The sequence below is a fragment of the Salicola sp. Rm-C-2C1-2 genome, from assembly GCF_040196175.1.
In the GTDB taxonomy this organism is placed as follows: domain Bacteria; phylum Pseudomonadota; class Gammaproteobacteria; order Pseudomonadales; family Oleiphilaceae; genus Halospina.
Genome location: NZ_JBEFNF010000001.1, coordinates 685,973 through 741,538 on the forward strand (window position 1 = coordinate 685,973; position 55,566 = coordinate 741,538).

Genomic DNA, 55,566 nt, shown 5'->3' on the forward strand with positions numbered 1-55,566 from the left:
CGCGTGATGGGTGAAAACATTGCCCAGACGTTTCAGTTCGTCCAGACGGGCAACGCCCGGCTCGGTTTTGTCGCCACCTCCCAGCTGAAAGCGATGGACGCTTCGAACAAGGGCTCGCAATGGCGCGTACCGGAGTCACTCCATGAACCGATTGAGCAGCAGGCGATTCTGATCGAGGCGAATCAGGCCGCCAGGGCGTTTCTGGCGTTTGTGGGGGGTGAAAACGGCCGCGCTGTTTTTCGGGAATTCGGGTATGAGGTGCCATGATCCTGACCGAGGCTGACCTGACTGCGCTCTGGCTCACGCTGAAGCTTGCGAGCGTCAGCACCCTGATTCTGCTGGTTCTGGGCACCCCACTTGCCTGGTGGCTGGCGCGCACCCGTTGGCGTTTCCGGTTCGTGGTTGAGGCAATGGTAGCGCTGCCACTGGTTCTGCCGCCCACAGTACTGGGCTTCTACCTGCTGATTGCGCTCGGGCCCGACGGCCCCATCGGTAGCCTCATGCAATCGCTGGGCGGCCAGCCGCTGGCATTCACCTTTGCGGGTCTGGTGGTCGGCTCGGTGGTTTATTCGCTGCCGTTTGTGGTTCAGCCGTTGCAGAACGCGTTCTCTGCAGTCGGGCATAGGCCCATGGAGGTGGCTGCCACACTGCGTGCCTCACCGCTGGACCGATTTTTCACCGTGGCGGTGCCTCTGGCCGCGCCCGGTTTTCTGACGGCGGGTGTCCTCGGTTTTGCCCACACACTGGGGGAATTCGGCGTGGTGCTGATGATCGGCGGCAATATTCCCGGCAGTACCCAGGTGGTGTCCATCGCCGTGTATGACCATGTGGAAGCACTGGATTACGCCAACGCACACTGGCTTTCGGGCGGCTTGCTGCTGATGTCGTTGCTGATGCTGATGGCGGTCTATGCGCTCAATCGGCGTTTTCTGGTGGTGCGGCTGTGACTATGGAATTGGCGTTCCGCCTCGACCGCGGCGATTTCAGCCTGGATCTGACCCTGGCGTTGCCTGGGAGCGGCGTGAGCGCGGTTTTCGGTCCCTCAGGCTGTGGCAAGACCACGTTGTTACGCGCCATCGCCGGGTTAGAGCCGGGTGTGTCCGGGCATCTGCGTGTGGATGGCCATACCTGGCAGGACGCCACCACGTTTCGCCCCCCGCATCGGCGTCCGGTTGGCTATGTATTCCAGGAGCCCAGCCTGTTTCCGCACCTGAGCGTGGCCGGCAATCTGCGCTACGGCCTTCGCCGGCGTGCACGCCTCGCGGGTCAGCATCGGCTGGAGCAGGCGGTTGAGCTGCTGGGTATCGCTCACTTGCTGGAACGTCGCCCGTATCAACTTTCCGGTGGTGAGCAGCAGCGTGTTGCCATAGCCCGGGCTCTGGCGGTTGAGCCTGCCGTTTTGCTGTTAGACGAACCTCTGTCCGGCCTGGACGACGAGCGCCGGCTTGAGATCCTTCCGTATCTGGAGCGCCTGCATCGCGAGCTGGCCATTCCCATGCTGTACGTCAGTCATTCCCGGGAGGAGGTGGCGCGGCTGGCGGATCATCTCGTGCTGATGGAGGCCGGGCGCGTTCAGGCGGAAGGGGGCCTGAACGAGGTGCTGACTTGCCTGGACCTTCCGATTGCCGGCCAGCCGGGTGCGGAGACTGTCATTGAAGGCGTTGTGGCATATTACGACGCCGCGGACGGAGTCGTGCAGGTGGATTCCGTCGCAGGTCCCATGCAGGCGGTGCTGGGGCCGCTGGAATCCGGTCAGCCGGTAAGGCTTCAGATCCGGGCACGGGATGTGAGCGTGGCGCTTGTGCCGCCCCAGGCCAGCAGCATCCTGAACGTGATGCCGGCACGACTTGAGGCGGTTGCCGAGCAGGCAGGTGGCCATGCCATGCTCCGGCTGAGCGTGGGGGAAACAGTCCTTCTCGCCCGGGTGAGCCGCCGTTCCGTACGGGAACTGAATCTGGTGCCGGGCATGGACGTTTACGCGCAGGTGAAGAGTGTGGCGCTTCTGGGTTAGACTCGGCAGAAGAGCGTTTTGCCTTTATGGCGCCGATTCAGCTTTCATATTCACCGAAGGACTCTGTGTGGTAGCGCCGGATGGTCAGTGTTGGCGACCAGTAATCCGGAGGCAGTCCGGCCTTACGCTTGAGCTGGCGCACGAAGTCCAGGGGCTCGGGCAGTGACTCCCAGACCGTGGGTAGGAAGGTTCCCCGATAGGCCCCTTCCTCGAGGATGAGTCCATCCTCGCCGGGCTTTATATTTGCCAGCAGTTCCGCCTCGGAGGTGACTGGCAGGGCTTGCGGCGTCGAGAGTATCGAAAGCGCCACCAACACCTTCTCAAATTCGTCCGCTGCCAGCGGCGGGAAGCGCGGGTCCCTGAAAGCGGCGGCATGGGCATGTTCCGCTACATCTGCCACCAGTGGTTGATGCGCCTGTAGGGTCCCGATACACCCTCGCAGACTGCCATCAAGGCGATTCAGAGTGACAAAACTAGCCCCGTTTTGCTGCAGTACCTCGGGCCATTGCTGCGGATCAACCGCCAGGGCGTGGCCGCTGTCAAGTCCCTCCCGGATGCTGTCCCGGCCCAGTGTCAGCAGCATCTGCCGGTTTGCAGGCGTGATCGAGGTTTCAGTTGAAGACATAAGCGCCATACCCTACAACGCTGTCTTTTGAGGCTCCGGCATCCGCTGAGTTGCGCCGATCCAGGATGCGGCCCTCCAGCCCTTTCTGACGGGCTAGCCACAGCAGGCCGTTGATCGGGTGGCGACCGCAGGCATCGCCATCGCGGACTTCCTCGTAAGCCAGGTTCTCAATGGCCTCGGAGGTGGACCTGTCCCGTCGCACGGCGCTGTCGTAATCCATGAAGTGGCTCAGATCCGAGCTGATGGCGATCAGCGTCTCGGGACCGCCCCATAAGGAATCCAGCAGTGTGCCCACATCCTCTGGCGAGGCTTCGCCCACTACCAGAGGCACAACGCTGAAATCGTCCAGAAGTGCCTGCAGGAACGGTAGATGCACCTCAAGGCCGTGTTCGCGCTTATGGGCATCGTCCCGATAGACCACATCCGACCGTTGCGCTACCAGTTCAGCCTGCGTCCCCTGATCAACCCGCACATTGCCCATAGGCGTTGCGAAAAACTCCGCCCTGCTGGCCGCGACCCCGAGGAAGGGGACTCGATGGCTCGGGCCGAGCAGGATGACCCGCGTGATGCGGTCCGCGATAGCGCGCACCGGTGCGTACGCCTCGCCTGCTACCGCCCCTGAGAACGGGTAACCGGCGTGAGGGGCGATCAGTGCCTTGGGCGGTGGCGTTTCCTGGGTGCCCGCCTGATCTAGGTAGCCGGCTACTTGCTGCTGAAGCACGTCGCGCTCTGCTGGGTAGAAGAGCCCTGAAACCGCTGGTGGCCGAACCGTATGTTCCATGCTGCACCTCCTCGGGATCTGCATTCTATTGCCAATATGGGGGCGGTCCAGGCCATCCACAAGGCTGTTCAATGCCCTCGATGGGCCCCTATACTCGAAGTATAACGCCAGTACCGGGAGGTGAAACCATGGGTGTTACGATTTCCAGCGACCGTTTCCCGACGGCCTATTGGCACCAGCTGGACGATGGCCGTATCCAGTGTGATCTGTGTCCTCGCGCCTGCAAGCTGAAGGAAGGCCAGCAGGGTTTGTGCTTTGTGCGCGCCCGCCATGATGATCAGATCGTGCTGACCACCTATGGCCGTTCCAGTGGGTTCTGTGTGGACCCGATCGAGAAGAAGCCCCTGAATCACTATCTGCCGGGAAGCTCGGTTCTGTCTTTCGGCACTGCCGGCTGCAACCTGTTCTGCAAGTTCTGCCAGAACTGGGATATGAGCAAGTCCCGCGAGATGGATACGCTGGCGGACCAGGCGGAGCCGGAGACCATCGCACGGGCTGCCGAGGACCTGGGCTGTCGCAGCATCGCCTTCACCTACAATGATCCGATCATCTTTCACGAATACGCGATTGATGTGGCCCAGGCCTGCCATGAGCGTGGCATCAAGGCGGTGGCGGTAACGGCTGGCTACATCTGTGACGAGCCGCGCCGTGAGTTCTTCCGGCATATGGATGCGGTTAATTTCGACCTTAAGGCGTTTACTGAGCGTTTTTACCGCAAGATAACGGGCAGCGCGCTTCAGCCGGTGCTGGATACGATTGAATACGTGCACAAAGAGACGGACGTGTGGTTTGAGCTGACCAATCTGTTGATTCCCGGGGAAAACGATTCCAGCGAGGAAATCGAGCAGATGAGCCAGTGGGTGGTTGAGCATCTGGGGCCGGATATTCCGATGCATTTCACGGCATTCCATCCGGATTTCAAGATGATGGATTACCCCTCGACGCCGCCCGAGACGCTGGCGCGGGCTCGGGAAATCGCCATGCACAATGGCGTCCGTTATGCGTATACGGGTAATGTGCACGACGAGGTGGGCGGTAGCACCTACTGTCACCATTGCGGGCAAAAGCTGATTGGGCGTGACTGGTTTGTGCTCAGTGACTGGAATCTGACGGCCAACGGTCACTGCACGAACTGCGGTACCCAGTGTGCCGGGGTGTTTGATGGGGATCCCGGACGTTGGGGTGCCAGGCGGGTTCCGGTTCGGCTGGCAGAGTGGCGTTAGCGACACCCATCAGGTCTGAATAGGGGAGGCGGGTAACGCTCGGAGGGAAGCCCGGTCGCCAGGGATGGCGACCGGGCAGCGTCCATGGATGGATTCATAGCGATTCCCGGAGAGCGTTACCCGCCTCCCCTCCCACCAAAGCCTCTCATTCCTGAGACACATCTGGACTTACTCGACCAACTCGTCGTGCATCCGGATCTCGTTGTTGAGGGTCTGGTGCACTGGGCAGCGGCCGGCGATCTGGAACATGCGCTGGCGTTGCTCTTCGGTTACGTCACCCTCGATGGCGATGTGGCGCACCAGCTCATCCACCTTCCCGGATTCCGTCTCACACGCTTCGCAGTCTTGCGCGTGGATCTTGCGATGGGAAACCTCGCAGGTGACGCGCTCCACCGCCAGTTCCTTATGGCGCGCATACATGTTGATGGTCATGACGGTACAAGTGCCCAGTGACGATGCCAGTAGTCCGTAAGGGTCGGGCCCGCTGTCAGTACCACCGTTGCTCTTGGGTTCGTCCGCTACCAGTTCATGCGGACCAGCCTGTATACGGCACAGGAAACCGTCCTCGGTGCGGCCGGTAACGCGCGCGCCTTCCGGGGCAGGTGTGGTTTCAGGCTCCAGGAAGCGGGCGGCCCAGGCGGAGACGACCTGGGCGACGTACTGGGCGTCTGCCCGGCGCGAGAGCAGGTGGTCCGCGTCGTCCAGGCTGATGAAGCTCTTGGGGTGCAGGGCGGCGGTGTAGATCTGCTCGGCGTTGTCGATGCTTACGGTGCGGTCATGCGGCGCGTGCATCACCAGCAGGGCACGCCTCAGGTTGTGGAGTCGGTCAGTAAGGTTGTGATTGCGGGCATCGTCGATAAAGTCCTTGCGGATGCGGAAAGGACGGCCGGCCAGGTCGACTTCCGCACTGCCGTTTTCCTCGATGCGCTCCAGGTCTTTGCCGAACTGTTTGAGCACGTGATCCGGGCTTGCCGGGGCGCCAATGGTGGCGATGGCGCGCACACTGTCGAGGCGTTCGGCAACGGCAAGGGCGGCGGAGCCGCCCAGGGAGTGGCCAACCAGGAGCTGGGGGGCGGCGTAGTGCTCGCTGAGCCAGCTGGCGGCGTCTTCGAGGTCGTCGAGATTACTGGAGAAATTGGTTTCCGTGAATTCGCCCTCGCTTTCCCCCAGTCCGGTGAAATCGAATCGCAGTACCGCAAAGCCGGCGCCGGCGAGTGCGGCGGTGATGGTGCGCGCCGCGCGCACCTGGCTGCCGCAGGTGAAACAGTGGGCGAAGATAGCCGTGGCCTGCCAGATCCCGCCCGGCGGTAACTCGATGGTGCCCTTGAGGGTGAGGCCGTTGCGGCACTGGAATTCGATGGTGGGCATGGAGGAACTCCTTGCAGATCCGGAATGGTCCCGCAGGGGGCACATCTACCTGTTATGCATCAGGCGGTGGCCGGACTTGGCTGCGGGATGTATTTACGTCCATATAAGGTTAACAGAAAGCCGAAGAAGAACATCAGTACGCCATAAACCGCTGAAGGCATCGACATAGTCTCGAATTCCAGCAGGTTAAGCGTGACCAACAGGCCGATGCTACCGTTTTTGTTACCCAGCTCCACTGCCAAAAGCCAATTCTCACGGCTGGAGGGTTTGGTAACAGAGTGCTTTGTGATGCGTGGGCGTATCCTGAAGCGTAAGTACAAAGCGTTACGCGGTACTGTAATCGATTCAAGATACCGGGCCGTAGATTACTGTTAGTTCAAAGATGTATATTAAGACGCTAAAACGCTGGAGATCGCTCAATGAAGTTCAATCTGACCATGGCGCAGCGCCTGAGTCTGGGGTTTGGTGCCGTCGTCGCTCTGATGTTGGTGATTGCCGTAATAGGCGTCATGCGGGTGAATTTTATTGATCGCACCCTGACTTCTGTGAACGACGGCGCTTCTCCGAAGCAGCGCCAAGCAATCAATTTTCGAGGTAGTGTGCATGACCGCGCGATTGCTATTAGGGATGCTGTGCTTGTTCGGAACGATTCGGCGCTTGAAAAGCACTTGGCTGACATTCGTGAACTCAAGAATTACTACGCCGAATCGGCCAGTACCATGGAAAAACTGTTTGCTGAGACGAAAACTACCGATCAGGAGCGGGCGCTTCTGAAGCGTATTCAGGACATACAGGAACGTGCGTTGGACGTGACCGCGACGGTGCTGGATCAACGTCAGTCAGGAAACCTGGAGCAGGCGCGACAGTTCCTGCTTGATGAGGTCTCGCCCGCTTATTCGGAGTGGCTCAAGCGCGTTAACGCGTTCATTGACCACCAGGAAGAGCTTATCCGCGCCGATGTTGGGGCGGTCCGTGAAACGGCTCATGGCTTCCAGTTCTTTATCTTCGCTGTTACGGGGTTTGCGCTGGTGGTGAGCGTTTTAGTGGCTGTGATGATCATCCGTAATCTCAAGGCAATACTTGGCGGCGAACCCTCTGACGTGTCGCAGGCTATCCAGGGGCTTGCTGAGGGCAAGTTGGATCAGTCAATTGTCACCAATTACCCCAATAGTGTGATGGGAACGTTGAGTACCACATTGCAACGGATTGCGGAGATTATCAGTGATGTGCGTACCACGGCTGACCAGCTGAACCAGTCCTCCGCTCATCTGAGTGAGACATCAGACCGCAATAATGAGCAGATTCAGGTCCAGTCGAATGAGGCTGAGCAGATGGCGGCGGCGGTGAATGAAATGGCGGCTTCTGTGGAGGAAGTTGCCAGTAACGCCTCTAATGCCGCTGGCGCGACCCAGAATGCCGATCACGAGGTTGAAAGCGGCAATAGTGTTGTTCAGGCAACAGCCTCAAGCATGAACAATCTGGCCGAAACACTGGAAAATGCGGGACGTACCGTTGAGTCGGTATCCAGCGATAGCGCCGAGATCGAGAAAGTCACGCAGGTGATCAATGACATTGCGGACCAGACCAATCTCCTTGCTCTGAACGCGGCCATTGAGGCAGCCCGGGCGGGTGAGCATGGACGTGGCTTTGCGGTGGTCGCTGACGAAGTTCGGTCGCTGGCCTCGCGCACCCAGGAGTCCACTCAGGAGATTCGTGGTATGATCAACAAGCTTCAGGAAGGGGCGGCAAATGCGACCCAGGTGATGCAGACCAGTCGTGAGTTGGCTCAGAACACCGCGGAACAGACCAGTGAGGCGGAGTCAGCGCTGGCGCGGATCCGTAAGGAGATGGGCTCGATTAACGATATGAATGCCCAGATCGCCAGTGCTGCTGAGCAACAGAGTACAGCGGCCGAGGAGGTGAACCGCAACATCACCCGCATCCGCGATGCGACTGGCGAAACAGCTTCCGGCTCTGAGGAAGTGGCAAGATCCAGCCGGGATCTTGCCACTCTTGCGGATAACCTGACGGAGAAGGTTCGCTTCTTCCACGTCTGACGGGCGCCTTAAGCGTCAGGCGCCGGAGTCGCCGGGCTTGTCGCTGCCCTGATGGTCAAGCGCACTTGCCTGATCCAGGCGCGGATGATTATTCATGAACTCACGGTGAGGCTCGTCCAGCGTGTCGAGCTTCTGAAGCGTGCCCTTGATGGCATGGATGGCCGCCAGAACGTCCAGGGTGTTCCCGGATTCGGAAATTGTATGCATGTTCCGGATCGGGAAACCAATGGAGGTCGCCGCGCAATCAACGCTTGCTAGAACACCGGCCATGCCGTCAGTGCCGGTATCAGGGCCTACCACATCACGCTGGAAGGGTATTGCCTGCTCGCGCGCTGTGGTTTCGAAGAACCGATTGAGCTGCTCACTGGCGATGGCGCCCACAGACATGGTGAACCCTTTGCCCATCTCCTGTGGGTTCATGCGTCGGTCACCAATGCCGGGTGCCGCCTTGTAGTCGTGGTTTACGTCGACGCCGATCAGCGCATCAGGCTTGAGTTCACCCGCCATAACCCGGCTGCCCAGACGGCCGATCTCTTCATAGGTGGTCATAGTGTACAGGACACGGATGTTCTCGGTGCCGCCGGCTTCAGCCATCAGGCGTGCAACTTCCGCGGTGGTGAAGCAGCCCAGCCCGTTGTCCAGATAGGCACCATAGAATGTGTTGGGACTGAAGCCCTTGCGGATCGGGCGGTCGAGAAGGAGGGAGTCGCCCGGGCGAACCCCGAGATTCTCAATCTGCTGCTTCTTGTTGTCGCCGTGGATCTGTAGTTCCAGATACAGCTGTTCTTTCTTGATGCCCTTGTCGCCACTGCGGACGTTCGGGTCCGCGAAATGGATGGCGCCCAGTGCCTCAACTGTGCCGCCTTCAATCACGCGGTAGCTGCCGGGGTTTTCCGGATCCTCGCTGAACAGCTTCACTTCATGACCAATGAGCGTTGTCGGCAAGAAGGAGTCGCTGTTGATCCAGATCTTACCGTCGTCGCCAATGCTGCGTACTTGCATCCGGATCTTGTCGGCGTGGCCGATGATCATGACCTTGAACAGATCATCACGCCCCGGGTGGCTGTCCAGAACAACCCCGGCGTGGCCCTTGAACTGGTGAATGTGCCAGTCCTTTGGGGCTACGCGCTCAAGGTAGGGTTTGAGTACGCCATAGGTCATCGCCGCCTCGATGCCGATCGGGCTGGGCGCGGCCAGAATGTCGCGCATCAGCTCGAACTGATCGTCGGGCATGGGGGTGTTCCAGGGCTGATTCGATTCGGTCATCGGAGTTGTATTCCTCTGTTCCTGGTTTCGGATTACGGTCGGAAAGGATACCTCTTGATCCCGGCCCGTGGCTATACGCTTATGTCCCGGTCTGACGCCAGGGGGTAATCAATATCGGTGAGGACTCCAGGGTCATCCACGCAGACTGGGTGGTAACAGGCCTCATGCCTGCGCAGAACCTGGCGGCCTCCCTGGTCACCAGTCAACTGTGTCAGTTCCGGCCAGAAAGCACGGCCGAAAAAGACCGGGTGGCCGGGCCGACCCTGGTGCGTCGGACGCACGATACGGGATTCAGTGGCCTGGTGAACAAGGCTTGTAAGGGTGCCTTCTCGGATCCACGGCATATCGCCCAGGCAAATGGCGAGGGCCGCTGCTTTTTCCCCCTCAAGGGTGTGCACAGCATCCGCTATGCTGCTGCCCATACCAGTGCCCGCATTAGGGGCCCGGATAATCCGGGCAGCCTCGGGCAGCTCAAGGTCTGCCGCTGTGTCTCCGGTGCCGAGCACGATCCGAACATCACTGAAGCCTGTTTGCAGGCTCTCAACAGTTGTGGCCAGCAGCGTGCCCCCATCGGCAAGAGGCGCGAGGCGTTTGTCCCCATCGCCGAAACGCCGGGAGGCGCCAGCGGCCATCACGAGGGCAATCACTCCAGTGCCCTCAAGCCTGTTTCCGGGCGGAGGTTGAGCCGGCATCAGCCGGCCAGCTGGTCAGCCACAGGGAGCTGGCGGATGCGCTCGCCGGTGGCGGCATAAATGGCGTTGCACACCGCAGGCGCTACCGGTGGCAGGCCAGGCTCACCCGCACCGCCCATGGGCAGTTGCGGGTCGTTGTTCACCAGATGCGTGCGCACCTGCTCGGGCGCATGCGTCATGCGCGGCACGGTGTACTGGTGGAAGTTGTTCTCCTGCACCCGGCCATCCCGGAAGGTGATCTCGCTGTGCAGGGCAATGCCGATACCCATGACGCAGGCGCCTTCAAGCTGGGAGCGGATGCGTTCGGGGTTTACCTGGAAGCCGCAGTCAAAGGCGATATCGGCGTTGTGGATGGTTACGTTGCCGTTACTGCTCACTTCCGCGTCGATCACAATGGCGGTGTAGGACTGGAAGCTGTGGTGGAACGCCAGCCCCAGGCCCCGGCCTTTTGGCAGGTTACGTCCCCAATCCGCCTCAGCCGTCACTTTTTCGATCACGCCGCGCATTCGGCCAATGTCGATGGTGTAGACCGCAGGGTCCTCCCCGTAGTTCCACTTGTCACCAAAATGGCGGGGGTTGATCTGGCGCGCGGGGCCCAGCAGCTCCAGCAGGTAGTCCCGGTGGTCCTTTCCTGCCGCTTCTGCCATTTCAGCCGCAAAGCTCTGGATGGCGAATGCATGGGGTAGGTTGTAGACCGAGCGGAACCAGCCAATACGCGCATGGGACGTCGCCTCTGGATTCTCGAGCTGGATCGCGGGGATGTCGAACGGCATGGTGTTAAAGCCCATGCCCAGTTCGAACCCGCCCTTGTGTTCCGGATCCTCCTGGAAAAGAGAGGTAATGGTCGGGGACAGCGTGCGGTGACGCCAGCCGGTGGCCTTACCATTGGCGTCCAGACTGCCTTCGAACCGGTCCACAGAGAGAGCATGGAAATAGGCGTGGTGAACGTCATCCTCCCGGCTCCACTGAACCTTGACCGGCTGCCCTTCCATTGCCTTCGCCAGAAAGCCGGCTTCGAGTACATAGTCGGGTTTGGACTTGCGGCCAAAACCGCCCCCAAGAAGTGTCACGTTCAGGGTGACATTCGCCTTATCCAGCCCCAGGATGCCGGCCAGGCCCTCGCGGCCAGCGCGCGGGTTCTGGATCGGTGCCCAGGCTTGCGCCTTACCCTCTTTCAGTCGAACAACAGCCACCGGCGGCTCCATAGGCGCCTGAGCCATGTGCGGCATGTAATAGGTCGCGTTAAGCGTTTGCTCCGCACTGTTGAGAGCATTCTCAATATCGCCACTGCTGCGGATCACCTTACCCGGGGACTGGGCGGCTTCCTCGAGCGATCGACGATACTCGTCGGTGTTGTACCGGGCATTATCGCCCGCCGCATCGGTATTCCAATCAATCTTCAGGGCATCACGCCCCTGCATGGCGGCCCAGGTGTTGCTGGCGATCACCGCCACGCCGCCCATCGGCTTGAAACCGGCGGGCTCGCTGTTGGTGTCCAGAGTAACCACTTTTTTAACACCAGCCACTTTCAGGGTGTCGCTGTCATCAACGCTAGTAACCGTGGCGCCAAGTACCGGCGGCCTTGCGATCACGGCATGGACCATGTCGTCGAACTGGACGTCCGCGCCAAAGGTGGCGGTACCTTCAACAATGGCTTCGCCATCAATGGCCTTGGGGCGTTCAACGTTGGCGGCATCACGCCCACGCACTGGTCCGGCTTCCTGGCCGATATAGCGGTGGGCATCAATCGGTTTGAGCTGCAAGGTACTGCGCTCCGGTACATCCAGTTGCCGGGCTGGCTGTGCGAGGTCACCAAAGCCCAGAGTACGGCCGGAGGGGGTATGGATGACCTGATGCACACCCGTCTTGCAATCGGAAGCAGCAACACCCCATTCATTGGCAGCCGCCTGCACCAGCATCATCCTGGCGGAAGCGGCCGCGCGGCGCATGGGATCATACCAGTGGCGCATGCTGCGCGAGCCGTCGGTGTTCTGATTGCCATAGCGGTTCTGATCTGCCTGCGCCTGTTGGACGGCTACCCGGTCCCAATCGGCGCCGAGCTCGTCCGCTGCAACCATTACCAGGCTGGTCCGGATGCCCTGGCCCATTTCGGACCGGTGGTTGATGATGGTTACCGCGCCGTTGGGGTCGATCTGAATGAAGACATTGGGGTCATCCACCCAGCCACCGGGCATGCCGGCAGCGCCGTACTGTTTATCATCCTCGCTGGCCAGAGCCATGTCCCAGCGTGCCGCCAGAACCAGGGCACAAGCACCGGCCATGCCGCCAAGAAAGCGCCGGCGGCTGACGTTTGCGATCATCAGTGAATCGTCTTCCTGCGTCATGATCAGGCCTCCTCCTGCACCGCGTCGGCGGCTTGATGGATGGCGTGGCGGATGCGGTTATAGGTGCCACAGCGGCAGATGTTGCCGTTCATTGCGTCCTGGATTTCGGTCTCGGACGGGTCGTCGTTCTGTTTCAGCAGTGCCGTGGCACTCATGATCTGGCCCGCCTGGCAGTAACCGCACTGGGCCACTCCCAGATCGAGCCAGGCGTTCTGAACCTGCTGACCGATGGGGTCAGAGCTCATGGCCTCAATTGTGGTGATGTTGCCACCGGTCGCGTTGCCCACGGTCGTGGTGCATGAGCGGATCGCCTCGCCATCGAGGTGAACGGTGCAGGCGCCGCACAGCGCCATGCCGCACCCGTATTTGGTGCCCGTGAGCTGGACGATGTCGCGGATTGCCCAGAGCAGTGGCATGTTGTCCGGGACATCCAGCTCATGGTTGGTTCCGTTGATGGTCAATGTGGTCATGGCATTGTCTCCGCCGGTTGTATCGGTGTCTTTGCGGCGTGGAAAGAGACCGAGATTATCGCATCAGTATAGTCATGAGAACGAGCCTGAGCCCAGAAGCATTCGTATCAGGGTGGCATTGGCGATGTCGATCAGCAACGCACCTCACATGGATCAGGTAAGATGACGCAGTGCCCGGTGCTAGGCTGGCGACGCATGGTTCCGTTCCACCGGGTGCGAGTCCGTAGCGGCGGATAATTCAGGCCCCGACTGGCGCGTACCAGACCACCCAGTATCAGCCCGAAGGTGGCGAAGGACATCCCCAGCGTGCACGCATCAGAGAGGCCGGAATTATACGCGAAAAGCTGGCCCCAGGTGAGCGGTGTGCCATGGCCGCCGGCCAGTGAGATGCTGCCGCCCACGTGCCTGTAAAGCGGGCTCTGGCCGCTCAGCCAGGCCGAATAGCAGTGCGAGTGCGCGACCGTCGGCGGCACATTCTATCGGTGCAACATCCCGGTCCAGAGGTTGAGGCGAACACCAAGCCAGAGGGCCACGATGGCCAGTGCCAGCGTCACCGGTCTGCTGAGCGTCAGGAGTGAGGTGTCGGTTGCTGTTTCCGTAGGATTCAAGAATACGCCAGTCGCGGGTTCGGAGAACAGTCCGGCGTGCACAGTGACGCACTGGTGCCGGCGCGCGGGCCTGGCCTCGTCGGTGTGGATTGGCTAGGCTCGGGCTTCCTCAATCACGGACAGAAAAGGCATTGTCATGGCTGATCTGATACTCCATCACTACCCCATGTCACCGTTCTCGGAAAAGGTGCGAGCCATGCTTGGCTATGCTGGCCTCGGCTGGCAATCCGTAACGGTGCGCGAGATGCCGCCACGCCCGAATCTGGAAGCGTTGACCGGCGGTTACCGAAAGATTCCGGTGGCGCAGGATGGCGCGGACGTGTTCTGCGATACCCGCGTCATTGCCCGGGAGATCGCTGCACGGGGCAACCGGCCCGAACTGGTGCTGGAGCACAGCAGCGAGGCGGTGCAGGCCTTCGTCCGGGAAGCGGACCTGGAAATCTTTCTGGCCTGTGTCATTGGGTTCAGTGGGCCGGGGATGATGGTCAAGCTGGCGAAGCGTACGTCCACGCTCAACGCCCTGCGCTTTCTGAAGGACCGGGTATCAATCGGGCGCACCGCCAGGGTTTCCGCCATGAAACCGAAGCAGGCCCGGGCTAAGATCCGCGAGCATCTGGAGCGGCTGGAGGGCATGCTTGAGAGGGACTTTCTCTTCGGAGACACCCCCTGCATCGCCGACTTCTCGGCCTACCACGGGCTCTGGTATGTGAGGGATCTTGCGGAACATCTCGTAATGAAGGGGTATCCGAGCGTGAACGCCTGGATGGACCGGATCGAGGCGTTCGGCCACGGAGCGGCGCGCGAGCTGAGTCAGGAAACTGCGCTGGCGAAGGCCCGCGATGCGGAACCCCGACCGGTCAATATGAAAGGGGAAGACCCACTGCTGGGCAAGCAGGTATCCATTGCGCCCGACGACTACGCCCGGGATCCGGTCGTCGGCACCCTCGTGGCCTCCAGTGCGAATGAGAGTATCCTCAGGCTAGAGAATGATGATACGGGTGTGCTGCATCTGCACTTCCCGAAGGAAGGGTTCCGGGTCTGGGAGCCCTGATCATCGCAGTGTCACAGGGCGTTGATATCATCGGTTGCATGATGGTTGTGGATCATGAAGAGTGAGGCGATCAACGGTCATCCATGAACGGAGGAGCAACATGCCGTTGGCGACCTTCACTCGATCACCGCCTGGGTGCTTCTGGGCCTGACGCTCGCCCACATTGCGGTGGTTTTCTACCATCAGTTTGTGCGGCGTGACGGCACCCTCAGGCGCATGAGTTAGCCGCCATCGACAGGCCGGGATGCTCATAAAAAGAACCTATTGAAATGGTCAACAAATGCAACTGATGATAATGGGGCAAGAGCCCCGGTGAATGTCGTATAGTATACACGTCGATGACGTCGCACCGGGTTCAAACAGGCCCGGGGGCGGTCGTTTTGAGTGGACCTGCTTCATTCAACACTACAGTTACGATCGGAGAGATCTATGAGCGGAAACGAAAGCGGCGGTAAGTGCCCCGTTGTCCACGGTGGCAATACCCATGTGAATGACGATGTCATGGAGTGGTGGCCGAACAGCCTGAATTTGGACATCCTTCATCAGCACGACACCAAGACCAACCCGATGGGCGAGGACTTCGACTATCGCGAAGAAGTCCGCAAGCTCGATTTCGATCAGGTCAAGCAGGACGTTATGGACCTGATGACCGACAGCCAAGACTGGTGGCCCGCAGACTGGGGCCACTATGGCGGCCTGATGATCCGCATGACCTGGCACGCTGCGGGCAGCTACCGTGTATTCGATGGCCGCGGTGGTGCGGGCACCGGCAACCAGCGTTTCGCGCCCATCAACAGCTGGCCCGACAACGGTAACCTTGACAAGGCACGCCGCCTGCTGTGGCCGATCAAGAAAAAGTACGGCAATCGCCTGAGCTGGGCCGACCTGATCACCCTGGCGGGTAACGTTGCCTACGAATCCATGGGCTTCAAGACCTTTGGTTTTTCCTTCGGCCGCGAAGACATCTGGCACCCTGAAAAGGAAACCTACTGGGGTAGCGAGAAGGAATGGCTCGCCACCAGTGACAATGAGAACAGCCGCTACGACGAAGACCGTAACCCGGACTCCCTCGAGAACCCGCTCGCGGCCGTGATGATGGGTCTGATCTACGTCAACCCGGAAGGCCCGGATGGCACGCCGGACCCGGCGCAGACGGCGCAGGATGTGCGCGTTACGTTCCAGCGAATGGCTATGAGCGATGAGGAAACCGTTGCCCTGACCATTGGCGGACACACTGTTGGTAAATGCCATGGCAATGGCGATCCGGACAACGTTGGTCCGGCACCCGAAGGCGCAGACGTAGAGGAACAGGGCCTCGGCTTCAACAACCATGTCACGCGGAGCGTTGGGCGTGACACAGTGACCAGTGGCCTTGAAGGCGCCTGGACCACCAACCCGATCCAGTGGGACCACGGCTATCTTGAAATGCTCCTCGACCACGAGTGGCAGGTTGTCCAGAGCCCCGCAGGTGCCAATCAGTGGGAGCCGGTGGATATCAAGGAAGAGGACATGCCGGTGGATGTGGAGGATCCCTCGATCCGCCGCAAGCCGATGATGACCGACGCCGACATGGCCCTCAAAGTGGATCCGGAATTCCGCAAGGTCTGCGAGAAGTTCCGCCAGAATCCGGACCAGCTGGACGATGCTTTCGCCCGCGCCTGGTTCAAGCTGATCCACCGTGATCTGGGCCCGAAAGACCGCTACATCGGCCCGGAAGCACCCACCGAGGACCTCATCTGGCAGGACCCGGTACCCGAGGGCAGCTGGAACTACAATGTTGAGGCGGTGAAGAAGCAGATCGCCGAAAGCGGCCTCAGCATCAGCGACATGGTGGCAACGGCCTGGGACAGTGCCCGTACCTTCCGCCAGTCCGACAAGCGCGGTGGTGCCAACGGTGCCCGTATCCGCCTGGCGCCGCAGAAGGATTGGGTCGCCAACGAGCCGGAGCGTCTGCAGCGTGTGCTCAAGGTACTTGAGCTGATCGCGAAGCAGAATGGTGCCAGCGTGGCGGACGTGATCGTTCTGGCCGGTAACGTGGGCATCGAAAAGGCCGCGAAAGCCGCTGGGCATGATATTGCCGTGCCGTTCCGGCCCGGTCGTGGCGATGCCACCGAGGAAATGACCGATGTGGATTCCTTCCAGTGGCTCGAGCCGCTGTCGGACGCCTATCGCAACTTCCTGAAGAAGGACTACAGCGTTCAGCCGGAAGACCTGATGCTCGACCGCACCCAGCTCATGGGGCTGACCGCGCCTGAGATGACGGTGCTGATCGGCGGCATGCGGGTACTCGGTACCAACCACGGTGGCAGCAAGCATGGTGTATTCACGGATCGTGAAGGTCAGCTGACCAACGATTTCTTCGTGAATCTCACCGACATGTCCTACAGCTGGGTACCGACCGGCGACAACCTGTATGAGATCCGCGACCGCAAGACGGACAAGGCGAAGTGGACCGCGACCAGGGTAGACCTGGTTTTCGGCTCCAACTCGATCCTGCGTTCGTACGCGGAGGTCTACGCTCAGGACGACAACGAAGAGAAGTTCGTACAGGACTTCGTGAAGGCCTGGAACAAGATGATGAACGCGGATCGCTTCGATCTGGAATGATCATCCCAGCCTGAGCTGAGACGTAAAAAAAGCCGGGTGTGGCGTAAGCCGCACCCGGCTTTTCTGTTTCAGGGCCCCCGGTCAGGGCGCTTCGGCGCCTACATCCTCCGGACCAAACCGCTTGTGGGTGCCATCGCAGTAGGGCGCGTTGCTGGTGTGCTTGCAGCAGCACAGCGCCGCATCACCACTTTCCTCAGGGGTGAACTTCTCGGGTGTAATGCCTGTGCCTTTGTGGGAACCATCGCAGAATGGCTGGCTTTCAGACCGGCCACAGGCGCAGAACATGTAGCTCTCGCCAGCCGTAAGGCTGACCTTCATCGGCTTATTATCCGCAACAACGGGTTGGGTCATGGTAATCCTCTCTTCTTCTCTGGGTTTCAGGGCAGCTCCGTGCACCTTCTGTGTAACGCGTACGAACGCATGCCGTCCAGAGGTCATCACGGCGTCGTCTGCTGGTGGTAGAGAATGGTCGGAAGGAAGGGACGAGGAGGAGGGAGCAAGAACGGGAGCCGGCTGGGCCGGCTCCGGGGGTCATCCAGGGATGCGGTGGAAACGCCGCTTACTGCTGGACTTCCCGGCTGGCTTCCAGAACGGATTCCACACGGCGATTCCTGGCACGGCCTTCAGCGGTGTCGTTGTTAGCAACCGGCTGCGATTCACCGTAGCCTTCAGCACTCACCCGCTCCGCGTCGATGCCCATTTCCTCCACGAGGATCTGCTTGACGGCTTCCGCGCGGCGCTGGGAAAGGGCCCGGTTGGCCTCTGCGTTGCCAACACTGTCTGTGTGGCCTTCTAGTACCAGGGTACTTTCAGGGAACTCACGCATGGCTTCGGCCACGTCGCGGATCTCCGGCAGGGAACCCTCAGTGACGTTGGCGCTGGCGGTCTCAAAGCGCACATTGAGAGTCTCGCGCACGCTTTCCTTGAGCGTTTCGTGGCAGCCCTGATCATTGACCTTCGCGCCTTCCGGCGTGTCCGGGCACTGATCGTTACGGTTGGTTACGCCGTCATTGTCGGAGTCGCGCTCAATGGCGCAGCCCGCGTCATTCACCGGGGTGCCGGTGGGTGTGTCAGGGCAGTCGTCACGGCTGTCGGGGACGCCGTCATTGTCCGAGTCCTGCGGCTTGGCGGGCTCCTGCTGGGGGGTCGGAGCCGGTTCGTCACCGCCGGTGCCAAAGGCGTAGTTCACACCCAGATAGACCTTCGTATCCTGGCGGCTGTTATCAAGGATGAAGTCGTGGCGCGCGCCCACATCGATGAAAACATTGCTTGCGACCGCACGCTGAACGCCCACACCGATGCCGGTCAGGGTTTCAGTGTCGTCGCTGCCATTGGCGGAAAACTCATGGTGCCCGACGGCAATCCCGGCATAGGGCTCGAACCCGGCCAGGTCAAAGCTGCCAAAATGGCGGCGGCCCTCGATCACTGCGGTGTCGAGATCTGTCTCACCGCTGGCCTGTTCCCGGTCAAGTTCGCCGGTCTCATACAGTGCCTGTACGGACCAGTCGGACTGGAAGCGGTAGCCGATCTGGAGACCGGGCTGCAGGGCACTGTCGAAGTCGGCACCGTCCTGACGCTGACCGTTGGTGTCATGGAAGAACTGGGTCCCGTGGATGCCCAGGTAGGCATATTCTTCTGGCAGCTCCGGATTCGCCATTACGGCGCCGGTGGCCGTCATCAATACAATGCCGGCAATGGTTTTTTTCATCGGTAATCAGTGTCCTGTTGGTTGGTAGGTGCTTTGTACTCTATCAACCGTTAAACGGATCACAAAACGCGACTGGGGGGCTACCAGATCCGGCTACCGCCCTCACTGCCGGAGCTGATGGAAAGCAGCACCTGATAATCGTCCAGTGAGCCGCCACGATCGAAGCGGGATTCGTGGCTGTCAGCGCTGAAGCTGAGGCTAACGTCCAGGCCCGTGCGGTTGTGGGGGAGACAGCGCCTGCCACTGCAGCTCACCGCCCAGATACTGCCGGCGTCGGACGGGTTGCCTGGCGTATGGAAGGCATCGCCTACATGCTTTGCCTCTGCTCCGCACTCCCAACCCAGAAAGGGCAGGTGGGTCTTCGGGCGGTACCGGAGGGCCGCCGTGTGCGCCGTATCCGAGGCCTTATGGTCCGGGCGCTGGCCAAGAGCGGAGCGCCGGCTGGTTGCCCGTTCCAGTGTCAGACGCAGCCGGTGTGGTTCCAGGCACTCTGGATTCCAAACGAGTAGCCCTGTTGGTGCCTCACCCGGGAACTCCGGGAGCCGGCCACATAGCCTGCCCAGAAGGTTGTATCGGACCCGGCAATGGGCAGTGTCGATTCCCAGACACCCCCGGTATACCAGGGCGTATCGCCGGAGAGTTGCATTTCACGGACGGTATCGGGTGCTTCGCCAGCGCTGACAGCGAAAACCGAGACATCGCTGTTCAGCGGGTGAAGTTCACTTGTGGCGGAAAGGTCCCAGTCGGTATCCCCATCGAGAAGAAGGCCCTGTCTGGCAGCCTGATGGCGGCCGAACCGGACGCTGACATTGTCCATGCGGCCTGAAAAAAGGAACCGGTCCAGTTTCAGCTGCGTTCTGGACTCCGTCCGGGCGTGGCCCTTCTCCGCATCATCGGCCGGATCGAGGGCACCATTCATCGTGGTGCGGAAATTCCACCGCTTGAGGCCTCCCATCCCCAGGTCGCTGTTGGAGGCGTGTAGGTTAAGCTCTTTTGGCTCTCCGGCCCGTGCAGACGCCGTGGCCATCATCACGAGCACGATCAGGGTTGTGACTGTGGTCTTGCGTATCATCAACAGCCTGCGGCGGCAAGTGGACTGGCTTCAAGCCATCAAGGTTAGACCGAGTATAAACGATATCCCGGAGAGCGTTGATTACGAAATACAATTCGCTACAGACCGTAAGATTGTGAAGGGAATGGATGCTCAGTCGGAGAAGTAGTCCTGCATCCAGTCAAATAATGTATCCGTGTCCACTTCGTTGAGGGGGATGCTGCGGAAGGGGCCGCCGGGCTCCTCGTCAAGGCCTATGAATTCAAAGAGCAGGGTGCCGGGCTGCTCATCGTGCAGTATCAGAACAATGCGACGGCGTGTGCGCAGGCAGTCAATGGTCATGACATCCGCCGGAATGCCACTGTCACGCATTCCCTGGCGGACTTCCACAACCGGGTTGATGTGCTCATGCGCCTGCTGGATACGGGCATGAGCCTCGCTGGCCAGATCAGACAGGACCTTAAGAGGGTCTTCGGACATTGAGATACCTTAACGGCGTAAATTTCGGTCAGCGTAGCAGAACCATGTAACCTGCGGTGTATCGCAAAGCGCTGGTGCGTCATCGGGGAAAGAACAACTGAACAGGAGGGCGACGAGCTGTGTCTTGAGCTCGTCAACCGGGCATACCTATCTGAAGTGGGGGCGTTCCTGGGTGCGGGCTATTGAGAACAGCAGGCCGTTCTGTTGTTGTTTGATGGCTTCAAACCCATTCGCCAGAGCGACCACCCTGAAGTCCGCGCTGTCCTGATCGGATCCGGCCCGTTCGAGCATTTCTTCAAGCAGTTCCACGCCAATGCCCTTCAATTCAGCGGGCATCTAGTCCTGATCGATGAAGTTATAGGGCTCCTGGTGTTCAGTGTAGATGTGTAACTCGGGTAAGGGATCCGCCACCGCCGAAAAAGCAGTTACCAATAAGGCTGCGGCGATCAGGCGGGCCATATGTTCTCTCCTTGCTCTGGCTGGTTTCGTCCGCCAACGCGGACGTCGAAATGAACCCCTTCCCCGAGCTGACAAGTTGCAGGCGTGCATCAGTCTCGGGACATACCTGGCAAATAAAGCACTCACGGTGTTTTACTTCAAGGCTCAAGCAATCAGATTCCTCTTCAGTCTGCCCGGGACACGTTAAGGCGTGCTGATGTTGCTTGAGTAATGTTGGCAATGTCCAGCCGGTTTGGACGCGTTGTGCCGGATAACAGGAAGTCGCTGAACGCTCTGAGCAGTACGCTTTGTTCGCGATGATTGAACCAGATCAATCTTTGCCGCCATCAACAGGCCTATAATCGAACGCAGGAAGCCGGTGATGTGGACCAGCTGGCCGCTGGTGGTCTGGTCAGATCCCTGACCGGATCCATGCGTCGATTGGCTGAGCAGGGCGTCCACCTGGGTCATGAACTGTTCGAAGAGGGCATGGAGCTTGCTCGCCATCCTGAGCATATTACGCACTGGTTCGAGGAGGGCCGGCAGATTGTTGGGGAAGTGGCTCATCTTGGACTGATGCCCCGGGACCCGGACACCCGCCTGCATGCCGAGCTTTCCGGGCTTAAACATGTGGCCTGGGCTGATCCCCTGTCACTGGCAGTGGTCAAGGATCTTGCACACCAGCTGGAGGCAACGGTCAATGATGTGCTGGTTGCTGCTGTCGCGGGCGCGCTCAGGCGGTATCTCAGCGAGGCGGATCGGTACATCAAGGGCAACATCCATATCACGATGCCCTTCAATCTGCGTCCGAAGGATGAGCCTGTGCGCTTACTGGGTAACCGCTTCGGGCTGATTCTGGTTGAAATGCCACTGGATGAGCCGGATACAATCAAGCGCTTCAAGAAGGTGAAACAGGCTCTGTCAGAAACCAAGGCATCCTCCCAGCCGCAGATCACCTTCGGGTTACTGGAGATGTTCAGTTATGGCCCAGCAGCGCTTGAGAAGTTCGCGCTCGACACGCTCAGCAATAAATCATCATGGGTGCTGACCAACCTTCCGGGACCGCCCGCGCCGTTGACCGTTGCCGGGGCACAGACCCTTCAGCCGCTGTTCTGGGTGCCGCGGTCCGGTCATCTCGGGGTGGGACTGAGTATTCTGAGCTATGCAGGCACGGTCCAGTTCGGCCTTATCTCAGACGCCAACATGGTGCATGCCCCTGACCGTGTAGTGCGGTACTTTGAGGAAAGTTTCCGCGAGCTCCAGCAGCAGGCATTCGGCAGCATGGACAGCACGCGGACAAGCGGGCAGGAGTGATGGACCGCGCTCAGAGGCTGGCTTTCACAAAAAGGTGGCTGATCGGAGAGTCCGGTTGGGGCTTGCGCTCATCCACTGTAATGTAATCCAGTGACTTCATCAGCTGCCCGAGCTTTTCGTAGCCATAGTTGCGCGAGTCAAAAGAAGGGTATTTCTTGTTGAGGTAATCACCGAGGGCTGAAAGCGGCGCCCAACCATCATCCTTGGAGACCGTGTTTACCGCCGGGATGAGAATGTCACGGAGGTCAGTGGTCTGTGCGGTATCGACCGGCTGCGGCTCGTCCACATCGGTCCGGTTTCTCAGGATCTCAGTGTAGATGAACTTGTCGCAGGCCGAAACGAAAGGCTCGGGCGTTTTGCGCTCACCAAACCCGTACACCGTCAGTCCTGATTCACGGATCCGGGTTGCAAGGCGGGTGAAGTCACTGTCGGAGGAGACCAGGCAGAAGCCATCCAGCTTGCCTTCATGGAGTAGGTCCATGGCATCAATGATCAATGCGGAGTCGGTGGCATTCTTACCAGTAGTATAGCTGAACTGCTGGATCGGCTGTATGGCATGCTTAAGCAGGTGTTCCTTCCAGCCTTTCAGGTTCGTAGTAGTCCAGTCGCCATAGGCGCGTTTGACGCTGGCGACGCCAAAGCGCGCTACTTCCGCTAGCAGCTCGGCGCAGAAGGAGGCCTGGGCGTTGTCCGCGTCGATCATGACAGCAAGGCGTTGGTTTTCAGTGTCAGCCATTAGGGCCCCGTCAGGTGCAACCGTTGAATTTTCATGGGATTATGGCATTTATTCACCCGGGTAGGGTCGTGCCGTCATCGAAGTACGTTCATGGACTCAAATCATTGAGATCGAGCGTCAGTATCTTTATCCATGGGGGGCAAATGGTATTTGCGTCTCAGCGCGGTCAATCGATCACTTTTTTCCAGCTGGCCCAGCAGCCGATCCAGTGATTCGACTGGTATCGGGCTGCTGTCCCGCACCAGAGCCCGCAGCTGATAGACCTGATCCACGCGGTCACTGACTGTTAGATGCTGGCGGGCGTCGGGGTGACGGCTCAGATACAGGTTAAGAAACGAACGCGGCACAACGGCGACCTCGGCCAGCGAAGGCCGGTCCAGGCGGATTAACTTGAGATTCCTCTTAAGACTGCTTGACAGCAGCATATCGAACTTTGTGTCCAGAAAGCCCGTATCCGTCACATGGTTGGCGAACTGATAGTGAAACCCAAGCATGCCCACCATCTGCCGCTCCTCCAGATCCTGAAAAAAATCCTCACCGTGAGCCTGGCGGCTGTGCGCAACAAACACTTCTTCATCGCGGGCAATGACGCGCGTGCCGGATACCGGACGATCCCGCCATTCCCAGCGCCTGTCTTCAAAGAGAATGAGATCGTAAAATCCTTTTTTGTGATCCAGATAACGTCGTTTTGAGGAAGTTAGGAAAAACTCGAACTCATACTGCGTCTGTATGTCATTAAGCGCTTCAATAACCTCAAGAGTCAGCCCGGTGTGCCCGCCATTTTCCATCATTACGAAAGGTGGAAAGCGATAACCCGCAACCTGGACCTTTTGCGTCTGAGCTTGAGCTTGAGCAAAAAGGGAGAAAGCCAAGGCAAGGCCAAGCAAGAGCGAGCCGATGCGACGTACATCCATGGTGTTTTTTCCGTAAAAAGACATGTGAGCTTACGCCAGTGAGCGTAGCGCACTATAGGTGGCGTGTCAGGCAGGGGGAGTGTGTCATGTGACAGCAGCGGGGAAACAAGCTTGGGAGGGGCGCAGGCGCCGCCTGGAGGCCAGGCGGCGCCTGCTGGGTTCAGTCAATCGGCTGGAGTTGCGCAAGCCGGTCCGGGAAGTTTGTGAAGATCCCGTCAACTTCGTAGTCATTAATGAGGGTGTTCATGGTGTTCTTATCGTTGATCGTGTAGATGTGCACGAGCAGACCCGCATTATGGACTTTCTGGACGAAAGAAGGTGAGAACATTTTGCGGTCACCATACGTGTGGTTGGTACCCAAACCAACCGCATACTCGCTGATTGCTTCAAAATCAGAAGCTTCGAATTCTGCTGGTGCCGGTAAACCGCTTACCCAGTCAGTGATTTCGTCACGCGTGCGGTTGCCATCCTCGTCTTTTTTGGGCCAATAGTAGACCAGTTGGACCAGCGGGATATCCGCGTTCATCTTGTGCATTTTCTTCAGGCTGTTCGGCTGGAACGACTGCAGCACAACATTGTCCCGCTTGACCAGCCCGTGTTTCTCAACGGTATCCACCAGCTTTTGCTCGAATGCGTCGGGATACATCTGCGGCGACTTGGTTTCAATGTAGTACTTCGTGTTAACACCGAAACGATCAATGACCTCATCCAGGGTCAGAATTTCAAGACCCTTATAGTAGGGGCTTGCCTTTTCGGGGTATTCGTCGTTGAACCAGGATCCCGCATCAAGGTTTTTGATTTCTTCAAGCGTGAGGTCCTTTACCTTGCCGGAGCCGTCGGTCGTTCGGTCCACCGTGGTGTCGTGAATGACAACGAGCTCGCCGTCTTTAGAGAGATTGACATCGAGTTCCAGGTAGTCAACCTCGCCGATGCTTTGAGCAAGGCCGAACGCGGGCGCGGTGGCTTCCGGTGCATGGCCGGAAGCGCCGCGGTGTGCGATGTTGGCGAATTCCGGAATGCCGGCAACGCTGACATCGTTTCCTTTTTTGTTGTCTTGATCGCTGTTGCTGGTGCTGCCCTCGTCGAGACATGCGACGAGCGTCGTGCTCGCCATCAGAACCAATAAAGTAAGAAGTCTGTGTTTCAAGAGTAGAGCCCTCTTTGTATTGCTGGATTTTGCGTTGGGTTGCCGGCCATCAGGCAGCGCTGGAACGGCCGCACCAAAAGCCGTTCAGCCTTGGTATTATTATGGAATCGGGAACGGTTGTGGGTCTGGCAACGGTTAAGCCCTGCCGCCAAGCGCAGCGAATACTAGAGAAAGTAGAGGGAGCTGGCAACTGAGTTTTTCGGATTTTACGTATTGCATAAGCGGCTAACGCCCTGTGGTGTATTTGTCCTTAAGGGCCTCAACCCTGCCCTTATCGTGCAGTTCATCAAGTGCCGTCTGTAGCTGCCCTACGACTGAGTCTGCTGTGGCCTTATTGAGGGCGTAGCAAAGGTCGGTGACTTTCAACGTGTAGACTGGCTTAAACTGCGACACATCGCAGGCGCGGTTCTGACAGCTGGAGGCGACATTGTCCATGCTGACCACATAGAGGTCAGTCTGACCGTTGATTAGCCTGGTCAGGTTGTTGTATTCATTGCCGTAAGACATTCTGGATTGGGGTACGCCAGCTTTTTTGAGAAGTTCCTCGCCCACATCGCCCTTGATGGTGCCGATGTCATAATGTTTCAAATCATTGTCATTGTTGATGGTGAAGTCTCTGGACTTCAGCCCAACGAGCTGTGTCCTGAGTTGATCGATTGGGCAAACCCACTTGAAGTTGTTTTCCCGTTCCTCTGTGCGTGCAATGGAGAACAGCACGCTGTTGCGTTGCTGTTTAACAGCCTCGAAACCATTCTCGAGAGCAACCACCCGGAAGTCCACTTTGGTCTGTTGGGACCCCCGACGGTAGGGCGGCGACATAGTTCCGTCTGTTCTGTGTTGTAACAGTATGCAACCCGGACAGTCTCCAGGCGGTGCGAGGGGTATGTAATACTCAATGCTTTCAAAGGTCTACAAACGTCCCTTGTTGACCCTTCATAGGTAAGCCGGGCACATCTAGTCAGCTGGATCCATTAATCCAGCAAACGATGAAAAATTCACTATTATTTCAGGCAGTACTGCATCAGCAGGCGCGGTTTCGCTCTCTTCTCTACATTGGGCATTACCTGCTGGAAACAAACCAGGCTCTTGAGCTAAGGCTTTCCATGAAACAGTCGCCTTACCCGAACGGTGAAGCTAAAAGACAGCAGGCACTCCTTGATACCGGGCTTCTGGAGCAGGGTAGGGAAGAGCGTTTTGACCGCATAACCCGCCTCGCAAAACAATTCTTTTCAGTACCCATTACACTGATGTCTCTGGTTGAGGACAATCGCCAGTCATTCAAGTCCTGCCAGGGGGCGGATCTGTGCGAGACACCGCGCAGTGTTTCCTTCTGCGCGCATGCGATCTTCCATGAAGCACCGCTGGTCGTTGAAGACGCGCTGGATGATGAACGCTTTTATGACAATCCGCTGGTGACCGGATCACCCGGCATCCGTTTTTACGCCGGCGTTCCCATCAAAACGCCTGAAGGTCATTGCATTGGAACCCTCTGCCTGATCGATACCCGCCCTTGCCATTTCTCGGATGACAGTCTGATTGCTCTGTATGACTTTGGCGCAATGGTTGAAGAACAGCTGAAAGCTGACTCAGCACTGCAGTCTTCCCGCTCAGAGTGGCACTCAGCACTGGTGGAGAGTGAGCGTCGCGCCCGATTGGTTATAGAGGGAACCCAGGTCGGAACCTGGCAATGGAATATTCAGACGGGTGAGACTGTCTTTAATGAGCGCTGGGCCGAGATTGTTGGCTATACCCTGGCAGAGCTGGAGCCGATCTCCATTGAAACCTGGTTCGGGCTTGTTCACCCGGATGATGTAACTGAATCAGAAGCTCTGCTGACGCAGCACTTCAGGGGTGAGACGGAAGCCTATGACTGTAAGGCTAGAATGCGCCATAAAAACGGTGGCTGGGTCTGGGTGCATGACCGCGGTCGCGTCTTTGAGTGGACTGACACCGGCGAGCCGCTGCTGATGTACGGCACCCATGCCGATATCACGGCGGAAGTAGACGCACAGCAGGCTCTTGAAACCAGTCGCGACGAATTGGAAGCTCTGGTTTCAAATATGCCGGGGATCACCTATCAATGTCTGCCAGATCATCATTGGACGATGCTTTACATCAGCAACGAAATTGATGGCATCGTCGGCTACGGTGCACAGGACTTGATCCATAACGCCAGTATCAGCTATGCCGAGCTGATACACCCTGAGGACGCCGACAGGGTTGATACGTTGGTCTATGCGGCCATCCATGCCGAACAGGAATGGCATGTGGAGTATCGTGTGCGCCACTGTGACGGGCATTGGCGGTGGGTAGAAGAGCGTGGTAGAGCGATCAGAGGGAGAAACGACTACCCGCTTGTTCTCGAGGGCTTGCTCGTTGACGTTACGCGTGATCATCAGGCCAGGGAACAGCTGAGGCGCCATCATGAAGCATTGTCGCTGTTAAGTCGTATCGCGCTCAATCCGGACAGCGATCATGCCGCTCGAATTGACTATGCATTAGCTGAGGCTCAAACTTATCTGGGGGTTGATAACGCTGCTGTCAGCCAGGTCGACGGCGATACCTACACTTTGTACCGCATTATCACCGATAATCCTGATCTGGTTCCAGGGCGGACAGTTGCGCTCAGCACCACATGGTGCCAGCTGCTCTTTGCGCACCATCAGCGCGAAGTGTTCATTCCGCGGGTGAGCGAGGTCAACGACCGCCGTTATGACTGTTTCCGCGTGTTTCCAGTTGGTCAGTATCTCGGGGTTTTGATTGAAGTAGAAGGCCAACCGTTCGGGTCGCTTGCGTTCTCAGCGAGTGCAGAGCGCTCTGACGATTTTGACGAAAGCGAACGTTTGTTCGTTCAATTGCTTGCGCAATGGCTCAGTGAAGAGCTGGCCCGTCATCTCAGCAGTAAACGTCTCTACAAGCTTCTCGAGCAAGTGCCGGGGATGATCTATCAGTTCCGGCGCTTCCCGGATGGCTCCATAACCTTCCCGTTTTCATCATCCGGCATTCAGTCCATTTACGGCATTACACCAGAAATGGCTGCCGACGATGGATCCAAGGCTTTCGAAGCCATGCACCCCGATGACATTGAGTTGGTTGCCGAATCGATTGAGGGGTCGGCCGAAAGTCTGGAGAGCTGGCAGGCGAAGTTTCGGGTGCGCAGTGACGAGGGTTATTACCGATGGGTTTCCGGTCAGGCTCGGCCGGAGCGGTTGACTGATGGTAGCGTGCTCTGGCACGGCTATATCAACGATATACACGACCAGGAGATGGCACGTCAGGCCATGGAGCGTAATGAACTGCGTTTACGCAGTCTGTTCGAGTTCTCGCCCATCGGTATTGCACTGAATGACCTTCAAACCGGTCAGTTTATTGACCTGAATGAGGCGCTGTATAAACCCTCAGGCTACAGCCCTGAAGAATTCATCAATCTCAGCTACTGGGATATTACGCCACCGGAATACCACGAAGAAGAGCAGCTGGCTCTTGAGCACTTGCGTACTGAGGGCGCCTATGGCCCCTTTGAAAAAGAGTACATACGCCGCGATGGCAGCCGTTATCCAGTCCGTCTGCAGGGGGTAGTCACCTATGATCCTGATGATCGTCCCCTAATCTGGTCACTTACCGAGGACATTACAAACCGCCGGCGTATGGAGCGGATGAAAGACCAGTTCATCTCGACTGTCAGCCATGAGCTGCGCACACCGCTGACTTCCATAAGTGGCTCACTTGGCCTTCTCGCCAGTGGCACAGCGGGCGAGTTACCGGAAAAGGCCACCAAAATGCTGGCGACCGCGAAGCGTAACGCGGAGCGGCTGGGCACGTTGATCAATGATCTTTTGGACATGGAAAAACTGGTGGCCGGGAAAATGCCGATGCATGCCGAGCGCCAGCCTATCAAACCGTTGATCCAAGACGCTGCGGAATCAATGGCCGAGTACGCGCGGCAATACAACGTCCGGCTTCAGGTTGCGAACACAGATGATGATCTCGTTGCCTCTGTGGATGCTTCACGCCTGGAGCAGGCGCTGACCAATCTGATATCCAATGGCATTAAGTTTTCGCCAGAAGAAGGGACAGTTGAGATCAGTATGGTGCCGCAAGGCCAGCAGGCTCTTATTAAAGTGCGCGATAATGGGCCAGGTGTGGATCCGTCTTTCCAGGAGCTTCTGTTTGATCGCTTTTCCCAGGCCGATGGTACGGATGCCCGGCGTTTGCCGGGGACCGGGTTGGGGTTGGCGATTACCCGGGAGATCGCGGAGCAAATGAACGGTCAGGTTTTCTATGAAGATGCCCCGGGTGGAGGGAGCGTTTTCTGCATTGAGCTACCGCTTGGTTTGTAGGATCGATTATGAATGATCAGCCTAAAAATGCGATACGGATGCCCGTGAGCAAAATCAGGATTGGCCTTTACGTTGATGTGGAACGGCCCTGGAATGAGCACCCTTTCCTGTTCCGGCGGTTCCGGATCAAAAACCGACAGCAGGTGGAAGTTATTAAGCGCCTGCATAATGAGACGGTTCTGGTTTTTCCCAAAAAAAGCGTCGTGGGTAAGGAAGAACTTGATGATGCGTCGTCAGGAGCCTCCGGTGTGGCAGAGACACCAACACAGGAAGCCGAGGACGCGCTCTGGCTTGAGAAGCGTCAACACCTTGAGGAGGCTAAAGCGTACCGGAATGAACGCCGGCGTTTGATGAAAGAGTACAAGCAGGCAGCGGAACGCGTCCATCGGCTGACCAACGACCTCTCTAACGCCCCTGCGAATGCCATGCATGATGCAGAGACCATCGTTGAGGATATGGTCAGCCACTTTGAGCAGGGCGAAAGTGTGCTGATGAACCTGGTCAATCTACCGGATGGGGGGTTCAGCACTTACGCACACTCGCTGAACGTAACCGTGCTGGCGCTTTCGCTCGCGCGCTCGCTGGGTATTGACAGAGACGAGTTGCACCAGATCGCCACCGGGGCCTTGCTGCACGACTGCGGTCAGATCACATTGCCCGGGTCCATCATGCACAAAAAAGGCAAACTGACCCCGCGGGAGCAGAAAGTCTATGAGACTCATTCGTCAGCGGGTGCCAAGCTGGCGCAACAGATCGGTTCCCTGGACGACAGCACCATCCGGATCATTCAGGATCATCACGAACTGCTCGATGGCAGCGGCTACCCGGCCGGCAAAAAAGGCGATGAATTGAGTCGGGCGACACGAATTGTTTCGATCGCCAATGTTTATGACAACCTCTGTAATCCGCGAGATCTGTCGGCGGCGAGAACGCCTAAAGAGACAATGGCATTGATGTACCGGGACTGGCGCGGCAAGCTGGATCCCGAGATGCTGATTCATTTCATTAAATCGATGGGCGTTTACCCGCCCGGCACTGTGGTCCAACTCTCGGATGACAGTGTTGCGTTGGTGGTGACCGTTAACCCAGACAATCTACTGAATCCAACTGTCCTACTCTATAATCCGGATATTCCGAGGAACGAGGCCATGATGACCGACCTGGCAATCCATGAGGAACTGACTGTTCAGGGCGCGTTGAAGCCAAAAGACTATCCAGAGCGTATGTATGAGTATCTGGGCATGACAGAGCGGATTGGGTATTTTTACAGTAAAGGCGACAGGTAGAGTGGGTAATGACGAGTTCCTCTCAGGCTAAATTGCAAAAAATGCGCAACCGGTTCATTACTCAGTTACCGTCGCGTTGGGGGCCGGTCGAAAGAGCGTGGCAGAACACGGCCGTTGGCTCTGAAGGTAACCTGGCTATCCGCCGCTTTCACGAAGGGCTGCATACATTGATCGGTACCAGTGGCACCCTTGGGCTCACCGCATTCAGCGAGCGCCTGCGCAAAACCGAACAAAAGCTCAAACCCTATCTACAGGAGGAGCAACTCCCCCAAGCACTGATTGTTGAGCTGCGTTCAGACATGGCTCAGTTGAGCCAGGGGATCAGCGCTATGTGCGCCAGTAATACCCAGTCGTACAGTTGTGAAGTATTGAGTGACGAGACGCAGCACGAAAAGTCGACGACGCTGACGCAAAAAGCAGTCAGAGTACTCGTGATTGATGATCAGGAATCGGTGGGGAATTACTACATCACATTGCTCGAAAGCGCGGGGTTCGGTTCCGATCTCCAGACACAGGCGTCTAAAGTGCGGGCGCATAAAAAGCAATTCGGGCCGCAGCTGTTGGTAATGGACATTCAAATGCCGGATATCTCCGGCATCGAGCTGGCTCGATTGCTGCGAGCAGATGAGCACCCACAGCAGACGCCCATCGTGTTCCTTTCAGCCGAAGGCAGCGAAGCTACTGCTGGAACCATAGCCGAACTTGGAAGCGCCACGCTTTTGGGTAAAGGCCTGACTGATCAGCATTTCCTGAAACATGTCAGCGAATGGACGGGATCCGGTTGCTGTTGAAACGTGGCTTCGGCGTTAAACACGATTGGTACTGGCTTTCCTACTGGCCCAATCAACGAGGAACTTTGGCATTCGGTCCAGAGGCAGAATAGTGTCGGCCGCGCCAAGATCAACGGCGGCCTTGGGCATGCCATAGACCAGACTTGTGTCTTCGTCCTGAGCAATCGTCAGTGCACCAGTCTCCCGTAACGATTGCATTCCTGAACTGCCATCCCGGCCCATACCGGTCAGCAGTAGCGCAATGGTATTGTTCCCCGCGTTTTTAACAAGGCTGAGGAACATGACGTCCACCGAAGGCCGATGTCGGTTTACCGGTGGGTCCTGGGATAGCTGAATCACATAGTTGGCGCCACTACGTATGACTTGCATATGCATGTCACCCGGGGCTAGGTAGGCGCGTCCCGGAATAATGCGCTCGTTATGTTCGGCTTCTTTTACCGTCATGGCACAGGTGGCGTTCAGCCGTGATGCGAATGAGTGCGTGAATCCCCCTGGCATGTGCTGAGTCATGACAATTGCTGGCATGTTGGCGGGTAGTGGTTCCAGAATCGCTTTGATTGCTTCAGTGCCGCCGGTTGAGGCGCCCAGGGCGATGATTTTCTCCGTACCGGAGAGTGCCGGCAGCTCATCGATTTCCCCTTGTTGTGGGGGGATGGCGCGGCGTGCAGACTGAACCCTTGCCTCACTGGCACTCTGGATCGCACGGACGATCTCTGCACCATACTCCGACAGACCTGAGCGGACAGCCAGCTTGGGCTTTGCGATAAACTCAACAGCGCCCAGCTCCATCGCGCGAAGCGTGGCTTCCGTGCCTTTCTCCGTCAGCGTGGAGATCATCACAACGGGGGTAGGGCGCGCTCGCATGAGTTTGCTCAGAAATGTCAGCCCGTCCATGCGCGGCATTTCAATGTCGAGTGTAATGACGTCTGGCGCCAGCTGGTTGACGTTGTCCCTCGCCTCATAGGCATCGCGGGCTGTCGCCACACACGTCATGCCTTCAGCCTGGTCGATAATGGCTTTCAGAACCTGTCTGACCATAGCTGAGTCATCGACGACAAGCACCTTAATCGGCACCATTCATTTTCCTTACTACTAGTCGAAGAGCTCTACGTCACCACCATCAGCGGAACCATGGCGCAGACGCATGCGGTATTCGCTTTCACGGTCGATAATTGTCGTGTTATGCATCGAACGAATTTTCTTGACCTTTACTTGCCCATTATCGGGGAAAAAGTACACTTTGCGCGGAAAATTTCCCACAACATCACTGGCAATGATAGGTATTGCCTCCTGTTGCAGAAACGCTGCTACGAACTCTGCATTGCGCTCCCCGACATTGTGACTGGTAAGTCCCTTCAGAACATTGCCGCCCCCGAAGATTTTAGCCTCGAGACGCTGACGGCTGGCTCCGAGCTTAAGTAACTGATTGATGAGCAGCTCCATGGCGTAAGCGCCATAGCGTGCGGATTGAGCCACCGGGCTGTCCATTTCAGCGCGCTCATCGCTGGGTAATAGGAAGTGGTTCATGCCGCCAATGCCGCGAACGGGGTCGCGTACGCACGCAGCTATGCATGAACCCAGAACAGTGACAATCATCGTATTCTGTTGAGTAACGTAATATTCGCCAGGCAGTATCTTGACAGCGTCACGCTCAAAATACCGATCAAAGTAGCGATTGGGCGCCATGAACAGTTCCGCGTCAGGCTGCGAGGCCATCATGCATTCTCCCGTGTGGCGCATGGCCGGTAAACGCTGTGTCCGATCAACTCGACCAGATCTGAGGCATGAACAAAGCTCTCCGAATGGCCTGCGAAATACAGGCCACCGTCGCGTAACAGTGGAACCATGCGGGTGAGGATCTGTCTCTGGGTTGTTTTATCAAAGTAGATCATGACGTTGCGGCAGAAAATAACGTCCAGAGGTGGCTCAGCAGGCCAGGTGGCGTCCAATAGGTTGGCCTGGCGAAATGTGATCATCTGGCGGAGAAAGGGTTTGACTTTGACGGTACCTGTATTAGTGCCCCGGCCCCTTAAAAAAAACTGTTTCCTGGTTTCGTGCGACAGGCTGGCAACTCGCTCGGCCTGATACACACCCCTTTGGGCCGTCCGCAGAACCTGACTGTCAATATCCGAGGCGAGGATGCTCACTGGTGGCCGGTCGCTACCGAATGCCATTGCCAGCGTTATAGCGATGGAGTAGGCCTCCTCACCGGTGCTGGCAGCGGCGCACCATACATTCAGAGGTCGGTCACGAGACTTGAGTGTGGTTACCTGGGTTGCCAGGTAATCAAAGTGATGGTTTTCCCGGAAGAACGAGGTCAGGTTAGTGGTCAGTGCATTGATGAACTCCTCCATTTCCGACTCAACGTCCGCCAGATAAGCTAGGTAAGTGGTGAAGTCCTTGAGCCCGAGCGCTCGTATCCGTCGGGCCAGCCGGCTGTATACCAATTGTTTTTTGCTGTCTGAGAGGCGGATCCCCGCCCGCTGGTGGATTAAATCCCTGACCTTCTCAAAATCAGAAGACTGAAAGCCAAACTCCCTAGAATCCGCCACGAGCGGTTGACCCCCTGGTTCCGCGTCAGCTTGTAATGCCGTTTCAAGCGTGCTGGTGTATTAAATGGTCAGAATGTTTCCCAATCGTCGTCATCATCACGAGCCTCTGTGGTTTGCTGGGTCTTGTTGGTGGAAGCCGCAGTAGTTTTCTGGTGCTGATCCCGTTTGTTGGTCTGAGTCAGCTGCGTCTGTGTGCCCTTACTGGAGCCGCTGGTGCGGTGGGCCTGCTGCAGGGTGAATCGCGTTAAAAGCCGCTGGAGGGTTTCAACCTGCGACTGCTGACTCTCGGAAGCTGCGGCGGCCTCTTCCACCAGAGCCGCATTCTGCTGGGTCATTTCATCCATCTGGCTGACAGCGGTATTGATGTTCTCAATGCCGCTGCTCTGCTCTTCTGAGGCTGCCGAGATTTCAGCATTGATATCGCTCACGCGTTTGATCGCAGTGACGATCTCCTGAGTCTTTTCGCCGGATTGGTTGACTAGTTGGTTGCCGTTCTGAATCTTGGATACGGAGTCGGAAATCAAGCCCTTGATGTCTTTAGCCGCGTTCGCCGAGCGCTGAGCCAGGCTACGGACCTCCGAGGCAACCACCGCAAACCCACGCCCTTGATCGCCAGCCCTTGCGGCCTCCACTGCAGCATTCAATGCCAGTATGTTGGTCTGGAATGCAATGCTGTCGATGACGCCGATGATTTCCTCAATCTTCTGTGCGGACTCATTGATCTCGTTCATGGTTGAAACAACCTGCGCAACCAGTTCGCCGCCATCCTGTGCTACCTCAGTGGCCTGGTCCGAGAGGGTGTTCGCTTGACGCGCATTGTCGGTATTCTGTTTCACGGTTGAGGTGAGCTGCTCCATGCTCGAGGCGGTTTCCTCCAGATTGGAGGCTTGCTCCTCGGTGCGTGAAGACAGATCGGTATTGCCCTGAGCGATTTCGTTTGCGGCCGTGGCGATGGTCTCTCCAGCGGTGCGGATCTCACCCAGCATTTCCGAGAGGCTGTCCGCGGTCTGGTTGGTGTACGCCTTCAGCTGCCCGAAGGTACCCTCATAGTCAGCCTCGATACGCGCAGTCAGGTTCCCGTTCGCAATTTCGCCCAGAACACGGACAACGTCATTCAGGCCCTGTTCCGCAGTTGCCACGAGCTGGTTCATGCCCTGGGCCATTTCCAGGAAGAAGCCGTCCTTGCCGTCTTCGGTGGCGCGGCGTGTAAAGTCGCCGGCGGCAGCGGCTTGCACAATCGCCGTAATTTCCTCCGAAGCCGTCACCTCGACAGTGCGATCCAGCCACTCGATCACGGTGCCCAGTCGCTCACCCTGTTCGCCCCAGATCGGATTGGCCTGCAGCCGGAAATGGCGCCCCCCAACCTTGATGTTTGAGGTGTACTGCGATGTCAGATTCTCCAGCAGCGTCATCTGGTGTGACGGGTTCTTGTGAAAGCGGTCGATGCTGTGATTGAGTACATCGTCCGCCCGAAAGTGGGGCAGATCCTTCTGCAAGTCCCTTTCTACGTGACGCAGCATGTCTTGTACGGCCCGATTGAGGTAGATGACGTTACGGTCGTTGTCCGCAATCATCACATTGGTGCTGGCTCCATCCATCGCCGAGCGGATCTGGGCATTGAAGACCGCCTGTTTGGCGGCTTCATGCAACGAAGACACCATATTCTTAACAGCAAGCATGACACTGCCTTCAGGCAGATTGGAGCCGAATTCAAGGTTATAGTCCCCCCGGGCAACAGCGTTCGCAATGTCGCGCAGTTGCCCCGGCTCAGCACCCAGGATGCGGCCAACGTCTTTGACGCCCCAGACCAGCCACATCACCAATGCGAGGATCAACAATGACCCCAGGGACATGGCAATCAGCATGGTTAGCTCAGCCTGCTTTATTGCCGCCGATGCAGTGTTCATCTCTGACAGAGTGTCGTGCGAAAAGTCGGCGTAATTCGATATCTGCGCGGATGCCATTTGCCACCAGGCATCCTGACTCAGATCAGCCCTGCCGGCTTGGTAGAGTGCTTCCCGCGCCTGCGCCAGCGCTTGGGCTTCACTGCTTTGCTTCACCTTCTCATCTAAATTATCGACCGCCCACTGCGGTAGTACCAGATGCGCTGATTCAAGCTGGGATTCGATCGACCCCAGCGCTGTCTGTGCAGCCCCGCGCAGTGCTCTGCCATCGCGACCCGCGTCTCTTGCCGCCAGATAGGCTGTTATGTAACCACGCTCAAGGCCGGTAGCATCCTTGGCAAAAAGAACCGACATCAGACCTCGTGACACTAGGGCAATTTCCTGAGCCCCCGCCTCCATGGCGTCCTCGGGGAGCACTCCGAATAGCCGAATAATGCGGTGTATCAGTTCGGTGTAGCGGGTAGCGGCATCTCTTGTCCCAAGATTTTTTTCCTCGACAGGCCCTCGGATGTCGTCCAGTCGTTGCAGCTGACTGATAAGGTTTTGCAATTGTTGCTGGAAGTGCTCTCTCAGCGCAGCGGCATCCTGGGTTGCTGACTCTGCAAATTCTTCTACTGACTCATCAACAGCGTCATGCTGTTGGCGCAGATCTGCTGGCAGCGTCTCCGAGTCGCTGGCCAGAAATCCCATACTCTTGCCGCGCTCTTTCTGCAGCGCGCTGATCAAAGGGATTCCGTCCTCAACCACATGCTCGGCAGCCGCTACTCGTTTGGCCGAGTTGTAGTCGGTCCAGTTGGTTGCATTCTTGTCAATAGCTAACCAAAGCACGAGTAACGCGCTCACCGCTGCAAGCAGAAGAATGCGTGTCTGCAACTTCATTTTTTTCAGGAATCCCATAGCAATTACCCTTCCGACTGACTCCCATGGATCGCAGGCCCACCCTGAGCCTGCAACGGATTATTCGCCCGGCGTCGCAATACCGCCCGGCTGTTCTGCTGCGGCCTCCACCAGGCCCATTTCATCGCTGGTGATCAGCTTTTCGATATCGACCAGAATGACCATGCCGTCGCCGACACTGGCCAGCCCGATCAGATACTCGCTGTCAAAGGCGACGCCGAAATTCGGTGCTGGCCGGATTTCATCGCTGGTAAGGGTCACCACATCTGAGACACTGTCCACTACAACGCCAACGTAGCGTCCCTGGATCTGCAGAACCATCACGATCGTGAATTCGTCGTAGGTTGCCTGGCCGACGTTGAATTTGATGCGCAGATCGATCACCGGCACGATGTCACCGCGCAAGTTGATGACGCCCTTGATGAACTCTGGGGCATTCGCAATCTTGGTGACGGCTTCATAGCCCCGGATTTCCTTGACCTGCAAAATGTCCAGCGCATAGCTTTCGTCGCTCAGGGTGAAGGTCAGATACTCCTGGCCCTGCTCATTGGCGGCACGCGCCAGCTTCTCTTCATTACTCATGGGATGCTGCCTCCTCCCGTTCGACTGGTTTCGCAAGGTCCGCCAGCGCTTCTGTGTCCAGGATCAAAGCAACGCTGCCGTCGCCCATGATGGTGGCCCCCGCGATGCCAGGTACCCGTCGGTAATTCTGTTCAAGACTCTTGATGACGACCTGTTGTTGCCCAACGAGGTCGTCCACCTGCAGGGCAAAGCGCCGTCGCCCGGACTCCACAAGCACCATGATGCCCTCACCGGGGTGCTTCGCCTGTGCCTCGTCAACGTCCATCACCCGGTGAAGGGGAATGACGGGCCAGAACTGGTCGCGCACTGCCAGTAGCTGGTCAGTGCCGCCAAGCGTTCTGACCGCGCCCGACTCAGGTGCCATGGACTCGAGGATGTTGACCAGCGGAACAATGAACGTTTCATTCCCGACTGAAACGCCCATGCCATCCACAATCGCCAGGGTGAGCGGCAGGTGGATGAAAAACGAAGTTCCTTCTCCGGGCTCGGATTGAATGTCAACACGCCCTCCAAGCGCCTCAAGGTTCTGACGCACCACATCCATGCCAACCCCACGACCGGACACATCGCTAACGGCATCGGCAGTGGAGAACCCAGGCTCCATCACTAGTGACCAGACCGCCTGATCCGAAGGGTTACTGGGAACGTCAATGCCCCGCTCCATTGCCTTTTCAAGGATCTTGTCGCGGTTAAGGCCACCGCCATCGTCAACAATCTCAACCACAACGTTGCCACCATGCTGTATCGCACGCAGAGTGACCGTTCCAGTTTCAGGTTTGCCGGCCTCACGGCGGCGTTCGGGGCTTTCCACGCCATGATCGACGCTGTTCCGAACCAGGTGTGTCAAAGGATCGGTCAGCTTCTCAATCAGTCCCTTATCAAGCTCCGTATCACCGCCTTCAACGACCAGTTGCACCTTCTTACCCAGCTTGCCGGATAGATCACGCACGACTCGCGGAAAGCGGCTGAAAGCGAATGAAATTGGAAGCATCCGCACCGCCATCACGGATTCCTGCAGCTCGCGGGTATTGCGCTCCAGCTCATTTAGAACACTTTCAAGCCGCTCCCCAGTGGCGCCTTCAACCTGTTTGCCGATTTCCTGCAGCATGGATTGTGTGATCACCATCTCACCAACGAGGTTGATCAGCTGATCGACTTTCTGGATGTCAACGCGGATGGACGAACTTTCTTTGTTGCTGTCTTTATTAGCGTTCTTCTGGCCTGTGTCTGGTGTGGTCGAGGCGGTCTTGCCTGACTGTGCAGTGGCTGCGCCAGATGTGGCCGCTTGTGGTGGATCGTTGGGTTCCGGCTTTGTATTTGCGGACTGGGCAGATTGGGTTTGCGCCTGCGCGGCCTCGCTAGTCCCATCCTCCAGAAGGCTGTTTATATAGTCTGCATTGGCGACAGCGGTTGAGCTCGGCGTTTCGTCCTCGAAAAAGCCAAATGCGTCGCCTTCTTCTGCGGGCGCTTCCACCGGTTCAAAGAAGCCAAAGCTGGGGTCATCGTCTGTGCCTTGTACCGTCTCATCAAAAAAGCCGTAAGCTTCATAGTCGTTCGAGCCCTCAGCGGGCGCAGCAAAGAAACCGTACCCTTCGGATTGCTCGTCACCCGAGTTTTCTGTGCTCGGTTGCTGGCTCGTTAGCCATTGCTCCAGTGCCTCACTGGCCTGGTTGACACTGTCCCAGTCCGGCTCCTGCTGATTGCGGTAGGCATCCAGGATTGCGCGAAGGGTATCGCCGGTTTTGAGCAGCAGATCCATAAGATCGGCGGAGAGGGCAAGGCTGCCATCGCGCGCTCGGTCAAGGAGATTCTCCATAACGTGAGTGACGGTGCCGAGTGCCTCGAAACCAAAAATGCCGCTGCCGCCTTTAATCGAATGCGCGGCACGGAAAATGCTATCTAGTTCGCCAGCGTCGGGCTGTTCCAGGTCGAGCGCCATTAACAGCCGCTCCATCTCATCAAGGTGCTCTGCGGTCTCGTCGAAAAAGCTTTCGTGGAATTGTTCCATATCCAATGACATCGACGGAGTCTCCTGGCCGGATCAGCGGGCAAGCTCGTGGTTCATTTGAGGACCTTCGAGGTCACATCCAACAGCTTGGATGGATCGAAAGGTTTGACCATCCAGCCGGTTGCACCCGCAGCGCGACCTTTTGCCTTCATGGAATCACTGGCCTCGGTTGTCAGCACGACAATGGGAGTACTGCGATAGCTGCTCATGCCCCTGAGGTTTTTGATCAGTGTTAACCCATCCATATTGGGCATGTTCTGATCGGTCAGAACGAAGTCAAAACGTTTCGATTGGCACAGATCCTGCGCTTTTTTGCCATCTTCCGCTGCCGTTACCTGATACCCCGCCTGCTTGAGCGTTGCCTCCACCATCTGCCGGATGGAAGCCGAATCGTCCACAATTAAGACATGTTTGCTCATTTATCCATGATCCTCACTGTTGATCCATTAAAATGCCATAGTGTTGTGTGCCGTCACTTGGGATAGGGAATGCTCACGTTCACCCGATTGCCCGGGGGCGTGATGCAAAAGTCTTCAACATACTGGCGCACGATGACCAGACCACGCCCCGATGACAGCTCGGCCGGATCGGTGCTTGGTGTATCCGGGCTGAAACCGGCACCCGAGTCACTCACACATACCCATAGTTTGCGCGCTATATCGTCCCAGCTGAGACTGATTGCGACCCAGTCGTGATGCTGGAGCCGGGCCAAGCGCTTTGCTCTCTCTTCAGCATAGACGAGAAAACCGTTTTCACCCTGCTTTAGCTCCGATTCGAGTTTGAGAACTCCGTGATCCAAGGCGTTGGTCACGAGTTCGGTCAGCACAAGAAAAACGCGTTCAACCAGCTTCTGAGCCAGATTCAGCTCATTGATCAATGACATGGCGAGCGTTGGGGGAACGATGTCTTCGAGTTGCCGAGCCCGCAGCAGGAGCGACCACTCAAAAGCCCCGTGATCAAGCTTGGACGAGGCAGTTGGGAGTGTCTCGGAAGCAGGCGTGCTGTCACCCGTTGCCGAGGCCAGAAACGCGTGTGGATCAATTGAACAGACGGTGACATCGTCGTCGTAAGCCTCGGCGCCTGCGTGCTCTGCCAGCGCCATGAAAAGTGCCTCAATGGTGGCCTCGGGGGTGGGCCTCAGGTGCTGATGGATCCGGTCGCGGCCCAGGGGGGCCTTGTCATGGTTGGTCTGTTCGTAGAGTCCGTCACTGTAGGCCAGCCAGAAATGGCAGAAATCGAGGGGGTAGGTTTCTGTCGCGGTCTCAAAATCAGTGTCGCTGAGGACCCCGAGCGGCATATTGGTTGAGGTTACCCGGCTGAGCTCACGGGCATTGGCATCCACCGCCAGGACCGGCGGCATGCCTCCGTTCCACACAGCCACCTCATGCCGGTTGGGGTCCATCTCCAGGGCAATGCAGCAGATGAAGCGATCACTGGGGGTATCGAGCAGAAGGTGACGGTTCAACTCGAGTAAGACGGACTGAAGGGCGAACCCTTTGGAGATCATCGTCTGAAAGGTGGATACCACCGGCAACAACGTGATGGCAGCCGAAAGACCATGGCCGGTCGCGTCCAGAACCATGATGATGGCGCGGCCATCAGGCGCGGTTGCCCGCAGGATCAGATCACCGCTAAAGGCGTGGGAGGAGACCGTTCTGTCAGCGACGCCGGGGACCGGGCGAGTAGCTCTCTTAACGATGAAGTCGTAGGTGAAACGCGCTAGATATTCCTCATGCTCTGCGCGTGCGATTAAGACCTGCAGCTGCTGGTTTTTGCGGTCGAGTGCCTGCTGCAGGCCCTTCTCACGCAGCAGGGCGGACACCTTGAGCGTTAATAAACCAAGATTGAACGGTTTGATCAGATAATCGGAGGCGCCGCGCTCAAAACAGTCGCTGAGAAATGACTCATCATTGTTGGCGCTAAGCATCATGACCCTTGGGCAATGCGCCTTGCTGCCCTCGACCTGTTGAGTGAAAAAGGGCAGGAGTTCCGAGCCCTCGCCATCGCCCAGATAATTATCCAGTAGGACAAGGTCCAGCACCTCAGACGAATCCAGCCACCATTGTGCCTCTCTGTAGGAACCCGCTTCGTAAAGCGTGATGTCGGCGCTGTCTTCCAGCGACTCTGAGATGAGCATCCGCATCAACTCATCGTCTTCAACCAGTAATACCGAGAATGTCATTGTAAGTCCTACAGAATTAAAGAACCTGATCTACGCTTGATCGTCTAACGCATGGTGATCATTTTCTGGATGTTGGCGATTTCCAGTGTGTCCTTGACCGATCCTTTCGCGTTGGAAATGACAAGGGATTTGTTGGCGTTATCGCACTTTTTTTTCAGTTGAATCAGCATGCCCAGCGCAGCGCTGTCTATAAACTGGGTTCGCGCTAGATTGACAACCAGAGTTCTAACCGATGTGTCCTCCAGACATTGCTGGCTTTCAGCAATGAAGGTCTGGTGGATGCCAAAATCAAACCGCTCACCCAATGCGATAACGCCCTCACGCGATGTGTCATTCATGGTTTGCTGCACTCTTCAACAGGGTCATTTGTCGAAACGTTCTAAAACAGATCCACATCACCGGATTCCATGGAGCGCGCACTGACCGGGCTTTCATCTCTGGCAGTCATGGCCGCCTGGTAAGTCGCCAGTGCCTCGCTCAGCGCCTGGGCGCTATCCTGATGAGCGGTGGTATCAAGAGCCTGTGCCAGTGGTTTCAGAGCCTCGACGCCTTCCCGGGTGAAATGGATCGTTTGCCTGGCCATGTCTTCAAACTGCAGCGCTCGGATCGCGTGGTTAATATCAGAGTCCAGCTGCTGCGCATGCTTCTCGACCACGCCAGCGATCTCACGGTCTTGTTCGGATTTACTGAACAGCGTCTCAACGGTGCTCTGGACATTTTTCTTGGCATCCATCACAAAGCTCATATCCTGTGAGGCGACGTCGCCAACTTCCTCTTTGAGCTGCTCAAACGAGGTGCTGATACCTTTGAGCCGATCCTGAATGTCTTTACTGAACTCGGCTGAGCGCTTGGACAGGTTGCGAACCTCATCCGCCACCACTGCGAATCCGCGCCCGCTCTCCCCGGCTCGGGCGGCTTCAATCGCCGCATTGAGCGCTAAAAGGTTGGTCTGGTCGGCAATTTCATCAATATCCTGCATCGCCTTCATAACAGCGGGCATGGATTGGGAGACCGAATTGACCCGCTCCACCAGACCCATGGCATCGGAACTCATCTGAACAGTGATTTCGACAAACCGGTTCAGCGTTTGAGACGCCTCCTGAACAAACTGTTCCATGCGTGTGTTCATGTTGGCTTCTGAGTCATTATTAGTGTCGGGGTACATGAGTTTGTTCAGCTGTTCGATCTGTTCATGGATAAGGCGCTGAATGTCGGTGAATGAGTCTTGCAGGGTCGTGCTCGCATCGCTCTGGATCTGCTCCACAGAATCAAGGCCCTCGCGTGTTTCCTGGAGGCGGGCTGCCAGGACATCACCCAGCTTGTCCATCCCATGCTGGTCTTCGCACGCCCGAGCGTCCTCTCCGTCGGGTGGCGCCACGCCCGGGTTACTGTCGGCCAGCCACTGCGGTAGTATGCCGGCAAAGGTTACAATAACACCGGCCCAGCCCTGCCAGAGCGTAGCGATGGCCATGCCTGCAACCAGCGCAGCCAGGGGTACGAGAAGCGTCACTGCCTTAACATTGTCATTCATAAGCCAGGCACTCTTTCCCAAGGTGATGACTCCTTGTTGCTGATGGGCGGATCAGCCTGCGTTTCGAGAAACGGCTTATACGCAAATGATGCGATCAGTTTGGTGTGTCCTACGCACAAAGTTGTAGCAGTGTGCGACGCGGGGCGCTAGAAAATGATGAGATGGTTTTGGAACGGGCGGTATAAAAATTGTAAAAAGGGTCAGAGAACGCTCGGTAACTGTCTGACATGCAAAGAAACCTGGAATAGGAAACGAACCATGGAAACCATCGTCGTTGAGCGCACAATCAACGCCCCAATTGATCAGGTGTTTGACCTGCTCAGTGATCACGCCAACTACAAGCAGTTCGAAGGCATCCGCAATTCCTGGCTGGTCAAAGAAGGCTCAGAAGACCCCAACGGTGACGGCGCCATAAGGCGTATTGATCTGGGCGCGGTCTGGTTTGAGGAGGAAATCAGCAACTTCTCTCGCCCCCATGGCATGGATTACCGGATCCTGCGTTCACGCCCGCCCATCGAGCACGAAAGCGGCCGCATTCAATTGCGCGAAACGCAAGAGGGCACAACGGTCACATGGACGTCCACATTCCGTGTGCGTTTGCCCTTGATCGGGCGTGTTCTATCCCCCATGGCAGCCAAAGCGGGTACCAAGGCCTTCGGGGGTCTGCTCAAGTCGATTGACCGCCGACTGAGTGAGACCGCGTCGAGAGCGGATGCCCGGAACTGAGGATATGGATCACCCACAGTGCATTGACTGTCTGACCGAGGAAACCGCTGAGACGCTCTACGCCGTTGGTGCCCAGGATCACATCGTTGGTTATCCATGATCCGCACCCTTGGCGGCATGCCTCGTGTAGGCGAATGGTCACCGGAAAATCCTTATAAGGGGTGAGCATGTGCAGCGACAAGCTCCTACTCAGACCCACGATATGCACTGAAATCCGCTGGGCGCCGAAGTGCTGAATACAGCACAAGAATAAAGCAGGCCAGGACAAAGACCTTGTTGACGAACCAGTTGGTGCGCCAGATTGACCACTCCGGGTCGGCCAGGAAGCTCGCGAACAGTGTGACGATGATGGCGATTTCCACCAACGCCATACCAATCGCCAGCGCGCGGGTATAGCTCGGGCGCGCCAGCAATGCCCAGCCCAGCCAACCATGGGCGATGGGCCACAGGTCCCAGTAGATGTGGGTGTGCCAGTCGATGCCCTCAGCGAGCGCGAACGCCAGTGGGAACAGGTATTTGATGAATACCGTCCAGGCGGCGAGCAGGAACAGCATGTGGGCCAGGAACACCGGCCGGGAAACGCGGACCATTCAACGCCCCTTCTCGAGCAACCAGGTTTTACATCAGATCCAGCGCCTTACCCGGGCGGCGTACTTGTCAAAGGGCTGACCAAACAGCGCCCGCATGTGGCGTTCTTCCGGCAGAATCTGGAACCGGTTGATGTAGACGATGAATCCCGGGATGAGAAGCAGCGACAGGGCATTGGTCAGGTACAGGGCCCAGGCCAGCAGCACCACAGCAAGCGCCAGGTACATCGGGTTGCGACTGAAGCGGTAGATCCCATGCTCCACCAGCTGGGCGGATTTCTGGGGCGTATGCGGGTTGATCGTGGTACTGGCACGCCAGAACTGCAGGATCCCAATCAGGGCAATGCCGATACCAACCACTGCCACCACAATCGCCAGCGTCGCTGAACGCGGGAATGGCAGGGCCGCGCTGGGAACGAGCTGCGCGATACCCCACATCAGCACAGCGACGGTCAGAGCAATCAGTGGCGGGGGGATTGTCAGTTCAAGTCCTTTCTTCATGAAGTCTCCTTTGCACGAGCCTATCGTAAACCTGAACCTCCTCCAAGCGTATAACTGAAGAGGTTTTCAAAGGAAGATGGCGGGATGAAATGGTTTAACGGCGTGATCGACTGGCGGCCAGTACTGGCTCTTATTGTCTTTTGGTTTGGTTCAGTCATTGCGGAGGAGCAGGGGGTGAATTCGCTTTCGGATTTTCAATGGTGCAATCGGCTGATTCTCGTTGAAGAGGCCAATGACCCCGATCAACGTGTTGAAGCCTTAAGGCAGCATGCCGCGGGTATCGATGACCGGGACATTGTTTGGTTTGTCCTCGGGAACCAAGGCATCCAGTCGAATCTGGAGGAACCGGGCAGGGATCTGCAGCGGGATGTCCGCAAAACGCTGCGTGCACAGCCGGAAAACGTAAGCGTTGTCCTGATCGGCAAGGATGGCGGGATTAAACAGCGAAGCCGGGTTCTGGATGTCGCCGGGATCTTTGCGTTGATCGACACGATGCCAATGCGCCAAAGGGAAATGCGCTGAACCGGATCAGTCATTGCTCACGTCAGCTCCAGTTCGGAGAGCACAGGCAGGTTCAGATTGCGTTGCCGCTCGTTTACAGCATCAGACGTGCATCCGGCCAGAACTGCAGTGAGGATTACAGCCATTGCCGCAGAGGGGTTTTGGGTTCTTGCCATTCCTTGTCTTTATCCGGGTGTTCAGCAAGTCCCCATAAGTGTAGTTTGAGGCGCATTCAAAGCGAGTTAACAACAGGAGTTCGTTACATGCAAACCATTGTGATGGAGCACCGGCACTGAGCCTATGGATTACCCGCAGCGCATTGTCTGTCTGACCGAGGAAACCACTGAGACGCTCTACGCCATTGGTGCCGAGGATCGCATTGTTGGTATATCCGGCTTTACCGTGCGCCCCGAACGGGCGCGGCAGGAGAAACCAAAAGTCTCCGCTTTCACTTCCGCCAAGATTGGGCGGATTCTTGAGCTGGAGCCGGATCTGGTGCTGGGATTTTCGGACATGCAGGCCGATATCGCCGCCGAACTGGTGCGTGCCGGGGTCGCCGTGCACATCTTCAACCACCGCACCGTTGACGGCATTCTCTCCATGATCCGCACCCTCGGCGGCATGCTCGGCCTCCATGACCACACCGAACCCTACGCGGATGAATTGGCGTCACGAGTGGAGACGATACGGGCGAAGCAGGCTCAGGGGCCGTGTCCGCGTGTTTACCTCGAAGAGTGGGGCGACCCGATGATTACGGGCATTGGCTGGGTCTCGGAGCTGATCCATATCGCCGGTGGCGAAGACATCTTTCCCGAGCGGGCCGCGGAGCCCGGCGCCAGGGAGCGCATTATCGAAGACCCCAATGAGGTTGTGGCGCGCCAGCCGGACCTCATTATCGGCTCCTGGTGTGGCCGCAGATTCCGCCCGGAACAGGTGGCGGAACGACCGGGTTGGGACGGCATCCCCGCCGTAGCCAACAACGCGCTTTACGAAGTGAAGTCACCGTTGATTCTTCAGCCGGGGCCTGCGGCGCTCACGGATGGGCTGGATGCGCTCTGTGAGCTGATTGACCGGCACCGGTAGGTGTAGAAAGGCTGCGAGGCACGCCGGAACCGAGGGGTTCCGGCGCTACCGTTGCGGCCTGCATCGTGCAGCCGAATGGCCACCAGAGCATTCATTATGATGGTTGGGCATGTGCAGCGACAAGATCCTACTCACCCAGTCGATGCCTTCAGCGAGAGCAAGCTCCAGCGGGAACAGGTATTCTCCAAGCGTCTGCTGAGGAACGCGCTAAATATTGCATACCAACGTGAAATCGATCACTTGAACCTCTAAAGCTCAGACAGTAACCTTCTGAAATGACAAGGCAACCAGGGAAGGAGAAAGACGCAATGGAGTGTACGCCCGTCAGAAACCTCAAGCTCGACAGCAAAGACCGAGAAGCGCTCAAGACCATCCGCAAGGCTCAGCGAAACGGGAAAATGCTGGAAGTTGTACTGCCCGCGGGCGTCATGGCGAGCATCTTTCTGGGCAACAACAGAGCGGAAGCCGCATTCAACATCAAGTCGACCGACTGGGTTCGGTTTGCCAAATCCATGCAGGCCATTGGGCCCATGGTGAGGAAAACACTCATCAAGGTGGCAAGGATGCAGCTTCTCAGGGACGAGCTGTCTCCGAAACAACGTCAGTTCTGGAAGAAGATCGAGAACGGTTGCGAAGGAGTGCGGCAATGAGTTGGCTTACACGTACTGCGGTATGGATTTGTGCTGCCGTTTCAGTAACACCGGCGACGGCCTCCGAGGCGCGAACCCATCTTGAAGAGCGGGTAGAGGCCTACGAGCAGGCGATCGAGCGGTGCGAACAGCAGGTCAGGGGACGTGCTTTGCCCGGGGATGCGTTGCTGGAACAGTTGAGACAGTATGAACTCAAGCAGGTGAGGGTGTTCCTGATCGCACGTGCCCAGCAACTTGAAAGCCAGTGTGAACGCCCGGAGCTGACGGAACTCTCATACGCCATCGGAATGCTCAAACGGCTGGACCTTTCTGAAAAGACGGCAGAAAGAGTTAAAGCAGTGGAAGATCTGCTGTATACGCCTTCGCCCTGGCGATTCAGGGAGCGCTACGAGTCGCTGCCTGAATCAATGCGGAAGGCGTTGGAGAGTGAGGCCTATTTTCAGGACCCGTTTGATGGCGTCGCCACTCTTGAGGCAACGCTAGAGGAATGAAAAGATATAGTTCCACGAATTGTTAGCCCCTTGAGTGGAGAACTCCATCGTCCTCTTGGCCTACTCGTTAGGTTCTTTTTGTTGGTTAACTATCTGGCCTGAGTTCAGATAATAACTCCAGCACTGACGTAGCGAAGCGGAGACAAAGGCATCCCAGTGACGCGCTTGGTTAGCTTCTACCAAGCATGTACGCACGAAGTTGCCGTTCCTCTCTCATGACATAGAGGACGAGAACCCGACTCTCATCCTCACGATAAAAAATGCGACACGGTGGAACCACTACCTCTCTGTATACCGAATCAGGGAGCTCTGGTGGAATCCGTCCGGATTGGGGAAAATCGTCCAAGCGCTCGGTCTTATCGAAAACTGCCTGGACCAGATGACTCGCGGCGGCAGGATTATCCAGAGCAATGTACTCAGCGATGGCATCCAGTTCCTGAAGGGCGGGCTCCGTCCAGACTACCTCAGCCATTTACTCATTTTCTCCCTGGCCTCACTTTGGCTGTACGTTCTTCCCTCAAGTACAGCACGCTCTCCCCGTGAGAGCCCTTCAAGCAGCTCAAGTCGGCGCTGCATGAACTCGTAATCCTGCACATCGACAAGGTATGCTGATGGCTGACCATGCTCCGTGATCAGTATCGGCTCTTTGGACAGGTGCAGATCTGCCAGAATCTTTGTTGCTTGGCGTTTGAGGTTCGTAACAAGCTCGACTTTCATGGGGTTACCGTAGATCAGACTAATAGTGACACTATAGTATCACTTTTCAGGTGGGGCAATCATAGCTAACGCTTTGCTCACCGGTAAATTAAGAGCGCAGCGAGTAATTTATCCGCGTGCAGCAACTGGTTATATCTCGTTTGCACGGCAAGCAGAAATATAATCACGCCAATCCCCAAGAATGCGCCGACGTGTGTCCAGTTCGCTGGCATGCTGTAATGCATGAAATGTTTCTATGTACTTGTTTCGAGCGCTCGTGAAGAGCTCATTGTCGAACTGCTCTTTACACCATTCCCGCTCCTGACTCGTTGGCTCTTCGAGAAGCTCTTCGATTTCCTCGATGTAGGCCGGCTGCGCCCAGTTAGATGAGTGCCACATGTCTTGTTTGGGCATTGACCGCGAAAACAAATAGGGGAGCAGATAAATATTGCTCAACATCGAATCCAACAGATTCCTCCGCGCTTTTCTTAGTGAACCTACGCGGTAGTGCGCCAATGCAGCATATAGCAGAAATGCGGGCTCACCGACGTCATCTGCAAACTCCTGTTCGAACCATTCCAAAAAATCGGCTGCTTTCTCTGGAGCACCGCTAAGCACAAAGTAGACGCACACCCGGTAGCGCTTCCCTGAGCCGTCCGAAATCGCGCCGAACTTCTCCTTTTCTTTGAAAAGTTCTCTTCGCGCTCGGTTAGCGCGGTCTCGGTACTTCTTCTGTTCATCGGTTAGCACAGATCTACCTCAAGAGATATAACAGGTAATGATAGGAATTCTGCGTTATTGATATCCCTGAATTCGGTATAGCGCCAGTACAGGGCGCGCTGCGCGCTCTATATTTATCGGCTGAATCAGTGGCTTATCGTGTCAGCGTAAACAGCGCTGTAATATCCTGAATTCCTGCTTACCTACATCCAATCAACCCTAACCAAAAAGCCCCCTGGGGCGCGAACCGCAGGGGGCTTGGTTTCCGGCTTTAGCCGCACTTACTTTCGCCGCAGGCAAGGCAGGTTTCGCACCCGTCCATCATCACCATGGCCTTGGTGTGGCACTTGCCACAGACCGTGGCATTGGAGGGGTAGCTGCCTTCCGCGTTGGAGACTGGCTCGCCATTGGTCTCAAAGGCGGCTTTCTTTTCCGCGATCATCCGCTGGGTGAGCTCGCTCATCTCTTCGGATTCGATCAGGCCGATGGCTTTCATGTGCTTTTCAATCACGTAGCCAATCTCTGCCACCAGCGAGGGCATGAAGACGCCGCCTTTCTTGAAGTAGCCGCCGCTGGGGTCGTGCACGGAGCGCAGCTCTTCCACCAGGAAGGTCACGTCGCCGCCCTTGCGGAAAACGGCCGAGAGCACGCGGGTGAGGGCGATCACCCACTGGAAGTGCTCCATATTCTTGGAGTTGATGAACACCTCGTAGGGGCGCCGGGTTTCGTGGTTAGTGCCTTCGTTAAGAATGATGTCATTGATGGTGATGTACATCGCGTGATCATCGATCGGCGGCTTGATCTTGTAGGTGGTGCCGAGCAGGAACTCGGGCCGCTCGATGTGCTCGTTCATCACCAGCGGCTGTTTCTCGGCCGCCGTCTGTTCCTCATTGGCGGCGTTGTCTTCCTTGAGAACGCGCTGGTCAACGATTTTTTTCTCGATTCGGACAGTCATTGCTTGGAGTCTCCGTAGTCTGGATTCGGTTCAGTACTTGCCGTAGGTACCTTCCTTGAGGGCATCGAAGAGGTTGGCGGCGTTGTGGAATTCGCCGTCGTATTCGATTTCCTCATCGCCACTGACCTGGACGGTACTGCCATCCTCCAGCGCGAACTCGTACTGGGTGCCTTCGAGATCCTTCTGCTTCACCAGCACGCCCTGGAAAGCCTCCGGGTTGAAACGGAAGGTGGTGCAGCCTTTGAGGCCCTGATCGTAGGCGTACATGTAGATGTCCTTGAAGTCCTCATAGGGGAACTCAGTGGGGACATTGGCGGTCTTGGAGATGGACGAATCCACCCACTTCTGGGCCGCGCCCTGGATGTCCACATGCTGCTTGGGGGTCACGTCGTCTGCAACGGTGAAGTAGCTTGGCAGCTGTTCTTCCGGGTTCGTGGAGTCGGGCATGGCATTGGCATTGACCAGCTCACGGTAGGCAAGCAGCTCAAACGAGAAGACGTCCACTTTTTCTTTGGACTTGCGGCCTTCGCGGATCACGTTGCGCGAGTAGTGATGCGAGAAGCTGGGCTCAATGCCATTACTGGCGTTATTCGCCAGTGACAGCGAGATGGTGCCCGTGGGCGCAATGGAGGTGTGGTGCGTGAAACGCGCGCCTTTCTCGGCGATCTGCTCAATGATCTCCGGCTCGGTCTCGCCGATTTTCTGCATGTAGCGGCTGTAGCGTGCATGCAGGATGCGCCCAGGCACTTTGTCACCGGCTTTATAGCCGTCTTCGCGCATTTCAGGGCGCCATGCGAGCATTTCTTCGGTGAGCTCAAACTCGTCATCCATGATTGGCGCGGGGCCTTTTTCTTCGGCCAGCTTAACGCCTTCGCGCCAGCCCTCCAGGGCCATTTCCTTGGTCACTTCCTCGGTAAAGGCTACGGAGTCGGCGGAGCCGTAGGGCATGCGCAGCATGGCGAGTGTGGAGCCCAGACCCAGAATGCCCATGCCGTGGCGGCGCTTGTACTCGATCTCATGGCGCTGCTTATCCAGCGGCAGACCGTTGATCTCCACCACGTTGTCCAGCATGCGGGTGAAGATGCCCACAACCTTGCGAAACTTGTCGTAGTTGAAGCGCGCCTTATCGGTGAAGGGGAACTCCACGAAGCGGGTCAGGTTGATGGAGCCGAGCAGGCAACTGCCGTAGGGCGGCAGGGGTTGTTCACCGCAGGGGTTGGTGGCGCGGATGTTTTCGCAGAACCAGTTGTTGTTCATCCGGTTGACCTTGTCGATCAGGATGAAGCCGGGTTCGGCGTAGTCGTAGGTCGAGGACATGATTTTGTCCCAGATGGCACGCGCCTTGAGGGTGCGATAGATGCGGCAGGCGACGCGGCCCTTGCCGTCGGTCACGTAGCCGTCTTTGACCGGGAAGTCGCGGTAGACGAACTGTTCCGGGTCGTTCAGGTCCAGGCCTTCTTTCTCCACTTCCTCACTGGAGACGGGGAACGACAGCTGCCAATCCGAGTCGTTTTTGACCGCCTCGATGAAGTCCTCAGTGATCAACAGCGAAAGGTTGAACTGGCGAAGGCGGGCGTCTTCGCGCTTGGCTTCGATGAAGTCGATGATGTCCGGGTGGTGCACATCAAAGGTGGCCATCTGCGCGCCACGGCGGCCACCGGCGGAAGAGACGGTGAAGCACATGCGGTCGAAGATGTCCATGAACGACAGCGGGCCGGAGGTGGTGGCGCCGGCGCCTGCCACATAGGCGCCCTTGGGCCGCAGGGTGGAGAACTCGTAGCCGATGCCGCAGCCGGCTTTGAGGGTAAGCCCCGCCTCGTGGTTTTTCACCAGAATGTTGTCCATGGAGTCATAGACGATGCCGGAGACAGTGCAGTTGATCGTGGAAGTAGCCGGCTTGTGTGCCTCAGCGCCCGCGTTGGAGGTGATACGCCCGGCCGGAATGGCACCATGGCGCAGAGCCCAGACAAAGTCTTCATGCACGGCTTTGCGCTTTTTGGCGGTTTCCACGGAGGCCAGGGACTCCGCGACACGCTTGTAGGTGTCCTCAATTTCGCGGTCGACGGGCTCGCCCGCCTTGGTTTTGAGCTGGTACTTGCTGGCCCAGATGTCGACCGAGGTTTCCTGAAACGGGATGTTGTTGGTGAGATCCTGAGTCTTGGCGTTCATGTGTGGCGGTGTCCCTGATTGTTTCTGATTACCGGTTGCACGCTGCAACCACCATATCTTGTGTTCGTGAATTGATCAGTCCAGACCCGGTGAGAGGGTGGACGGGGGCTATTTCCAGCGTTATGGGCTCAATAGGAACGCAGGCGGAGGCAATGCCTCAGGCCTGTTGACATGCAGTGCCATTTTTGTTTAACCCACAATATATCGGCTTTTTTTTCTTATTTATTTCTGCATATTGTGGTTTTGCCTCCCCGCCTGTCAAGTTAAGGTGGCCCCGGATCCGGAGGGGAGAGCGCGGATGTCGCCCGTGGTGCGGGCTCGCGCCAGGCGTGTTTCTGCTCAGTAAAAAAGTAGTATGCGCCATACTAGATCTAGTAGTGGGTGAATGCGCCTGAACGATGGGTTATCCTGCGGTTTTTGAAGAGGGATGCGGTGATGCGGATCACGATTGTGCTGGTGCTGCCCATGGCTCTGGCCGCGCTCATGTCGACTGGCTGCACCACCGTAGACAGTACCATGGAGCAGCAGACTGGCCCGGAGCCGGTCACCGATGACCGGCCGCTGCCGAGCTGGAACCGGCTGATGAACGCGACCCTGCCAGTGGTGAAGTCGGAGCTGGCGGCTGAGGGCGAGCGCTTCCGCCCGCGTGCCTTTGTGCTGTCACGCCGCGGCGGGGTACGGGGTGTCCATATTGATCCGGCGTCGGGAGCGGATGACGCCGAGCGGATTGAGCTGATCTTCCAGAGCCTGGAGGCCATTCTGAGGGGCGACGAAGTTGTGGCGCTGGTGGTTTACGCCACAGGTGAGGGCCAGCTCCTCAACAGCCGCGATCAGAGCGATATGGTGGTGGTTCACCTGGAGCATTTCTCCGGCCGGGCACTGCTGCGGCGCCTGAGTTATGGGCGCGAGGACGGGCAGGTAACGTTTGGCAGCGAGGATGTGGACCGCACCGATGCCCTGGTGATGGGCGAGGCGAACCAATGAATGTGGTCTGGCTGCAGCGCCCGGACGCCGTAGCGGAGCTCGCGTATGGCGAGCTCGATTCTCCTTGGGGGCGTGTCTGGACTCTTTGGCATGAGGATGCCTTGGCTCAGCTGGCGTTTGTGGACAACGCTGCTGATGTTGAGCAGAAGGTCAGCCGGGCTGCGGGGCAGTGGGGCCGGAGGCCTTTACCTTTGCCAGAGACGGATAAGCGGCTTACGGATCTTGCTGGCATTCTGGGCGTGTGGCCCGACGAGCCACCGGCGCCAATGCCGATCCTGGAGATGGTGGGCTCCAGCTTCCGGAAGCGGGTCTGGCGCTACCTGTTGCGGCTCAACCCCGGGCAGTGCCTGACGTATGGTGAAATCGCCAGGCACATTGGCCAGCCGGGTGCTGCCCGTGCTGTGGGTTCAGCAGTAGGTGCCAACCCCGTGCCGGTGCTGGTGCCCTGCCATCGCGTGCTGCCGGTTTCTGGTGGTACTGGCCGCTATGGGGGCGGTGAACAGCGCAAACGGTGGCTTTTGAGTAGCGAGGGCGTAGCTGTGTGAACGCCTACTCGGCGCTTTGGGGTGGCAGGCGGTAGCGCATGCGCTTACTGATGCCACGGAACGCAAGCAACAGCAGATAGACGAAAGCCAGAACCAGGATCAGTGCGACAAGAGCCAGCCCGCCTTCCTGCATGAGAAGCTGATTGCTGCCGCTTTCTGAAATCACCATCTGCAACGCCCTGAAGCCATGGTGCTGGAGCAGGTAGGCCGTGATTCCCCCACCGAGAACCGCCGAGACAATCTGGCTCAGTATGATCAGCATCGACGGAATGGTTGCTGTGTGGCCGCAGTGTCCGCATTGGTAGCGGTCGGTGTATTCGGGCTCATCATCGCTGCGGATTGGATCCATCAGCCCCTGTCGACAATTGTTGCATACCAGCATGCGTTACGGTCTCCGGCTCTGTGCTTAGGCACTGTAAGCGCCTGATGCGCCGTGGCACAACCCGCACGCAAGCCGTACCGAGGCTTCTTTGGCTGTCTGCGGTCAGATCAGGTTCGCCTCGCGCAGCAGATCGAGCGTGGCTTCCAAATCCTCCAGTTCATTTAGGTCGATCTTCGGAGCGGCCTTAAGCAGTTCATCCAGAGGTTTGAGTTCCGGGTTGCGATCCACGCCCCCACGCACAGGGTATTCATGGACTTGCTGGGTGAAGTACTCCTGAGCTTCGGGCGAGAGCAGGAAGCGGATGAACCTGATCGCGTTTTCGCGGTTATCCGTGCCCTTGATGATGCCCGTGCCCGCAACGTTCACGAGGTTGCCAATGTCCCCGGCTTCAAAAAAGGCCTGTTCGGCAGGGTATGCCTCGTTGTTGGCTTTGTAATGCGGCAGGTAGTAGTTGTTGACCAGTCCGAAGTCGATGGCGCCGTCGGCCACCCCTTCTACCTGGGAGCTGTTGTTAGGGAAGATCCGGGCATCATTGTCATCCATGGCCCGGAGCCATTCCAGGGTGCGTTCGTCGCCATGGCGATGGCGCATAGCGGTCACGAATGACTGGAAGGAGCCATTAGTTGGCGCCCAGCCCACGCGGCCCCGGTATTGCGGTTCGGTCAGCTCAAAGACGCTTTCAGGCATGTCGTGCTCGCTGACGCGATCCGGGGCGTAAACGAAGGTGCGGGCACGACCGGTCACGGCCACCCAGTCACCGGTGCGGCTACGGAAGGTGGGAGGCAGGTCCGCGTAAAGCGACTCTGGTAGTGTCGCGAGGCGGTCCGCTTTGGCGAGTGACGCCATGGCGCCGGCATCCTGACCCCAGAACAGGTCTGCGGATGTCTGCCCATCTTCTTTCTGCAAAAGCACTGCCAGCTGGGCGGTATCGCCATAGCGCACATCAATGTTGATGTCTGTCTTGGATTCAAAACGCTCAATCATCGGTCGGACCATCGATTCACCGCGACCGGAGTAGAGCGTAAGCGTGCTGGGTTGGTTGACGGCCGAGATGCCGAGATAACCGCTGGCGGCGATCAGCACGAGCACGATAAGGCCAATCAGTTTGTTCTGCATCCATTTCTCCCTGCGGGTATTCCAGCTACGCCGATATTTTAATGTAAATGATTCCCACCTACTACTGGTTCTGCTGCATGGAGGATAAGGGCTGCTATGCTTGCGACGGATGGTTTCAGGAGTGAATTGAGAAAATGCCCGAACAGCGGCACTACACACGGACTAACATGAGTGCCCGCATCATGGTGCGGCACAGTGATATTGGTGAGCAGGTGTTCACAATGCGTGATCTATCCGACGGCGGCATCTTTGTTGTTGTGGATAATGAAGTGTTCCCTGAGTTGGGGAGTGAGGTTGAAGTCCAGGTTCAGGGGCTGCCAGTACCCGCACCGGTGCGCCGGATGCAGGTTGTACGCAGGGCCGAGGATGGCTTTGGGCTTGCCTTCGTAGATTTATGAATCAGGCAGGGAGAAGCGCATTGAAAACGGGGTCGGTCGGAGTGCTCATTCTGTTGTTGGCGGGAGAGCTCACGGGTTGTGCAACCCATGAGACTCA

The 55,566-nt window shown here is 57.6% G+C and carries 59 protein-coding genes and 1 pseudogene (2 of these 60 only partly in view); 21 read left to right on the plus strand and 39 right to left on the minus strand.

The genetic code is table 11. The features are described 5' to 3' along the window. The 3 genes in view from modA to modC are tightly spaced (at most 2 nt apart) and all read left to right on the plus strand, a layout consistent with a single transcriptional unit that may run on beyond the window. A protein-coding gene (gene modA / locus AAF659_RS03155; protein WP_349750241.1) for a molybdate ABC transporter substrate-binding protein crosses the window boundary here: on the plus strand, positions 1-267 show its 3' portion. 489 nt of this gene lie to the left of the window's left edge; 267 of the gene's 756 nt are visible here — the last part of the coding sequence; its start codon lies off the left edge, out of view; its stop codon occupies positions 265-267. Next, positions 264-947 carry a molybdate ABC transporter permease subunit gene (modB, locus tag AAF659_RS03160; RefSeq protein ID WP_349750242.1) on the plus strand — a complete coding sequence of 228 codons (684 nt, stop codon included), beginning with the start codon at positions 264-266 and terminating at the stop codon, positions 945-947. The genes modA and modB overlap by 4 nt, the downstream gene beginning before the upstream one ends. Before the next feature lie 2 nt (positions 948-949). Then, the gene (modC, locus tag AAF659_RS03165) at positions 950-2,011 is read left to right on the plus strand and encodes a molybdenum ABC transporter ATP-binding protein (protein ID WP_349750745.1); all 1,062 of its coding nucleotides are present in this window, start codon (positions 950-952) and stop codon (positions 2,009-2,011) included. Between the two features lie 37 nt (positions 2,012-2,048). On the opposite strand, the gene amrA is transcribed toward modC, so the two are convergent. Further along, on the minus strand, positions 2,049-2,636 hold the full coding sequence (gene amrA / locus AAF659_RS03170; protein WP_349750243.1) for an AmmeMemoRadiSam system protein A: 588 nt from the start codon (positions 2,634-2,636) through the stop codon (positions 2,049-2,051). Then, complete coding sequence (gene amrB / locus AAF659_RS03175; protein WP_349750244.1) at positions 2,623-3,417, minus strand: AmmeMemoRadiSam system protein B; 795 nt, start codon at positions 3,415-3,417, stop codon at positions 2,623-2,625. The genes amrA and amrB overlap by 14 nt, the downstream gene beginning before the upstream one ends. Before the next feature lie 128 nt (positions 3,418-3,545). Between amrB and amrS the strand changes: the two genes are divergently transcribed. Then, positions 3,546-4,640, plus strand: coding sequence for an AmmeMemoRadiSam system radical SAM enzyme (gene amrS / locus AAF659_RS03180; protein WP_349750245.1), 1,095 nt, complete (start codon positions 3,546-3,548; stop codon positions 4,638-4,640). 168 nt (positions 4,641-4,808) lie between these two features. Here amrS and AAF659_RS03185 read toward each other — a convergent pair whose 3' ends face one another. Both AAF659_RS03185 and AAF659_RS03190 read right to left on the minus strand, forming a co-directional pair. Further along, positions 4,809-6,008 carry a bifunctional alpha/beta hydrolase/OsmC family protein gene (locus AAF659_RS03185; protein WP_349750246.1) on the minus strand — a complete coding sequence of 400 codons (1,200 nt, stop codon included), beginning with the start codon at positions 6,006-6,008 and terminating at the stop codon, positions 4,809-4,811. 59 nt (positions 6,009-6,067) lie between these two features. Further along, complete coding sequence (locus AAF659_RS03190; protein ID WP_349750247.1) at positions 6,068-6,250, minus strand: hypothetical protein; 183 nt, start codon at positions 6,248-6,250, stop codon at positions 6,068-6,070. A 177-nt stretch (positions 6,251-6,427) separates the two neighbouring features. Between AAF659_RS03190 and AAF659_RS03195 the strand changes: the two genes are divergently transcribed. After that, positions 6,428-8,065, plus strand: a complete 1,638-nt coding sequence (locus tag AAF659_RS03195; RefSeq protein WP_349750248.1) for a methyl-accepting chemotaxis protein — start codon at positions 6,428-6,430, stop codon at positions 8,063-8,065. Between the two features lie 15 nt (positions 8,066-8,080). Here AAF659_RS03195 and AAF659_RS03200 read toward each other — a convergent pair whose 3' ends face one another. From AAF659_RS03200 to AAF659_RS15065, 5 genes are all read right to left on the minus strand, one after another. Next, on the minus strand, positions 8,081-9,331 hold the full coding sequence (locus tag AAF659_RS03200; protein WP_349750249.1) for a M20/M25/M40 family metallo-hydrolase: 1,251 nt from the start codon (positions 9,329-9,331) through the stop codon (positions 8,081-8,083). Positions 9,332-9,402: 71 nt separating this feature from the next. Further along, on the minus strand, positions 9,403-10,023 hold the full coding sequence (locus AAF659_RS15060; protein ID WP_502949183.1) for a nucleotidyltransferase family protein: 621 nt from the start codon (positions 10,021-10,023) through the stop codon (positions 9,403-9,405). Further along, positions 10,023-12,368 (minus strand): xanthine dehydrogenase family protein molybdopterin-binding subunit, encoded by a 2,346-nt coding sequence (locus AAF659_RS03210; RefSeq protein WP_349750251.1) that lies wholly within the window; start codon positions 12,366-12,368, stop codon positions 10,023-10,025. The genes AAF659_RS15060 and AAF659_RS03210 overlap by 1 nt, the downstream gene beginning before the upstream one ends. 2 nt (positions 12,369-12,370) lie before the next feature. Further along, positions 12,371-12,838 (minus strand): (2Fe-2S)-binding protein, encoded by a 468-nt coding sequence (locus AAF659_RS03215; protein WP_349750252.1) that lies wholly within the window; start codon positions 12,836-12,838, stop codon positions 12,371-12,373. Between the two features lie 131 nt (positions 12,839-12,969). Continuing rightward, complete coding sequence (locus AAF659_RS15065) at positions 12,970-13,311, minus strand: sodium/glutamate symporter (RefSeq protein WP_502949184.1); 342 nt, start codon at positions 13,309-13,311, stop codon at positions 12,970-12,972. Between the two features lie 271 nt (positions 13,312-13,582). Here AAF659_RS15065 and AAF659_RS03220 point away from each other — a divergent pair, with 271 nt between their 5' ends. From AAF659_RS03220 to katG, 3 genes and pseudogenes are all read left to right on the plus strand, one after another. Continuing rightward, entirely contained in the window at positions 13,583-14,497 is a 915-nt protein-coding gene (locus AAF659_RS03220; protein ID WP_349750253.1) for a glutathione S-transferase family protein, read from the plus strand. Positions 14,498-14,605: 108 nt separating this feature from the next. Next, positions 14,606-14,722, plus strand: a pseudogene (locus AAF659_RS15070) (cytochrome b/b6 domain-containing protein); the annotation flags it as partial. A gap of 204 nt (positions 14,723-14,926) precedes the next feature. Then, positions 14,927-17,104, plus strand: coding sequence for a catalase/peroxidase HPI (gene katG / locus AAF659_RS03225; RefSeq protein WP_349750254.1), 2,178 nt, complete (start codon positions 14,927-14,929; stop codon positions 17,102-17,104). Between the two features lie 81 nt (positions 17,105-17,185). Here the strand turns inward: katG and AAF659_RS03230 are convergent, their stop codons facing one another. The 7 genes from AAF659_RS03230 to AAF659_RS03260 all read right to left on the minus strand — a co-directional run bounded on the left by AAF659_RS03230 (position 17,186) and on the right by AAF659_RS03260 (position 20,802). Then, positions 17,186-17,455: a CDGSH iron-sulfur domain-containing protein gene (locus AAF659_RS03230; RefSeq protein WP_151439221.1), complete on the minus strand. Its 270-nt coding sequence runs from the start codon at positions 17,453-17,455 to the stop codon at positions 17,186-17,188. A 208-nt stretch (positions 17,456-17,663) separates the two neighbouring features. Then, entirely contained in the window at positions 17,664-18,812 is a 1,149-nt protein-coding gene (locus tag AAF659_RS03235; RefSeq protein WP_349750255.1) for an OmpA family protein, read from the minus strand. Positions 18,813-18,892: 80 nt separating this feature from the next. Continuing rightward, positions 18,893-19,066, minus strand: a complete 174-nt coding sequence (locus AAF659_RS03240; RefSeq protein ID WP_349750256.1) for a hypothetical protein — start codon at positions 19,064-19,066, stop codon at positions 18,893-18,895. A 206-nt stretch (positions 19,067-19,272) separates the two neighbouring features. Next, complete coding sequence (locus tag AAF659_RS03245; RefSeq protein WP_349750257.1) at positions 19,273-19,884, minus strand: hypothetical protein; 612 nt, start codon at positions 19,882-19,884, stop codon at positions 19,273-19,275. 132 nt (positions 19,885-20,016) lie between these two features. After that, the gene (locus tag AAF659_RS03250) at positions 20,017-20,343 is read right to left on the minus strand and encodes a hypothetical protein (RefSeq protein WP_349750258.1); all 327 of its coding nucleotides are present in this window, start codon (positions 20,341-20,343) and stop codon (positions 20,017-20,019) included. Positions 20,344-20,490: 147 nt separating this feature from the next. Next, positions 20,491-20,679, minus strand: coding sequence for a hypothetical protein (locus AAF659_RS03255; protein ID WP_349750259.1), 189 nt, complete (start codon positions 20,677-20,679; stop codon positions 20,491-20,493). Beyond that, positions 20,680-20,802 carry a hypothetical protein gene (locus AAF659_RS03260; protein WP_349750260.1) on the minus strand — a complete coding sequence of 41 codons (123 nt, stop codon included), beginning with the start codon at positions 20,800-20,802 and terminating at the stop codon, positions 20,680-20,682. Between the two features lie 300 nt (positions 20,803-21,102). Between AAF659_RS03260 and AAF659_RS03265 the strand changes: the two genes are divergently transcribed. Further along, positions 21,103-22,095 carry a WS/DGAT domain-containing protein gene (locus tag AAF659_RS03265; protein ID WP_349750261.1) on the plus strand — a complete coding sequence of 331 codons (993 nt, stop codon included), beginning with the start codon at positions 21,103-21,105 and terminating at the stop codon, positions 22,093-22,095. Positions 22,096-22,105: 10 nt separating this feature from the next. Here the strand turns inward: AAF659_RS03265 and AAF659_RS03270 are convergent, their stop codons facing one another. From AAF659_RS03270 to AAF659_RS03285, 4 genes are all read right to left on the minus strand, one after another. Next, positions 22,106-22,831, minus strand: a complete 726-nt coding sequence (locus AAF659_RS03270) for an NYN domain-containing protein (RefSeq protein ID WP_349750262.1) — start codon at positions 22,829-22,831, stop codon at positions 22,106-22,108. Positions 22,832-22,932: 101 nt separating this feature from the next. Next, positions 22,933-23,745 (minus strand): hypothetical protein, encoded by an 813-nt coding sequence (locus AAF659_RS03275; RefSeq protein ID WP_349750263.1) that lies wholly within the window; start codon positions 23,743-23,745, stop codon positions 22,933-22,935. Between the two features lie 160 nt (positions 23,746-23,905). Then, positions 23,906-24,892, minus strand: coding sequence for a glycerophosphodiester phosphodiesterase family protein (locus AAF659_RS03280; RefSeq protein WP_349750264.1), 987 nt, complete (start codon positions 24,890-24,892; stop codon positions 23,906-23,908). A gap of 225 nt (positions 24,893-25,117) precedes the next feature. Then, complete coding sequence (locus tag AAF659_RS03285; protein ID WP_349750265.1) at positions 25,118-25,711, minus strand: substrate-binding periplasmic protein; 594 nt, start codon at positions 25,709-25,711, stop codon at positions 25,118-25,120. Positions 25,712-25,995: 284 nt separating this feature from the next. On the opposite strand from AAF659_RS03285, the gene AAF659_RS03290 reads away from it, so the two are divergent. Genes AAF659_RS03290 through AAF659_RS03300 form a run of 3 tightly spaced genes read left to right on the plus strand, consistent with a single transcriptional unit; the run spans position 25,996 to position 31,309 of the window. Further along, positions 25,996-29,232, plus strand: coding sequence for a PAS domain-containing protein (locus tag AAF659_RS03290; RefSeq protein WP_349750266.1), 3,237 nt, complete (start codon positions 25,996-25,998; stop codon positions 29,230-29,232). 44 nt (positions 29,233-29,276) lie between these two features. Further along, entirely contained in the window at positions 29,277-30,518 is a 1,242-nt protein-coding gene (locus AAF659_RS03295) for an HD-GYP domain-containing protein (RefSeq protein WP_349750267.1), read from the plus strand. 8 nt (positions 30,519-30,526) lie between these two features. Then, positions 30,527-31,309, plus strand: coding sequence for a response regulator (locus AAF659_RS03300; RefSeq protein ID WP_349750268.1), 783 nt, complete (start codon positions 30,527-30,529; stop codon positions 31,307-31,309). 15 nt (positions 31,310-31,324) lie between these two features. On the opposite strand, the gene AAF659_RS03305 is transcribed toward AAF659_RS03300, so the two are convergent. The 10 genes from AAF659_RS03305 to AAF659_RS03350 all read right to left on the minus strand — a co-directional run bounded on the left by AAF659_RS03305 (position 31,325) and on the right by AAF659_RS03350 (position 42,965). After that, on the minus strand, positions 31,325-32,386 hold the full coding sequence (locus AAF659_RS03305) for a protein-glutamate methylesterase/protein-glutamine glutaminase (RefSeq protein WP_349750269.1): 1,062 nt from the start codon (positions 32,384-32,386) through the stop codon (positions 31,325-31,327). 15 nt (positions 32,387-32,401) lie between these two features. Continuing rightward, complete coding sequence (gene cheD / locus AAF659_RS03310; protein ID WP_349750270.1) at positions 32,402-33,028, minus strand: chemoreceptor glutamine deamidase CheD; 627 nt, start codon at positions 33,026-33,028, stop codon at positions 32,402-32,404. Then, entirely contained in the window at positions 33,025-33,861 is an 837-nt protein-coding gene (locus tag AAF659_RS03315) for a CheR family methyltransferase (RefSeq protein ID WP_349750271.1), read from the minus strand. The genes cheD and AAF659_RS03315 overlap by 4 nt, the downstream gene beginning before the upstream one ends. A gap of 68 nt (positions 33,862-33,929) precedes the next feature. Further along, complete coding sequence (locus tag AAF659_RS03320; RefSeq protein WP_349750272.1) at positions 33,930-36,644, minus strand: methyl-accepting chemotaxis protein; 2,715 nt, start codon at positions 36,642-36,644, stop codon at positions 33,930-33,932. 78 nt (positions 36,645-36,722) lie between these two features. Continuing rightward, a complete protein-coding gene (locus AAF659_RS03325) occupies positions 36,723-37,244 on the minus strand; it encodes a chemotaxis protein CheW (protein ID WP_349750273.1) in 522 nt (173 codons plus the stop codon). Next, a complete protein-coding gene (locus AAF659_RS03330) occupies positions 37,237-39,264 on the minus strand; it encodes a chemotaxis protein CheA (RefSeq protein ID WP_349750274.1) in 2,028 nt (675 codons plus the stop codon). The genes AAF659_RS03325 and AAF659_RS03330 overlap by 8 nt, the downstream gene beginning before the upstream one ends. Before the next feature lie 41 nt (positions 39,265-39,305). After that, positions 39,306-39,671, minus strand: a complete 366-nt coding sequence (locus AAF659_RS03335; protein WP_349750275.1) for a response regulator — start codon at positions 39,669-39,671, stop codon at positions 39,306-39,308. 53 nt (positions 39,672-39,724) lie between these two features. Further along, positions 39,725-41,434, minus strand: coding sequence for a SpoIIE family protein phosphatase (locus AAF659_RS03340; RefSeq protein WP_349750276.1), 1,710 nt, complete (start codon positions 41,432-41,434; stop codon positions 39,725-39,727). Positions 41,435-41,478: 44 nt separating this feature from the next. Then, positions 41,479-41,772 (minus strand): STAS domain-containing protein, encoded by a 294-nt coding sequence (locus AAF659_RS03345; RefSeq protein ID WP_349750277.1) that lies wholly within the window; start codon positions 41,770-41,772, stop codon positions 41,479-41,481. 41 nt (positions 41,773-41,813) lie between these two features. Next, complete coding sequence (locus AAF659_RS03350) at positions 41,814-42,965, minus strand: methyl-accepting chemotaxis protein (RefSeq protein ID WP_349750278.1); 1,152 nt, start codon at positions 42,963-42,965, stop codon at positions 41,814-41,816. 258 nt (positions 42,966-43,223) lie between these two features. On the opposite strand from AAF659_RS03350, the gene AAF659_RS03355 reads away from it, so the two are divergent. After that, positions 43,224-43,691, plus strand: coding sequence for an SRPBCC family protein (locus AAF659_RS03355; RefSeq protein WP_349750279.1), 468 nt, complete (start codon positions 43,224-43,226; stop codon positions 43,689-43,691). Positions 43,692-43,876: 185 nt separating this feature from the next. On the opposite strand, the gene AAF659_RS03360 is transcribed toward AAF659_RS03355, so the two are convergent. Further along, positions 43,877-44,281 carry a hypothetical protein gene (locus AAF659_RS03360; RefSeq protein WP_349750280.1) on the minus strand — a complete coding sequence of 135 codons (405 nt, stop codon included), beginning with the start codon at positions 44,279-44,281 and terminating at the stop codon, positions 43,877-43,879. Positions 44,282-44,314: 33 nt separating this feature from the next. Then, positions 44,315-44,779, minus strand: a complete 465-nt coding sequence (locus AAF659_RS03365; RefSeq protein WP_349750281.1) for a methyltransferase family protein — start codon at positions 44,777-44,779, stop codon at positions 44,315-44,317. Between the two features lie 84 nt (positions 44,780-44,863). Here AAF659_RS03365 and AAF659_RS03370 point away from each other — a divergent pair, with 84 nt between their 5' ends. The 4 genes from AAF659_RS03370 to AAF659_RS03385 all read left to right on the plus strand — a co-directional run bounded on the left by AAF659_RS03370 (position 44,864) and on the right by AAF659_RS03385 (position 47,504). Beyond that, entirely contained in the window at positions 44,864-45,301 is a 438-nt protein-coding gene (locus AAF659_RS03370; protein ID WP_349750282.1) for a DUF4174 domain-containing protein, read from the plus strand. A gap of 279 nt (positions 45,302-45,580) precedes the next feature. Then, on the plus strand, positions 45,581-46,363 hold the full coding sequence (locus AAF659_RS03375; RefSeq protein ID WP_349750283.1) for a cobalamin-binding protein: 783 nt from the start codon (positions 45,581-45,583) through the stop codon (positions 46,361-46,363). Between the two features lie 308 nt (positions 46,364-46,671). Beyond that, on the plus strand, positions 46,672-47,013 hold the full coding sequence (locus tag AAF659_RS03380) for a hypothetical protein (protein ID WP_349750284.1): 342 nt from the start codon (positions 46,672-46,674) through the stop codon (positions 47,011-47,013). Next, on the plus strand, positions 47,010-47,504 hold the full coding sequence (locus tag AAF659_RS03385; protein ID WP_349750285.1) for a hypothetical protein: 495 nt from the start codon (positions 47,010-47,012) through the stop codon (positions 47,502-47,504). The genes AAF659_RS03380 and AAF659_RS03385 overlap by 4 nt, the downstream gene beginning before the upstream one ends. A gap of 169 nt (positions 47,505-47,673) precedes the next feature. On the opposite strand, the gene AAF659_RS03390 is transcribed toward AAF659_RS03385, so the two are convergent. The 5 genes from AAF659_RS03390 to AAF659_RS03410 form a co-directional block, all read right to left on the minus strand. Next, on the minus strand, positions 47,674-47,976 hold the full coding sequence (locus AAF659_RS03390) for a type II toxin-antitoxin system RelE/ParE family toxin (protein ID WP_349750286.1): 303 nt from the start codon (positions 47,974-47,976) through the stop codon (positions 47,674-47,676). Further along, positions 47,964-48,221 carry a type II toxin-antitoxin system Phd/YefM family antitoxin gene (locus AAF659_RS03395; RefSeq protein ID WP_230446257.1) on the minus strand — a complete coding sequence of 86 codons (258 nt, stop codon included), beginning with the start codon at positions 48,219-48,221 and terminating at the stop codon, positions 47,964-47,966. Before AAF659_RS03395 ends, AAF659_RS03390 begins: the two co-directional genes overlap by 13 nt. A 129-nt stretch (positions 48,222-48,350) precedes the next feature. Beyond that, positions 48,351-48,950, minus strand: a complete 600-nt coding sequence (locus tag AAF659_RS03400; RefSeq protein WP_349750287.1) for a hypothetical protein — start codon at positions 48,948-48,950, stop codon at positions 48,351-48,353. A gap of 241 nt (positions 48,951-49,191) precedes the next feature. Then, positions 49,192-49,875, minus strand: coding sequence for a TSCPD domain-containing protein (locus AAF659_RS03405; protein WP_349750288.1), 684 nt, complete (start codon positions 49,873-49,875; stop codon positions 49,192-49,194). Between the two features lie 30 nt (positions 49,876-49,905). Next, positions 49,906-52,044: an adenosylcobalamin-dependent ribonucleoside-diphosphate reductase gene (locus tag AAF659_RS03410; RefSeq protein ID WP_349750289.1), complete on the minus strand. Its 2,139-nt coding sequence runs from the start codon at positions 52,042-52,044 to the stop codon at positions 49,906-49,908. Between the two features lie 435 nt (positions 52,045-52,479). Between AAF659_RS03410 and AAF659_RS03415 the strand changes: the two genes are divergently transcribed. Both AAF659_RS03415 and AAF659_RS03420 read left to right on the plus strand, forming a co-directional pair. Then, positions 52,480-53,028, plus strand: a complete 549-nt coding sequence (locus AAF659_RS03415; RefSeq protein ID WP_349750290.1) for a hypothetical protein — start codon at positions 52,480-52,482, stop codon at positions 53,026-53,028. Beyond that, positions 53,025-53,573 (plus strand): methylated-DNA--[protein]-cysteine S-methyltransferase, encoded by a 549-nt coding sequence (locus tag AAF659_RS03420; RefSeq protein WP_349750291.1) that lies wholly within the window; start codon positions 53,025-53,027, stop codon positions 53,571-53,573. The genes AAF659_RS03415 and AAF659_RS03420 overlap by 4 nt, the downstream gene beginning before the upstream one ends. A gap of 4 nt (positions 53,574-53,577) precedes the next feature. On the opposite strand, the gene AAF659_RS03425 is transcribed toward AAF659_RS03420, so the two are convergent. Together AAF659_RS03425 and AAF659_RS03430 are read right to left on the minus strand one after the other, a co-directional pair. Beyond that, positions 53,578-53,955 carry a hypothetical protein gene (locus tag AAF659_RS03425; protein WP_349750292.1) on the minus strand — a complete coding sequence of 126 codons (378 nt, stop codon included), beginning with the start codon at positions 53,953-53,955 and terminating at the stop codon, positions 53,578-53,580. 102 nt (positions 53,956-54,057) lie between these two features. Next, positions 54,058-55,071, minus strand: a complete 1,014-nt coding sequence (locus AAF659_RS03430; RefSeq protein WP_349750293.1) for an iron ABC transporter substrate-binding protein — start codon at positions 55,069-55,071, stop codon at positions 54,058-54,060. A 134-nt stretch (positions 55,072-55,205) separates the two neighbouring features. Between AAF659_RS03430 and AAF659_RS03435 the strand changes: the two genes are divergently transcribed. Both AAF659_RS03435 and AAF659_RS03440 read left to right on the plus strand, forming a co-directional pair. Further along, entirely contained in the window at positions 55,206-55,469 is a 264-nt protein-coding gene (locus AAF659_RS03435; RefSeq protein WP_349750294.1) for a PilZ domain-containing protein, read from the plus strand. Positions 55,470-55,489: 20 nt separating this feature from the next. Continuing rightward, positions 55,490-55,566 carry the beginning of a hypothetical protein gene (locus AAF659_RS03440; protein WP_349750295.1) on the plus strand. It continues 502 nt past the right edge of the window, so the window shows 77 of its 579 coding nt (coding positions 1-77); it begins with the start codon at positions 55,490-55,492; the stop codon falls past the right edge of the window.

Coding starts and splice junctions, on each gene's coding strand:
- AAF659_RS03380 (WP_349750284.1), top strand. CDS start 46,672: ATGGAGTGTACGCCCGTCAGAAACCTCAAGCTCGACAGCAAAGACCGA.
- amrA (WP_349750243.1), bottom strand. CDS start 2,636: ATGTCTTCAACTGAAACCTCGATCACGCCTGCAAACCGGCAGATGCTG.
- cheD (WP_349750270.1), bottom strand. CDS start 33,028: ATGATGGCCTCGCAGCCTGACGCGGAACTGTTCATGGCGCCCAATCGC.
- AAF659_RS03335 (WP_349750275.1), bottom strand. CDS start 39,671: ATGAGCAAACATGTCTTAATTGTGGACGATTCGGCTTCCATCCGGCAG.
- AAF659_RS03410 (WP_349750289.1), bottom strand. CDS start 52,044: ATGAACGCCAAGACTCAGGATCTCACCAACAACATCCCGTTTCAGGAA.
- AAF659_RS03365 (WP_349750281.1), bottom strand. CDS start 44,779: ATGAAGAAAGGACTTGAACTGACAATCCCCCCGCCACTGATTGCTCTG.
- AAF659_RS03430 (WP_349750293.1), bottom strand. CDS start 55,071: ATGCAGAACAAACTGATTGGCCTTATCGTGCTCGTGCTGATCGCCGCC.
- AAF659_RS03270 (WP_349750262.1), bottom strand. CDS start 22,831: ATGGCTGACACTGAAAACCAACGCCTTGCTGTCATGATCGACGCGGAC.
- AAF659_RS03360 (WP_349750280.1), bottom strand. CDS start 44,281: ATGGTCCGCGTTTCCCGGCCGGTGTTCCTGGCCCACATGCTGTTCCTG.
- AAF659_RS03320 (WP_349750272.1), bottom strand. CDS start 36,644: ATGAAGTTGCAGACACGCATTCTTCTGCTTGCAGCGGTGAGCGCGTTA.
- AAF659_RS03330 (WP_349750274.1), bottom strand. CDS start 39,264: ATGTCATTGGATATGGAACAATTCCACGAAAGCTTTTTCGACGAGACC.
- AAF659_RS03200 (WP_349750249.1), bottom strand. CDS start 9,331: ATGACCGAATCGAATCAGCCCTGGAACACCCCCATGCCCGACGATCAG.
- AAF659_RS03215 (WP_349750252.1), bottom strand. CDS start 12,838: ATGACCACATTGACCATCAACGGAACCAACCATGAGCTGGATGTCCCG.
- modC (WP_349750745.1), top strand. CDS start 950: ATGGAATTGGCGTTCCGCCTCGACCGCGGCGATTTCAGCCTGGATCTG.
- AAF659_RS03420 (WP_349750291.1), top strand. CDS start 53,025: ATGAATGTGGTCTGGCTGCAGCGCCCGGACGCCGTAGCGGAGCTCGCG.
- AAF659_RS03385 (WP_349750285.1), top strand. CDS start 47,010: ATGAGTTGGCTTACACGTACTGCGGTATGGATTTGTGCTGCCGTTTCA.
- AAF659_RS03370 (WP_349750282.1), top strand. CDS start 44,864: ATGAAATGGTTTAACGGCGTGATCGACTGGCGGCCAGTACTGGCTCTT.
- AAF659_RS03230 (WP_151439221.1), bottom strand. CDS start 17,455: ATGACCCAACCCGTTGTTGCGGATAATAAGCCGATGAAGGTCAGCCTT.
- AAF659_RS03220 (WP_349750253.1), top strand. CDS start 13,583: ATGGCTGATCTGATACTCCATCACTACCCCATGTCACCGTTCTCGGAA.
- AAF659_RS03355 (WP_349750279.1), top strand. CDS start 43,224: ATGGAAACCATCGTCGTTGAGCGCACAATCAACGCCCCAATTGATCAG.
- AAF659_RS03405 (WP_349750288.1), bottom strand. CDS start 49,875: ATGACTGTCCGAATCGAGAAAAAAATCGTTGACCAGCGCGTTCTCAAG.
- modB (WP_349750242.1), top strand. CDS start 264: ATGATCCTGACCGAGGCTGACCTGACTGCGCTCTGGCTCACGCTGAAG.
- AAF659_RS03210 (WP_349750251.1), bottom strand. CDS start 12,368: ATGACGCAGGAAGACGATTCACTGATGATCGCAAACGTCAGCCGCCGG.
- AAF659_RS03340 (WP_349750276.1), bottom strand. CDS start 41,434: ATGACATTCTCGGTATTACTGGTTGAAGACGATGAGTTGATGCGGATG.
- AAF659_RS03325 (WP_349750273.1), bottom strand. CDS start 37,244: ATGAGTAATGAAGAGAAGCTGGCGCGTGCCGCCAATGAGCAGGGCCAG.
- AAF659_RS03235 (WP_349750255.1), bottom strand. CDS start 18,812: ATGAAAAAAACCATTGCCGGCATTGTATTGATGACGGCCACCGGCGCC.
- AAF659_RS03425 (WP_349750292.1), bottom strand. CDS start 53,955: ATGCTGGTATGCAACAATTGTCGACAGGGGCTGATGGATCCAATCCGC.
- AAF659_RS03435 (WP_349750294.1), top strand. CDS start 55,206: ATGCCCGAACAGCGGCACTACACACGGACTAACATGAGTGCCCGCATC.
- amrB (WP_349750244.1), bottom strand. CDS start 3,417: ATGGAACATACGGTTCGGCCACCAGCGGTTTCAGGGCTCTTCTACCCA.
- AAF659_RS03195 (WP_349750248.1), top strand. CDS start 6,428: ATGAAGTTCAATCTGACCATGGCGCAGCGCCTGAGTCTGGGGTTTGGT.
- AAF659_RS03250 (WP_349750258.1), bottom strand. CDS start 20,343: ATGTCCGAAGACCCTCTTAAGGTCCTGTCTGATCTGGCCAGCGAGGCT.
- katG (WP_349750254.1), top strand. CDS start 14,927: ATGAGCGGAAACGAAAGCGGCGGTAAGTGCCCCGTTGTCCACGGTGGC.
- AAF659_RS15060 (WP_502949183.1), bottom strand. CDS start 10,023: ATGCCGGCTCAACCTCCGCCCGGAAACAGGCTTGAGGGCACTGGAGTG.
- AAF659_RS03305 (WP_349750269.1), bottom strand. CDS start 32,386: ATGGTGCCGATTAAGGTGCTTGTCGTCGATGACTCAGCTATGGTCAGA.
- AAF659_RS03260 (WP_349750260.1), bottom strand. CDS start 20,802: ATGGCCCGCCTGATCGCCGCAGCCTTATTGGTAACTGCTTTTTCGGCG.
- amrS (WP_349750245.1), top strand. CDS start 3,546: ATGGGTGTTACGATTTCCAGCGACCGTTTCCCGACGGCCTATTGGCAC.
- AAF659_RS03390 (WP_349750286.1), bottom strand. CDS start 47,976: ATGGCTGAGGTAGTCTGGACGGAGCCCGCCCTTCAGGAACTGGATGCC.
- AAF659_RS03395 (WP_230446257.1), bottom strand. CDS start 48,221: ATGAAAGTCGAGCTTGTTACGAACCTCAAACGCCAAGCAACAAAGATT.
- AAF659_RS03255 (WP_349750259.1), bottom strand. CDS start 20,679: ATGCCCGCTGAATTGAAGGGCATTGGCGTGGAACTGCTTGAAGAAATG.
- AAF659_RS03300 (WP_349750268.1), top strand. CDS start 30,527: ATGACGAGTTCCTCTCAGGCTAAATTGCAAAAAATGCGCAACCGGTTC.
- AAF659_RS03245 (WP_349750257.1), bottom strand. CDS start 19,884: ATGATACGCAAGACCACAGTCACAACCCTGATCGTGCTCGTGATGATG.
- AAF659_RS03275 (WP_349750263.1), bottom strand. CDS start 23,745: ATGGATGTACGTCGCATCGGCTCGCTCTTGCTTGGCCTTGCCTTGGCT.
- AAF659_RS03285 (WP_349750265.1), bottom strand. CDS start 25,711: ATGTCGCCGCCCTACCGTCGGGGGTCCCAACAGACCAAAGTGGACTTC.
- AAF659_RS03345 (WP_349750277.1), bottom strand. CDS start 41,772: ATGAATGACACATCGCGTGAGGGCGTTATCGCATTGGGTGAGCGGTTT.
- AAF659_RS03185 (WP_349750246.1), bottom strand. CDS start 6,008: ATGCCCACCATCGAATTCCAGTGCCGCAACGGCCTCACCCTCAAGGGC.
- AAF659_RS03415 (WP_349750290.1), top strand. CDS start 52,480: ATGCGGATCACGATTGTGCTGGTGCTGCCCATGGCTCTGGCCGCGCTC.
- AAF659_RS03375 (WP_349750283.1), top strand. CDS start 45,581: ATGGATTACCCGCAGCGCATTGTCTGTCTGACCGAGGAAACCACTGAG.
- AAF659_RS03290 (WP_349750266.1), top strand. CDS start 25,996: ATGAAACAGTCGCCTTACCCGAACGGTGAAGCTAAAAGACAGCAGGCA.
- AAF659_RS03350 (WP_349750278.1), bottom strand. CDS start 42,965: ATGAATGACAATGTTAAGGCAGTGACGCTTCTCGTACCCCTGGCTGCG.